Origin of the sequence: Candidatus Pelagibacter sp., assembly GCF_052049995.1 — a bacterium.
GTDB lineage: Bacteria > Pseudomonadota > Alphaproteobacteria > Pelagibacterales > Pelagibacteraceae > Pelagibacter.
In genome coordinates this window covers 1-57671 of record NZ_JBNGYX010000003.1, presented here as the reverse complement: position 1 = coordinate 57671, position 57671 = coordinate 1, and the positions used below count along the sequence as shown (strand labels likewise).

Here is a 57671-nt window from a genome sequence, read left to right as displayed (position 1 = left end):
AACCAGCTGGTCAACCAAAACTTGATTTAAAGACATACGGTGAAGACAAAGATTTAGAATATGTTTTATCAGTTACTGAGCTACCAAAAGTAGAAATTAAATCTTTAGAAAATATTAAATTTGATGAATACACTGTAAAAATTAATGATAGTGAAACGGATAAAAGAATAAAAGAAATTGCCAAAAACCAACCAAATTTTAAAGAAGTAAGTGCTGATACAAAAGCTAAAAAAGGTGATTTAGTATCTTTAGATTACAAAGCAACTGTTGATGGTAAAGATTTTAAAGGTAGTGAAGGAAAGAACACCCAGCTAACTTTAGGTAAAGACCTATTTTTAAAAGGCTTTGATGAACAATTGATTGGAGTTAAGAAAGATGATGAAAAACTTGTAGAAGCAACTTTGCCAGAAAATTTTCCTGAAAAAGAATTAGTAAATAAAAAAGCTAAATTTAATTGTAAAATTTTAAGCGTTAAACAATCAGAAGAATTAAAAATTGATGATGATTTTGCAAAAAATTTAGGAGCAAAAGATTTAAAAGATTTAAAGACATTAATTTCAAAACAAATTAATGATGAATATAAAAATTCATTAGATCAGTTATCTAAAAATCAAATTTTAAAAGAAATAGAGAAAATTAAAATAGATGAAGTTCCAGAAAATTTAATTGAAGAAGAGGTTAAAATTTTATCTCAAGGTATGCCAGAAGAAGAAATAAAGAAAAATAAAAAAAACTTTGAAGATAAAGCAAAAACAAGAATTAAAACTGGTTTAATTTTAAACGAGTTTGGTGAAAGAAATCAAATCAAAGTAACAGAACAAGAGATTCAAGCTGAAGTACAAAAACAACTAAGAATGATGCCAGGACAAGAAAAAATGGTAATGGATTTTTATCAAAAAAACCCATCGGCATTAGCTAGTTTAAGAGGAACCGTATATGAAGAAAAAATTCTAAATTTAATTAAAGAAAAAGGTAAAGCTAATAAGAAAGAAATTTCAAAAGAGGAAGCTGAAAAAATCCTGAAAGAGGCTCATAAAAATGATCATGATCTTAGTAAAGAAAAAAAAGAAATGAAGAAAAAATCCCCCACAACATCTGCTAAAGAAAAAAAACCAGCAACTAAAAAGGCAAAATCAAAGCCGGCAGCAAAAAAGACAAAAAAAGTTAGCAAAAAGTAATCTCAAGTTGTATAAGTAGAACGAATCAACTTATGACAACAAAATTATCAGAACATATGAGTAATCTTGTACCAATGGTTGTTGAACAATCTAGCAAAGGTGAAAGAGCTTATGATATTTATTCAAGATTATTAAAAGAAAGAATTATTTTTTTAACAGGTCAAATTAATGACAACGTTGCATCATTAATTACTGCTCAATTATTATTTTTAGAAGCTGAAGATCCAAAAAAGGAAATTTATTTATACATAAATAGCCCAGGAGGTTTGGTTACGGCAGGACTTGGTATTTATGATACAATGCAATATGTGAAACCAGATATTTCCACTTTATGTATTGGGCAAGCAGCTTCAATGGGCTCTTTCTTGCTCGCAGCTGGTACAAAAGGAAAAAGATTTTCATTACCAAATTCAAGAATAATGGTTCATCAACCCTCTGCAGGTTTTCAGGGTCAGGCAACTGATATTGAAATTCATGCTAACGAAGTTTTGTCTTTGAAAAAAAGGCTTAATGAAATTTATTCTAGACACACTGGAAAAAGTGTTGATGAAATAAAATCTGCTCTTGAAAGAGATAATTTTATGACAGCAGATGTCGCACAATCTTTTGGTCTTATTGACGAAGTAGTAGAAAAAAGATCTTAATACACAATATATTGAGTCATTATTAATCGAAACTTGATTAGTGTGAGTCTTCTATAATAAAGTAATAAAATTGATTCGTTATAAAAAATAAAATGACAACAAATAACAAAAATATTCTTTACTGTTCTTTCTGTGGCAAGAGCCAACATGAAGTAAGAAAGTTGATTGCTGGCCCAACTGTTTTCATATGTGATGAATGTGTTGAGCTATGTATGGACATCATAAAAGAGGAGAGCAAAGATACTTTTGTAAAACATCAAGATGGTCTTCCATCTCCAAAAGAAATTTGTTCAGTATTGGATGATTATGTAATTGGTCAAGCACATGCAAAAAAAGTTTTATCTGTAGCTGTTCACAATCATTATAAAAGATTAAATTATGAAAGCAAAACGAGCAAAAATGTTGAGCTATCGAAATCAAATATACTTTTAGTAGGTCCTACAGGTTGTGGAAAAACATTACTAGCTCAAACTCTTGCTAGAATTCTAGATGTTCCATTTACAATGGCTGATGCAACCACTCTAACAGAAGCGGGTTATGTTGGAGAAGATGTTGAAAATATTATTTTAAAATTATTACAAGCATCTGACTATAATGTTGAAAAAGCTCAAAGAGGAATAGTTTATATTGATGAGGTTGATAAAATTAGTAGAAAATCTGAAAACCCATCAATCACTAGAGATGTATCTGGAGAAGGTGTTCAGCAAGCGCTTCTTAAAATAATGGAAGGTACAGTTGCAAGTGTTCCTCCTCAAGGTGGTAGAAAACATCCTCAGCAAGAATTTTTACAAGTGGATACAACAAATATTTTATTTATTTGTGGAGGTGCTTTTGCAGGCCTTGATAAAATAATATCTCAAAGAGATAAAGGGACTTCAATTGGTTTTGGTGCAGATGTAAAAAATACACAAGATAAAAAAACTGGTGAATGGATGAAAGGATTAGAGCCAGAAGATTTATTAAAATTTGGATTGATACCAGAATTTATTGGAAGACTACCAATGATAGCAACACTTGAAGATTTAGACGAAAAATCTTTAATAAAAATATTACAAGAACCTAAAAATTCTTTAACAAAGCAATATCAAGAGCTGTTTAAATTAGATGGTGCTAAACTGATATTTAAAGAAAATGCTCTAAAAGAAATAGCCCAAAAAGCTATTAGCAAAAAAACTGGAGCAAGAGGCTTGAGATCAATTCTAGAAAATATTTTGTTGAAAACAATGTACGATCTTCCGAGTCAAGATAATATTGAAGAAGTTATTGTTGATGCTGGTGCTGCAAAAGGACAATCACAACCAATCTTAGTTCATTCTAAAGGTGACAATAAATCTAAGTCAAATAAGACCACAGCGGCTTAATATCCTTAATAAATAGCAAAAACCTATTGCATTATAAAATATAATATCCATATTAATCTCATGGACGTTAAAATTACATTACCGTTGTTACCACTAAGAGACATCGTGGTTTTTCCTAGTATGGTTATTCCTTTGTTTGTAGGAAGAGACAAATCCATTTCAGCTCTAAACGAAGTGATGAAAAAAGATAAAAAAATTATTCTTGTTACACAAAAAAATTCAGAAATAGATGATCCAAAGAAAACAGATGTTTTTATGTATGGTTGTGAAGGGAGTATTTTACAATTATTAAAATTGCCTGATGGTACAGTTAAAGTTTTGGTTGAAGGTATTAAAAGAGTAAAAATTTTAGACTTTAAGGATAATGAAAAGTTTATTACATGTGATTACACACACTATAACGATGTTTCATCTAAAGATGAGGATTTATTTCCTTTAGCGGCTACAGCTTTAAGAAGATTAGAAAAATTAACTTCTGTAAATAAAAAAATTTCTAATGAAACCATAAACACAATTAAACAATTAAAAGACCCATCACAAATTGCAGATAATATCGCATCTCACATAACAGCAACGATTTCTGAAAAACAGCAAATTTTTGAAACTGTTGATGTAAAGAAAAGGTTAAACGCCATTATTAAAATAATGGAAAATGAAACGAGTATTATTGGTGTTGAAAAAAGAATTAGGGGCAGAGTTAAAACTCAGATGGAAAAAACACAAAGAGAGTATTATTTAAATGAGCAACTAAAAGCTATTCAAAAAGAACTTGGCGAAATTGAAGACGGTAAAGATGAAACAACCAGTCTAAATAAAGCAATTACAAAAGCCAAGATGCCAAAAGAGGTAGAGAAGAAGTGTCTACAAGAATTAAAAAAGTTAAAAAATATGAGTCCAATGTCTGCTGAGGCAACAGTTGTGAGAAATTATTTAGATTGGATGATTGAACTTCCGTGGCATAAAAAAAGCGAAGTAGATATAGATTTAAAGAAAGCTCTGGATATTCTTGATAAAGATCACTTTGGATTGGAAAAAGTAAAAGAGAGAATAATAGAATTTTTAGCGGTTCAAAAAAGAATGGAAAAAATCAAAGGACCAATTTTATGTTTAGTTGGACCTCCAGGAGTTGGAAAAACCTCTTTAGGAAAATCAATTGCAAAAGCTACAAATAGAGAGTTTGTTAGAATGTCTGTTGGTGGGATGAGAGATGAAGCAGAAATAAGAGGTCACAGAAGAACATATATCGGATCTTTGCCTGGAAAAATTATTCAGATGATGAAAAAAGCTGGAACAAAAAATCCGCTAATTTTATTAGATGAGATAGACAAAATTGGTAATGATTATAGAGGTGATCCGTCATCAGCATTATTAGAAGCTTTAGATCCTGAACAGAACACAACATTCAATGATCATTATTTAGAAGTTGATTATGATTTATCCGATGTTATGTTTGTAACGACTGCTAATACCTTAAATATTTTACCTCCTTTACTGGATAGAATGGAAGTAATTAGACTAGCAGGTTATACTGAGGATGAAAAAATTAGTATTGCAAACAAATATTTATTACCAAAACAAATCAAAGATAATGGTGTTAAAGAAAAAGAAATGAAGTTAGATGACGATATTATAAAAGAAGTCATTAGGGGATACACAAAAGAGTCAGGTGTAAGAAATCTTGAAAGAGAAATTTCTAAACTTGCAAGAAAAGTTGTTAAAAAAATTGTGGCTGGTGAAGAAAAAGAAGTTGGAATAAACAATAAAAATTTATCTGATTTTTTAGGTGTTCCCAAGTTTAAATTTGGAGAATTAGAGGCTGAAAATAGAGTAGGTATAGTTACAGGGCTTGCTTGGACTGAGTATGGTGGAGAAATTTTAAAAATTGAAACTGTTACAATGCCAGGAAAAGGAAGAATGCAAATCACTGGCAAATTAGGTGACGTTATGCAAGAGTCAGTTAAAGCAGCAAAATCTTTTGTAAGGTCAAAATGTTTAGAGTATGGAATTATACCACCAATTTTTGAGAAAAAAGACTTTCATATTCACGTCCCTGAAGGAGCAACACCAAAAGATGGTCCATCTGCAGGTATTGGTATGGTAACATCAATTGTTTCCTCAATAACCAAGATTCCTGTGAGAAGGGATGTAGCTATGACGGGAGAAGTGACTTTAACAGGCCAAGTATTGCCAATCGGTGGGTTAAAAGAAAAATTATTAGCAGCTCATAGAGCTGGAATTAAAGAAGTATTGATACCGAAGGAGAATGAGAAAGACCTAGTCGATATGCCTAAGAAAATTACAGATGATATCAAAATCACTCCAGTTGAATATGCTGATCAAGTAATAAAAATAGCTCTTACAAAAGAACTTAAACCAACAGAATGGGTTGAGGTAGAAATTTCTAAAAAAGACGATAAATCTCAAGCTAGTATTCAATAAGTTATATTTACCGTGGAAATTGGGATATATTTAATATTTTTTATTTTAGTTTTATTCTATATTTTTAAGCCAATCAGCAAGTTAGAGGAAAAAAATTTTAAAAATAAGAACAATTGGCGTGGTGGTTTTTAAATTTATGAGAATAAATTAATTTTTATTTGAATTTAAATATTTAAAAAGATTAAGTATTTAGCTATTTTTCAACATTAATAGAACTTGACGTCAGAAAACTAAAGGATATAAATCACTATATTTTGGTAAAGGGCGGTTAGCTCAGTTGGTAGAGCATCTCGTTTACACCGAGGGGGTCAAAGGTTCGAGTCCTTTACTGCCCACCAAAAATTGATAAGTGGGGGTGTAGCTCAGTTGGTTAGAGCGATCGCCTGTCACGCGATAGGTCGAGGGTTCGAGTCCCTTCACTCCCGCCACTTTTTAGCGAATCTGTCATAAATTATTAAACTATTGATATTGTTATGTTTTTCAGCCTACTTGATATAAGTAATTGAAATTATTCACTTTTTTTTAATTGAAAATGTGACGTATCTACCCTTCAACAACAAATAAAAACTGATATATAAACACGCATGTTATCTGATTTTCTTAAAGATTACTTACCAATAATAATATTTTTATTATTAGCTCTGGGGTTAAGTTGCGCTTTTGTGGTTGTAAATTTCATTCTATCACCAAAAAAACCTGATCCCGAAAAACTTTCAGCTTATGAGTGTGGCTTTGAACCTTTCGAGGATTCAAGAATGGAATTTGATGTCAGATTTTATTTGGTTGCAATTTTATTTATTATTTTTGATTTAGAGATAGCATTTTTATTTCCATGGGCAATATCTCTAGGAAATATTGGATTATTAGGTTTTTCATCAATGATGATTTTTTTATTCATACTTACAATAGGTTTTATTTATGAATGGAAAAAAGGTGCTTTAGACTGGGAATAAAATTATAAACCACAATGAATAATAAAATAGATCAAGTTCCTGAGGAATTTAAAAAACTTGCAGAAGATTTCAGTAAGAATGGTTTTATAACTACATCGCTTGATAATTTAATTAACTGGTCAAGATCAGGATCTCTTCATTGGATGACTTTTGGTTTAGCTTGTTGTGCCGTTGAAATGATGCAAACAGCTATGCCGAGATATGATTTAGAAAGGTTTGGAGCAGCTCCAAGAGGTTCCCCAAGACAATCAGATGTAATGATAGTTGCAGGCACTTTGACAAATAAAATGGCACCAGCTTTACGAAAAGTTTATGACCAGATGCCTGAACCAAGATATGTAATTTCTATGGGTAGTTGCGCAAACGGGGGTGGGTACTACCATTATTCATATTCTGTTGTTAGAGGTTGTGATCGAATCGTTCCTGTAGATGTTTATGTGCCAGGATGCCCCCCTTCAGCAGAGGCACTGTTATATGGAATACTTCAATTACAAAAAAAAATTAGAAAAAAAGGATCTTTTATTAGATAATTATGAAAAGTTTAGAAGATCTAGAAAAAAAAATTAATTCTGAGTTAACTACCAAAATTAACAATACAGATATAAAACACAATCAAATTTATATAGAAATAGATAAAGATGATATGATTGATGTCTCTTTATTTTTAAAAACAAATCAAGATACTAAATTTAGACAACTAATAGATATAACAGTTGTTGATTACCCAGAAAAAAATCAAAGGTTTGAAGTAGTATATTTGTTTTTAAGCCATGAATTTAATCAAAGATTAATTGTAAAATACCCTATTGCAGAAAATGAAGTTATCCCATCATTAACTAGTATTTTTCCTTCAGCAAATTGGATGGAGAGGGAAGTATTTGATATGTATGGAGTATCTTTTAAAGATCATCCTGATTTAAGAAGGATACTAACGGATTATGGATTTGAAGGTCACCCGTTAAGAAAAGATTTTCCATTAACTGGGCACTCAGAGGTCAGATATAGCGAGGATCAGAAAAAAGTAATTAACGAACCAGTTAAGTTGGAGCAAAATTATAGAAATTTCGATTATGAAAGTCCTTGGGAAGGAACAAAATATATTAAAGAAGAGATTGAGAACAATGACAAAAAAAATTAAAAATTTAAATTTAAATTTTGGCCCACAGCATCCTGCAGCCCATGGTGTTCTTAGATTAATTCTAGAGCTTGATGGAGAGGTAGTTGAAAAGGCAGATCCTCACATCGGTTTACTTCATAGGGGAACAGAAAAACTTATAGAAAACAAAACTTATATGCAGGCAGTTCCTTATTTTGATCGTTTGGACTATGTAGCACCAATGAATCAAGAACACGCTTTCGCATTAGCGATTGAAAAAATACTTAAAATAGATGTTCCAATTAGAGCACAATACATAAGGGTTATATTTTGTGAAATTGGAAGAATTTTAAGTCATATTTTAAATGTTACAACTCAAGCTCTAGATGTTGGTGCACTTACACCTTCGCTTTGGGGTTTTGAGGAAAGAGAAACGTTGATGACATTTTATGAAAGAGCTTCAGGATCTAGGCTTCATGCGAATTATTTTAGAGCAGGGGGTGTTCATCAAGATCTGCCAAAAGGTTTAGAGGAAGATATTGCAAAATTTTGCGAAACTTTTCCAAAAATAATCAATGATTTAGAAAGTTTGTTAACAGACAATAGAATTTTTAAACAACGAAATGTCGATATTGGAGTAGTCACGAGAGAAGATGCTTTAGATTATTCTTTTTCAGGAGTTATGATTAGAGGATCAGGTGTTCCATGGGATTTAAGAAAATCTCAACCTTATGATTGTTATCAAAGTTTAGACTTTAAGATTCCGGTTGGAAAAAACGGAGATTGTTACGACAGATATTTATGCAGAATTGAAGAAATGAAAGAAAGTGTTTCAATTATTAAACAATGTCTATCTAAAATGGAAAAGGGTCCAATCAAATCATTAGATGGTAAGATAAGCCCACCACCTAAGGCAGAAATTAAACAATCAATGGAAGCTTTAATACACCATTTTAAACTTTTTACAGAAGGCTATAGAGTTCCAAAAGACGAAATTTATACGGCTGTTGAAGCTCCAAAAGGAGAATTTGGTGTTTACTTAATATCTGATGGTTCAAGTAAACCTTATAAATGTAAAATAAGAGCACCAGGATTTTCACATTTGCAATCAATGGATCATTTAATTAAAGGTCATATGTTAGCTGATGTTCCTGCAGTATTAGGTTCTTTAGATATTGTTTTCGGTGAGGTAGACAGATGAGTTTAAGAAGACCCGCTAAAGATCAACCAAAGAGTTTTGAGTTCAATGCTTCATCATTAGAGGAAGCAAATGTTATTGTTGCAAAATATCCTGAAGGTAAACAGCAAAGTGCCGTAATGGCCTTACTTTATATTGCTCAAAAACAAAATAATAATTGGATACCTTTAGCTGCAATGAAGTACATCGCTAAGTTTTTAGATATGCCTTACATTAAAGTTTATGAGGTAGCTACTTTTTATACAATGTATAATTTAGCTCCTGTAGGCAAATACTTTGTTCAAGTATGTACCACAACACCTTGTATGATAAGAGGTGCAAATCAATTAGTTGAGGCTTGTAAGGAAAAAATTTCTGAAAACGAATGTGAATTATCAAACGACAAAAGTTGTTCTTGGATGGAAGTTGAGTGTTTGGGAGCATGCGTTAATGCTCCAATGATGCAAATTAATGATGATTATTACGAAGATTTGGATAAACAAAAAACTTTAGATATTTTAGATAAAGTTTTAAATGGAGAAACTCCAAAACCTGGTTCATACAGAGGAAGAGTAAATAATGAACCAGAAAATAACAGAAAAACTTTAATGGATTTAAAAAATGCTTAAAGATCAAGATAGAATTTTTCAAAATTTATACAATGATAATGGCTCAGATTTATCTTCATCAAAAGAGAGAGGTGATTGGGTTAATACAAAAGAAATTACTAACAAAGGAAGAGACTGGATAATTAACGAAATTAAAGAATCTCAGTTAAGAGGTCGAGGTGGGGCAGGATTTCCTACAGGTTTAAAATGGTCATTTGCGCCAAAAGAAGTTGGATCTAGACCACACTATTTAGTTATTAACGGTGATGAATCAGAGCCAGGAACTTGCAAAGATAGAGATATTCTAAGATTTGAGCCTCATAAGTTGATTGAAGGTTGTTTAATAGCATCTTATGCAGTTCAAGCACATGTTTGTTACATTTATATAAGAGGAGAATATTTTATTGATGGCCAAAAACTTCAGGTTGCAATAGATGAAGCTTATGAGAAAAAACTGTTAGGTAAAAATGCAGCAGGTACTGGTTGGGATTTAGATATTTATATTCATTATGGTGCTGGAGCATATATTTGTGGAGAGGAAACAGCTTTATTAGAAAGTATCGAAGGTAAAAAAGGACAACCAAGATTAAAACCACCATTCCCTGCTTTAATTGGTCTTTATGGATGTCCAACAATTATTAATAACGTAGAAACTATAGCTGTAGTCCCAACAATTCTTAGAAGAGGTGGAAAATGGTTTGCTTCTCTTGGAAGAGAAAAAAATACAGGGACAAAAATATTTTGCATATCTGGAAATGTAAATACACCGTGCAATGTTGAGGAAGAAATGAACATTCCTTTAAAAGAATTAATTGAGGTTCACGCAGGTGGTGTTATTGGAGGTTGGGATAATCTACAAGCAGTAATTCCTGGTGGTTCATCAATGCCTCTAATTCCAAAAGAGAAATGTGAAACATTAACTATGGATTTTGATTCACTTATGGCTGAGAAAAGTGGTTTAGGAACAGCAGGCATAGTGGTCATTAATAAAGATCAGGACATAATTAAATGCATGGCAAGAATAGCAAGATTTTATAAACATGAAAGTTGTGGACAATGTACACCATGTAGAGAAGGTTCTGGTTGGATGTGGAGAATGCTTGAGAGAATGGCAAAAGGTGATGCAACGAAGGATGAAGTAGAAATGTTAGGTGATGTTACAAACCAAATTGCAGGACATACTATTTGTGCTTTTGGAGAAGGTTCATCCTGGCCAGTTCAAGGATTGCTTAGACATTTTAAAAAAGAAATTGAGAAAAGAAACAATTTGGATCCTATTGTTCAAAAGAAAAACAATATTCCATATTTGGTAGATCAACATTTATTAGATAAAAAAAATGCTTAAATTAAAAGTAAATGAAATCGAGGTTGAAGTTGAAGAAGGATTAACTGTCCTTCAAGCTTGTGAAAAAGCTGGTGTCGAAATACCAAGATTTTGTTACCATGAAAAATTATCGATAGCAGGTAATTGTAGAATGTGTTTAGTTGAAATGGAAAAATCTCCTAAACCGATTGCCTCATGTGCTATGCCAGCTGCCGATGGTATGAATATTAAAACGAATACTGCTTTAGTAGAAAAAGCTCGTAAGGGGGTGATGGAATTTTTATTAGCTAACCATCCCTTAGATTGTCCAGTATGTGATCAAGGTGGTGAATGTGATCTTCAAGATCAATCAATGTACTATGGAGTAGACAAATCAAGATTTAAAGAAAACAAAAGAACAGTACCTGAAAAAAACATGGGACCATTGATTAAAACTCAAATGACAAGATGTATTCACTGTACGAGGTGCGTGAGATTTGCAACGGAAGTTGCTGGAGTTCCAGAGCTTGGTGCTATTGGAAGAGGTGAAGATATGCAAATAACAACTTATCTAGAGCAATCAATGCAATCTGAATTGTCTGCTAACGTAGTAGATTTATGTCCAGTAGGCGCACTAACATCAAAACCCTATGTATTTGAGGCTAGACCATGGGAATTAAAGAAAACTGAAACAATTGATGTAATGGATGCAATAGGCTCAAATGTAAGGGTAGATACATATGATTGGGAAGTCAAAAGAGTACTTCCAATTATAAATGAAGATATTAATGAGGAATGGATCTCAGATAAAACAAGATATGCTTGTGATGGTCTTCTACATCAAAGATTAGATACTCCATTTATCAAATACAACAGCAAGTTTGAAAAGGCTTCATGGGATGAAGTGTATAAAATAATTAAATCCAAACTTGAAAACACATCAAAAGAAAAAATATGTGGTTTTGTTGGTGATTTAAATAATATGGAGACTAGTTATATTTTTAAAGAATTTTTTGATCGTACAATTGATATTAAAAATTACGAGTCAAGATCTGATAACAGATTTATAAATACTTCAAAAAGAGAAAACTATTTATTCAATTCTTCTATAAATGGCATTGAAGAAGCAGATTTAATTTTTATAGCAGGTGCAAACCCAAGATATGAAGCAACTATTTTAAATGCTAGAATTAGAAAAGCTTACTTAAACAACAATACAAAAATTATTTCACTTAATGATGTTGGTGATTTAACTTATCCTTACCAAAGTTTAGATGGTCAAACGCAAACTTTAAATAATATTCTTGAGGGGAATCATGACGCATCTAAAGAAATTATTAATTCAAAAAAACCAATAATTATTATTGGTGAGTCTCTACTTAGATTAAAGTCTTCAGAATTTTTGTTTAATAAAACAAAAGAATTTTTATCAAAAAATAATAAAATTTCAGATGAATGGAACTCTTTAAATGTTTTATCAACTGATGCAGCAACAGTAGGAAATATTGATCTTGGAATAATTAATAATGAAAATAATTTAATAAGTGGTTTAAAAGAACATAAATTTGATATTGTTTATCTTTTAGGCCAAGATAATTTACAATTTGATAAAAAAGACGAATTTGTAATTTATCAAGGTAGCCACGGTGATAAAGGTGCCGAGTCAGCTGATATTATTTTGCCAGGTGCTGCTTATACTGAACAAGATGGATACTTTACTAATCTAGAGGGAAAAATTCAAAAAGCTTATAAAGCATCATATCCACCGGGTGAGGCAAAAGAAGATTGGCAGATAATTAATGAACTAGCTGAGTTTATGAATAATAGAAAATTATTTAATGATAAAGATGAATTAGAAAGCAGCATGTTTAACTATTTAAATTTACAAAAAGAAAAACAAGTAAATCAGATTAATAATTCTACTAATGAATTTAAAAATGAAAATTTAACAATCAATGTAAAAGACTATTATTTTTCAAATGTAATTGCCAGGTCATCAAAAACGATGGTTGAATGTAATAACTCTAAATTAAATTTAAAATCAACAGGTACAGAAGGTTAATATGGAATACTTGAGCATAGTTTTTCAGGAAGTTTATAAGATTTTATTCTTACTAGTTCCAGTTCTTGTTTCTGTAGCAATGGTAGTTTGGCTAGATAGAAGAGTTTGGGCTTTTGTTCAAAAAAGACAAGGACCTAATGTTGTTGGTCCATTTGGCTTACTACAATCTTTAGCTGATGCTTTAAAATATATATTTAAAGAAATCATCATTCCATCTAGTTCAAATAAAGTAATTTTCATACTGGCCCCTATAGTCACGATGACCTTAGCTTTAATTGCTTGGGCTGTAATTCCATTTAGTGCAACTCAGGTTTTGGCTGATATAAATGTTGGAATTCTTTACTTATTTGCTGTTTCCTCACTAGGTGTCTATGGAATAATAATGGGCGGATGGGCATCCAATTCTAAGTATCCTTTTCTTGGGGCAATTCGCTCTGCAGCTCAAATGGTATCCTATGAAGTTTCAATTGGGGTAATAATTATCAATGTTTTACTTTGTGTTGGTTCATTAAACTTAAATGACATTGTTATTGCTCAACAAAATATGTGGTTTGTAATTCCATTATTTCCAATGTTTGTAATATTCTTTATTTCAGCTTTAGCTGAAACTAACAGACCACCTTTTGATTTACCAGAGGCAGAAGCAGAATTGGTGGCTGGATATCAAACAGAATATTCAGGAATGATGTATGCTATGTTTTGGTTAGGTGAGTATGCAAACATTTTATTAATGTGTGCAATGGGGGCAATATTATTCTTAGGTGGCTGGATGTCTCCAATTGATGTTTATCCATTTACTTTAGTTCCAGGTGCCATATGGTTAATATTAAAAATTCTTCTTTTATTTATTCTTTTTGCTTTAGTCAAGGCGATAGTACCTAGATACAGATATGATCAATTAATGAGACTTGGATGGAAAGTATTTCTTCCTCTTTCTTTAGTTTGGGTAGTATTAACAGCTAGCTATTTATTTTATTTTAATCTTTTACCAGTGAATTAATAATGAAAATCTCAAGATTTTTTAAAACAATATTTATGACAGATTTCATTGGTGGCTTGTTTATTGCTACTAAAGAATTATTTAAATCAAAAAAAACAATTAATTACCCTTTTGAGAAAGGTAAAATAAGTCCTCGTTTTAGAGGTGAACATGCTTTACGAAGATATCCAAATGGAGAAGAGAGATGTATAGCTTGTAAATTATGTGAAGCAGTATGTCCTGCACAAGCAATAACTATCGAGTCAGCTGAAAGAGAAGATGGAAGTAGAAAAACTACACGTTACGATATTGATATGATGAAATGTATTTATTGTGGTTTATGTGAAGAGTCTTGTCCAGTAGATGCAATAGTACAAGGTCCAAATTTTGAATTTTCAACAGAAACACGAGAAGAACTTTATTATACAAAAGAAAAGTTATTAGACAATGGTGATAGATGGGAGAATGTTTTGGAGGCAAATATTAAAGCTGACAATATCCATAGATAAAAATGATTGCACACGCTATTTTCTTTTATACATTTTCTATAATTGCTGTTGTTTCAGCTATAATGGTTACTGCTTCGAAAAATACTGTTCACTCAGTATTTTTCTTAATTCTTGATTTCATAAGTATTTCTTGTCTTTTTATAATGATTGGTGCTGAATTTTTGGGAATGATAATGCTAATTGTTTATGTTGGGGCCGTTGCAGTTCTGTTTTTATTTGTTGTTATGATGTTAAACGTAGCCCAACAAAAAAACCAATGGTTTGCGGGTCAACAAAGTTCCAAACATATCCCTGTGGGATTAATTATCAGTACGCTTATATTCGTTGAAGTAATAATTGTAATTGGTGGTTGGAAATATAAACCAGAAATTTTTGATATTAACAATTCACTTGCTAATACAAGTGTAAGCAACACCCATTCATTGGGCCAAATTTTATACACTGATTATATTCATGTGTTTCAAATAAGTGGAATGATCCTACTAGTAGCTATGATTGGAGCTATAGTATTAACTTTTAGACAAAGATCTGGAGTTAAAAGACAAAGTTATATCAAACAGATATCTAGAGAAAGAGTAGAAGGTGTTGAGGTGTTAGAAGTTCAGAGCAACAAAGGAGTTAAAATAGATGATTGATATAGGTTTAGGACATTATTTGACTTTAGGTGCTGTTATTTTCTCAATTGGAGTAATTGGTATTTTTCTTAATAGAAAGAACATCATTGTTATATTAATGAGTATTGAACTGATATTACTTGCAGTAAATATCAACCTAGTTGCTTTTTCTATTTATTTGGGTGATTTGGCAGGACAAGTCTTTACTTTATTTATTCTTACAGTTGCGGCAGCAGAAGCAGCCATAGGATTAGCAATCATTGTTGTATATTTCAGAAATTCAGGAACAATACGAGTTGAAGAAATAGATAAGTTAAAAGGATAATCATGGAACTATCAATTATATTTCTTCCACTTATTGCTTCAATTATCTCTGGTTTTTTTGGAAGATATATCGGTGATAGAAACTCAGAAATAGTAACTAGTTTACTTGTTTCAATATCTGCCCTTTTATCAATTTATGTTCTGTATCAAGTAATTGTAAATCAATACGAAGAAAATATTGTTATAGCAACATGGATAAGCTCTGGATCACTTGATGTAAATTGGTCAATGCTAATTGATCCATTGTCAGCTGTAATGTTAGTAGTTGTAACGTCTGTATCTGCTTTAGTACATATCTATTCAATTGGTTATATGTCTCATGACCCTCATAAGCCAAGATTTATGGCTTACTTATCATTATTCACTTTTGCAATGTTGATGCTTGTAACATCAGATAATTTTATTCAATTATTTTTTGGCTGGGAAGGTGTTGGTCTTTGTTCTTATTTCTTAATTGGTTTTTGGTTTAAAAAAGAAAGTGCAAATGCTGCAGCAATAAAAGCATTTGTTGTTAACAGAGTAGGTGACTTTGGTTTTGCTTTAGGAATTTTTTTAATATTTTATTTATTTGGAACTGTTAATTACTCTGAAGTTTTTCAACAAATTCCAACTGTTGTAGATAAAAATTTATCCTTTTTAGGTTTTGAAGTTAAAGCAATAGATCTAATTTGTTTACTTTTATTTATTGGAGCAATGGGAAAATCTGCGCAGATATTACTGCATACTTGGTTACCTGATGCTATGGAAGGTCCAACACCTGTTTCTGCATTAATTCATGCAGCAACGATGGTAACAGCTGGTGTTTTCTTAGTTGTAAGATGTTCCCCAATCTATGAATATTCACCATTGATACTAAATTTTATAACTATCGTTGGAATGACTACAGCCTTCTTTGCAGCAACCGTCGCTCTAGTTCAAACAGATATAAAAAAAATTATTGCTTACTCTACATGCAGCCAACTTGGTTATATGTTTTTTGCAGCTGGAGTAGGTGCATATAATGTTGCTATGTTTCACTTATTTACTCATGCATTTTTCAAAGCTCTATTATTTTTAGGATCTGGTTCAGTAATCCATGCATTTAAAGATGAGCAAAATATAAATTACATGGGAGGTGTATGGAAGAAGTTACCATATACCTATACTTTAATGATAATAGGAACACTTGCATTAACAGGTTTTCCATTTTTATCAGGATTTTACTCTAAAGACGCAATTATAGAATTTGCATATTTAAAAGGTAATACCACTGGTTATTATGCTGCTGGGATTGGAGTAATTACAGCATTTTTAACATCTATTTATTCATGGAGATTAATTTTTAAAACTTTCCATGGAGACTATAACAATAAAGAGGTCAAGATAGAAGAAACACATGAGTCTCCATTAGTAATGCTTGTTCCTTTATTTATCCTCTCAATAGGAGCTGTGTTCGCTGGTTTTCTATTTAAAGGACTATTTATTGGTCATGGTGAGAATTTATTCTGGGCAGAGTCTATTAAGTTCTTAGAGCCTTTGAGTACTGAGCACCCACCCTTATGGTTTTTACTTTTAACACCTTGTTTAGTTTTAGTATCTATTCCAATTGCTTATTACTTATTTGTAAAAAACAAAGAGCTTCCTAATTCAATAGTTTTTATGAACAAACCTTTGTATAATTTTTTAGTAAACAAATGGTATTTTGATGAGTTGTATGATGTTTTGTTTATTAAATCCTCAAAAAAACTAGGTCTATTTTTATGGAAATTTTGTGATGGAACTATAATAGATGGTTTTGGTCCTGATGGAATTTCTTCTTTTATAAAAAAATGTTCAATCAAAGCAACCAAATTTCAAAGTGGTTTTATCTATCAATATGCATTTGTAATGTTGTTAGGTTTCTCTGCTTTACTAACTTTTTTAATAATTAAATAATGAATTTTCCTATTCTTTCTTCTTTAATATTATTGCCAATAGTTGGTGCTTTATTTTTATTTTTTACTAAAGATAAAGATGGAAATAATTACACAGCTAAATATGTTGCTTTATTTACAACTGTAGTTAATTTTTTAATTTCGATTTATCTATGGTTTACTTTTGACCAATCAACTTCCAGTTTCCAATTTGTAGAAGATAGAACATGGATTGAAGGATTTATTAATTATAAAGTTGGTGTTGATGGTATTTCAATTTTATTTATTATATTGACTACATTTATAACACCCCTTTGCATTATATCTGTAAATAATTCTGTTAAAAATAGATTAAGAGATTTTTTAATTGCAATTCTAATCATGGAAAGTTTCATGATTGGTGTTTTCTGTGCACTTGATTTAGTTGTATTCTATTTATTTTTTGAAGCCGGATTGATCCCAATGTTTTTAATTATTGGTATTTGGGGAGGCGCAAGAAGAGTTTATTCAGCGTTCAAGTTTTTTTTATATACACTATTAGGATCTGTTTTAATGTTGGTTGCAATAATTTCAATTTATTGGATTACAGGAACAACTGACGTAGTTCAACTATATGAAATTGGTATTGATGTTAAATATCAAAATCTGTTGTGGTTAGCATTTTTTAGTTCTTTTGCTGTTAAAACACCTATGTGGCCAGTTCATACATGGTTACCTGATGCTCACGTTGAGGCTCCTACCGCTGGGTCTGTTTTGTTAGCTGCCATATTATTAAAGATGGCTGGATATGGTTTTATAAGGTTTTCTTTAGGTCTTTTCCCAGTTGCATCAGAGGTATTTACACCTTTAATTTACACCTTGAGTGTTATAGCAATCATATTTACTTCACTGATAGCTTTAATGCAGGAAGATATGAAAAAGTTGATTGCTTATTCATCAGTAGCGCATATGGGTTTTGTAACTTTAGGTATATTCACTTTGCAACAACAAGGAATTGAAGGAAGTATAATTCAAATGATAAGCCATGGCTTAGTTTCAGCAGCATTATTTTTAACTGTTGGTGTAGTTTATGACAGAATGCATTCTAGATTGATAAGTACGTATGGTGGACTAGTTTCTGTAATTCCAAAATATTCAATATTATTTATGTTATTTGCTTTAGCGTCTCTTGGTTTACCTGGAACAAGTGGATTCATTGGTGAGTTTTTAATATTAATGGGAGCTTTCAAGGATAATTTTTTAGTAGCTGTTATAGCTAGTATTGGGGTGATTTTAGGAGCTGCATACATTTTATGGCTATATAAAAGAGTAGTATTTGGAAAATTAACTAATGAAGATCTTAAAAAAATGTTAGATTTAAATAGATCTGAATATTTTATTTTATCTTGTTTAGCTGTACCAATCTTATTTTTTGGTTTTTATCCCGATCCATTAATTAACACTATTGAAGTTTCTGTCACTGATTTAATTAATGCACATAACACAAATATAGCTAGTAAATAATATGGAAAATTTAAATTTAATATTACCTGAAATTTTTATTTCTCTATCAATTATGTTTCTACTTATTCTGGGTGTGTTTAAAAAAGATAGTTCAAAAATTACTTTCACTTTATCTTTGTTTGCAATTTTAATTACAACTATAATAGCAATAAATGAAACTTTCTCTGTTACTAGAGAAACTTTATTTAATGAAAGTGTCGTGATTGACACCATGTCTTCGCTAATGAAAATTATAACTTTAATTGGAGGTTTTTTAGTTTTAGTTATCTCATCAACTTATTTAAAAACATTTAAAATATACAATATCGAATACCCTGTTTTAATTTTGAGCTCTATTCTTGGTATGATGGTGATGATAAGTTCAAATGATTTAATTGTTTTTTATATGGGCCTAGAATTACAGTCATTAGCTCTTTATGTTTTAGCTACATATAACAGGGATCAATTAAAATCATCAGAAGCTGGTTTGAAATATTTTGTTTTAAGTGCACTGTCTTCAGGATTATTGTTATATGGATGCTCATTAGTATATGGTTTTTCAGGTTCAACCAATTTTGATATAATATCAAATCAATTAAATTCTAATGAATATGTTTTAACATTTGGAATTGTGTTCATATTAGTTGGTTTAGCATTCAAAATTTCTGCAGTTCCATTTCACATGTGGGCACCTGATGTTTACGAAGGGTCACCAACAACTGTAACTTTATTTTTTACAATAGTTCCAAAGATCGCTGCTTTAACTGTATTTATAAGATTTTTATATGTTCCTTTCTTAAATTTAATTGATCAATGGCAAATGATAATAATTTTCTTGTCAATAGCTTCCATGGTTTTTGGAGCGGTTGCTGCAATAGGGCAAACCAATATTAAAAGACTAATTGCTTATAGCTCTATAGGACATATTGGTTACACATTAGCAGGATTAGCCACAGTTTCGAACGAAGGAATTCAAAGTTCAATAATCTATATTTCAATTTACGTAGTTATGAATTTAGCTCTTTTCTCTTGTCTATTGATGTTAAGAAGAAAAGATCAATATTATGAGGATATTGAGGATCTCTCAGGATTATCAAAAAACCATCCACTTTTATCTTTATGTATGCTTGTAATACTTTTTTCTTTAGCAGGTATTCCGCCTCTAGCAGGTTTCTTTGCTAAGTTTTATATTTTTAAAGCTGTATTAGAACAATCAATGTTTTTCTTAGCTATCGTTGGATTGTTATCTACTGTAGTTGCGGCTTTTTATTATTTAAGAATTATAAAAATAATTTACTTTGATAAAGAAAAAGATAAATACGATACAGACCATAGCTTATGGTTAAAATTTTCACTTACAGTTTCAACGATATTAATTCTTTTATACTTCATATTCCCTAGTCAGTTAATAGAAGTTGTTTCAAGAATTGATATCATTTGATGAAATTAAGAAAATTTAAATTTAAAAAAGTTAAAAGCACAAACAATACTGCAATTAGAATTATCAAAGAAACTAAATATAACCTAGGTATGGTTGTTGCTGAAACACAAGTAAATGGTAGAGGACAGTATGGAAGAAAATGGATATCATCAAAAGGAAATTTATTTATCTCTTTTTTCAATGAACTAAATAAAACGAAACTATCTATTAACGCTATAACAAAAATCAATTGTCTTTTAGTCAAAAATTTACTTTCATCATTTACAAGTAAAAAAATTTTATTTAAAAAACCGAACGACTTACTAATAGATAAAAAAAAAATTAGTGGTATTTTACAAGAAGTCATATTTGTAAGAGATAAAAAATTTTTAATTACTGGTATAGGCATAAATATTAAAAATAATCCAATTATAAGAAATTATCCTGCTACAAACTTGCAAGAGGTAACTAAAAAAAGTATTAGTAAATTAATTGTAGAAAATAAACTAAAACAACTTTTTGAAAAAAATTTATCTAAACTGTATAAAATTAAATAATGTATATTCTAGGCGATATTGGTAATACGGAAACAAAATTATGTATTGTTTCTAAAAATAAAATTTCAAAAAAAATTACTTTTTTATCAAAATCTATAAATAACAAGCAACTTAATATTTTATTTAAAAAAAACAAAATTCAATTAAATAAAATTGAAAAAATATTATTTTGTAGTGTTGTTCCAAAAACATTTTCTATAATTAGTAAATTTTTATCGAAAAAAATTAAATTAAAATGCTATGAGGTTAAAAAACTAAACCTTAAATCACTTATAAAAATCAAAGTAGATTTTAAACAGATAGGCTCAGATAGAATTACCAATGCTATAAGTTTAATGAACAATAAAAATAATTTTATAATTTTAGATTTTGGTACGGCAACAACTTTTGATGTACTAATTAAAAATACTTATTATGGAGGAATTATTGCCCCAGGTGTCAGATTATCTCTTAATACTTTGTCTGACAAAGCAACTCTGATTCCAAAAATAAATTTAAAAAAGATTAATAAAGTTATTGGCAATAATACAGTCTCAGCTGTTAGATCAGGCTTTTTTTGGGGTTATGCGGGTTTAATTGACAATATTATTAATTTAATTAAGAAAGAGACCGGAAAATCTTTTAAAGTAATTATTACTGGTGGATTTTCAAATTTATTTAAAAATTCAATAAAAACGAAAGCAAGTTACAACCAAGATATTACAATTAAAGGCTTAATAAAAATTTCAAAACTAATTAAATAATATGAAAGATGAACTATTATTTTGTCCCTTAGGTGGATCAGGCGAAATAGGAATGAATATGAATTTGTTTGGCTATGGACAGCCTAGTGATCATAAATGGATTATGGTTGATATAGGGGTAACATTTGCAGACGATACTATTCCAGGTGTTGATTTAATTTATCCAGATCCAGGATTTATAGTAGAAAGAAAAGATAATTTATTAGGAATAGTTTTAACTCACGCACACGAGGATCATATAGGTGCAATTGCTCATCTATGGCCAAAATTACAATGTAAAATTTTTGCAACTCCTTTTACAGCTGTATTAATTCGAGAAAAATTTAGAGAAAAACAAATCGATATAACTAATGATTTACAGATTGTTGAGTTAAATGGAAAGGTTTCTTTAGACCCATTTGAAATTGAATACATTACTTTAACTCATTCTATATTAGAGCCAAACGGACTTAGAATAAAAACTCCTGCAGGAGTTATTTTGCACACTGGAGATTGGAAGGTTGACCCAAATCCTTTGATTGGAGACAATATTAACGAAAAAAGATTAAAAGAAATTGGTGAGGAAGGTGTGCTAGCAATGATTTGCGACTCAACAAATGTTTTTAGCGCTGGTAGATCAGGTTCAGAATTAGATGTAAGAAAAAACATGTTAAACGTTATGTCTCGATTAAAAAAAAGAATTATCATAACATCTTTTGCTTCAAACGTAGCTAGAATGGAGACCGCTTTTTATTGTGCAGAACAAACAGGCAGACAAATCTCTTTAGTTGGAAGATCAATGCATCGTATTTATAAAGCTGCACGTCAATGTGGATATTTAAAAAATACAATTGAACCAATTGATCCAAGAGAAGCTAAAAATTTTTCAAGAGAAAAAATTGTGTATTTGTGTACCGGAAGCCAGGGCGAACCTATGGGTGCAATGATGAGAATTTCTAGTTATGTTCATCCAGATGTTTTTATTGAAAAAGGGGATGCTGTAATTTTTTCTTCAAAAATCATACCTGGTAATGAAAAAAAACTTTATAAACTTCACAACCAACTTGTTAAGGATGGAATAGAAGTAATATCTGAAGAAACCGAATTTGTTCATGTTTCTGGGCATCCAAATAGAGAAGATCTTAAAGAGATGTACCAATGGGTAAAACCTAGATGTGTAATACCAGTACACGGCGAACATAGGCACATGATAGAACACATTAATTTTGCAAAAGAAATGCAAGTGCCACATCCAGTTCAAGTAGAAAATGGTGATATTGTTAAGTTATATCCAGGTGAAAAACCTGAAGTATATGACAAGGCCCCGAGCGGCAGACTTTATTTAGATGGTAGTGTAAGCGTTGATCCAGATTCACAATCGATAAAAGATAGGAAAAATTTAAGTGCTAATGGATATCTTGAGGTAACAATAATGATTACACCTAAAGGTAATATACACAATAACCCTATTCTTTCATTTCGTGGTTTACCTGTAGATGATCGAGATGATTTTGTTTATGGATTAGAAGAGGAAATAGAGAAAACCTCTAGAACTTTTAAAATTGGAAGCAAACAACAAGAACACAATCTTATTGACGCATTAAAAATTGCCTGTAGAAAGTTTTCAAAAGAGAGAACAGGGAAAAAACCTTTTACAAATATCAATTTAGTAAGAATTTAATGAGCGCAACAGGCTTAGCTATTATCTATATAATTATATGGTGGATAGTTTTTTTTGCTATTCTACCTATTGATGTGAATCGAACAAAGACTGTAAAAATTGACGGTGAGGATCCTGGATCACCTGAAAATCCAAAAATGCTGAAAAAATTCCTTTATTGCACTGGAATTACTACTGTCATTTTCATAATAATTTACTTATTAATTAAATTTGAATATTTAAATTTAAGAAATATGATTAATTAAGATGCTTTTATCAAATTCATTTATACCAATATTAAAAAATAATCCTTCAGAAGCAAAAATTAAATCTCATCAATTGATGTTGAGAGTAGGCATGATTAAGCAAGCCTCTGCAGGAATTTATTCATGGTTACCTTTAGGTTTTAAGGTAATGAAAAAAATAGAGTACATTGTAAGACAAGAACAAAATAAAATTGGAGCTCAAGAAATATTAATGCCAACAATTCAATCCAGCGAAATTTGGAAAGAAAGTGGTCGGTATGACGATTATGGTGAAGAAATGTTAAGAATAACTGACCGTCAAAATAGAGAAATGTTATATGGACCAACCAATGAGGAGCAAATTACTGAAATTTTTAGATCTTCAATAAAATCTTATAAATCACTCCCGCAACTTATGTATCATATTCAATGGAAGTTCAGGGATGAAATTAGACCTAGATTTGGAATTATGCGTGGTAGAGAGTTTTATATGAAAGATGCATATTCATTTGATGTATCAGATGAAGAAGCTTTTTATTCTTATAATAAATTCTTTCTTTCTTATTTAAGAACATTTAAAAGATTAACTTTGACAGCAATACCTATGGCTGCTGATACAGGACCTATAGGTGGAAACTTATCTCATGAATTTATTATTCTCGCTGATACTGGAGAAAGTAAAATTTTCACTGATAAAAGAATATTCGATCTTGATAGCGATGATACAGAAATAGAAAAAGTATCATTAGAAAGTATGAGAAAAAAATATGAACAGTTTTACGCCGTAACTGATGAAAAGTTTAATAAAGAAGAGTTTGAAAAAATTGTTTCTAAGGAAAATCAATTGATTACAAAAGGTATCGAAGTAGGTCATATATTTTATTTTGGTGACAAGTATTCAAAACCAATGGAAGCATCTGTTGATTTACCGGGAGGAAAGAAAGATTTTGTAAAAATGGGTTCTTATGGAATTGGTGTATCAAGGTTAGTAGGGGCTATAATTGAGGCTAAATATGATGATAAAAATGAAATCATGAAATGGCCATTGTCTGTTGCTCCTTATGATATTGCTTTAATACCTATGATAAATAAAAATGACACCTCAGCTTTAGATAAAGCAAATAATATCAATATAGAATTAATCAAAAATAATATTGATGCGATCATTGATGATACAGATGAGAATTTCTCATCAAAAATTAAAAAAATGAATTTAATTGGTGCCCCATATCAAATTATTATTGGTAAGAAAAGTGAAGGTGATTTATTAGAGTTCAAGGAAATCGGTGGTGAAACTCAAAATTTACCATTAAGTAAAATTATAGAAATTATAACTAAACAAAAAAATTCAATTTGATTTCTACTTTAGAAAAAGAAATTACTTTTAGATTTTTAAAAGCCAGAAAAAAAGATGGCTTTTTGAATGTTATATCTATTTTTTCTTTTATAGGAATAAGTCTTGGAGTTGCGGTTCTTATTATTGTGATGTCTGTTATGAATGGATTTAGGACTGAGCTGATAAATAAAATAGTCGGCTTTAATTCACACATAACTGTAAAAACTTATGGAAATCCAATTGATGAAAAAAAAATAAATAAAAAAAATTTAAAATTAATTTCAAAAAATATTATTTTAAGTAACTCTGGTGAAGCTATTATACTAAAAAACGATACATCAAAAGGTATAGTATTACGTGGATATAAAACAAATGACTTTCCAAGTTTAGAAATTGTCAAAAATGAAAATTTTAAAGGTAATAAAAATCAACTAAATAGAAACTATATTTCTATAGGCAATGAATTAAGTTTTTCTTTAGATCTAAAAATAGGTGATGAATTAACTTTACTTTCACCATCAGGAGTAGAAACAATTATTGGTAGTATGCCAAAACAAAAAACCTTTTTGGTAACATCAATTTACAATAGTGGTTTGGCTGAGTTTGATAATAATATCGCATTTATTAACTTAAGTACTCTTGAGGATTTTTTTGACTATAAGTCAGAGGATAGAAATTTAGAAATTTATTTAAAAAACCCAAATAAAATTGATCAGCAAAAATTTATTGTCCAAGAAATTTTTGATGAAGAATTTGTTGTAAGTTGGGCTGATATGAATAGTTCATTATTTTCTGCCTTGAAAGTAGAAAGAAATGTAATGTTTATTATCTTATCTTTAATAATTATTGTGGCAGCCTTTAATATAATTTCTGGGTTAACAATTTTAGTTAAAAACAAAACAAGAGATATCGCAATTTTAAAGTCAATTGGTGTGTTAAATAAATCAATTGTAAAAATATTTTTTTTAGTAGGTGTAATAATAGGAACATCAGCTACTATTTTTGGAATTTTTTTAGGTGTAATGTTTTCTCTTTATATAGAGAATTTTAGACAATTTCTTAGCTCAACATTTAATATAAGTTTATTTCCAGAAGAAATTTATTTTTTAAGCAAGATGCCTTCAGAAATAGATCCAACATCAATTTTTTTAATATCAATTTGTTCAATAATTATAACAATAATAGTTTCAATTTTTCCTGCCTTTAAAGCAGCGAAACTGGACCCAATTAAATCTTTAAAATATGAATAATTTTCTCGAATTAAAAAAAATATTTAAAACTTTTAAAACTGAAAAAACAGTTAAAGTATTAAAAAATCTTTCTCAAAAATTTGATAAAGGTAAAAGCTATTCCATAATGGGGCCATCTGGGTCAGGTAAATCAACTTTATTAAATTTAATTTCATTGATCGATAGACCATCATCTGGATCAATCCATTTTGATAAAATTCCTATAAATTTCAATGAATCTGAAAAAAATGATGTTTATAGATCCAAAAAAATAGGAATTGTTTATCAACAAAATAATCTTCTCCCAGATTTTACTGCTTTAGAAAATATATATTTGGCCTCACTTGCAATTAATGACAATAAAGAATTAGCAATATCTAATGCAGAAAAATTACTCAAAAAAATTGGTCTTTCTAAGAGGGCAGATCATTTTCCATCTCAACTATCAGGTGGTGAGGCTCAAAGAGTTGCTATAGCAAGAGCAATTGTAAATGACCCTGAAATTATTTTAGCAGATGAACCGACTGGAAGTTTGGATATGGAAACAGCAAAAGATGTTTTTGAACTTTTATATAAACAAAAAAGGTCGAATAGACTTATTATATTTGCAACTCATAATAGATTCTTTGCTAATAAGGCAGATTGCCTATTGGAGATGATAGATGGTAGTATAAAATCATCGAATGTCTGAGTCTCATTCTCAAAATTTCAATCATCTCAAAATTCATACTCAATATTCTATTTGCGAAGGAGCAGCTAGAATTGATGATTTACAAGAATATTCTAAGAAAAATAAAATAAAATCGCTTGGTTTGTGTGACACTTCAAATTTATGTGGAGCGCTTGAATTTGCTGAAAAGATCGCAAAGTCTGGAACTCAACCAATAATCGGAACTCAAATTAATTTTAAAATCGGAGAAACAATAGGTTTACTCCCTTTGTTTGCTCTTAATGAAGTTGGGTATAAAAACATAATAGAACTCTCATCTTTATCCTATTTAAAAAACGATGAATTGTCTGATCCACATTTAGATTTTGAATTATTATTAAATAACTCTGATGGTGTAGCTGTATTTTCAGGAACTGTTTTTGGTTTGTTTGGTAAATTATTTGATAAAGGAAAGTTTAGTGAAATTGATGAACTTTATAATAAAATTAAAAATGTTTTTGGTGACAGATTTTACTTAGAGATTCAAAGACATAATGATCAAAATGAAATTGGATTTGAAAAATTTAATTTAAAAAAATCTTTAGATTTGGAAATACCTATTATTGCAACTAATGAAGTTTTTTATTTAGGTAAAGAAATGCACGAAGCCCATGATGCTTTAATTTGTATAGGTAACAAGACATATGTAAATGAAAAAAATAGGTTAAGATTAACAAATCAGCATTATCTAAAGACCAATTCAGAGATGTCAGAATTATTTGCTGACTTACCTGAAGCTTTAGAAAATAATTATAATTTTCCATTAAGATGTAGCTATAGACCATTATTTTCTAACCCAATATTACCTAATATTAGTAGCGATAAAGATGGAAATGCAGATGAAATCTTAAAAAAAGATTCAATAGAAGGATTAAAAATTAAATTCAATAAGATTTTTAATTTTAGTGATAAAGATTTAGAAAATAACAATTCATATAAAGAATATAAGGACAGGCTAAATCATGAACTTTCTATTATTATAGAAATGAAATATTCTAGTTATTTCCTCATAGTTGCTGACTACATAAAATGGGCTAAAAATAATGATATCCCTGTAGGTCCTGGAAGAGGTTCAGGTGCTGGTTCGTTAGTAGCTTGGTGTTTGTCAATTACAGATGTTGATCCAATAAAATTTAATCTTATTTTTGAAAGATTTTTAAATCCAGATAGAATTTCAATGCCAGATTTTGATATAGACTTTTGTGAAGATAAAAGAGATCAAGTTTTTGAATATTTAACGACAAAATATAAAGATAGCGTAGCTCACATTATAACATTTGGTAAATTAAAAGCCCGAATGGTAATTAGAGACGTTGGAAGAGTTTTGGGATTAGCATATGGATTTGTTGACAGTATATCTAAAATGATACCTTTTGATCCATCTAGACCGCAAAATTTAACTCAGTGCATTGCTGGAGAACCACGATTACAAAAACTTATTAATGAAGATTCAAGGGTAAAGAAACTTACTGATCTATCTTTAAAACTAGAAGGTCTTAACAGAAACGTTGCTACTCACGCAGCCGGAGTAGTAATAGCAGATAAAAAACTTACTGAGGTTGTACCTTTGTATAAGGATGTTTCTGCAGATCTATTATTACCATCTACTCAATTCGATATGTACTCAGCAGAAAATGCAGGTTTAGTAAAATTCGATTTTTTGGGCCTTAAAACACTTACTATAATTAACAATACCCAAAAAATCGTAAGAAAAAAAATTAAAGATTTTGATATAGAAAAAATTAATTATGAAGATCAAAAAGTATTTGATTTAATGTCCACCGGTAAAACAGTTGGTTTATTCCAAATTGAAAGTGCCGGTATGAGAGAAGCTTTAATTCAAATGAAGCCAAATCATATTGAAGATATTATTGCCTTAGTTGCCCTATATAGACCAGGACCAATGAGCAATATTCCAACATATAATGATTGCAAACATGGAAAGCAAAAACCAGATTATTTACATCCACTTCTAGAGGATATTTTAAAACCAACATATGGTGTAATTATTTATCAAGAACAGGTAATGCAGATTGCTCAAAAACTTTCAGGATTTACAGCAGGACAAGCTGATCTTTTGAGAAGAGCAATGGGTAAAAAAAAAAGAGCAGAACTTGAAAAACAGAAACAAGGATTTATTGCTGGAGCTGTAAAAAATGGAATAGCAAAAGATGTTGCTGCTGGAATTTTCTTAAAAATAGAACCGTTTGCAGAATATGGTTTTAATAAAAGTCACGCTGCAGCATATGCAATTATTTCTTATCAAACTGCATTTTTAAAAACATATTATCCAAAAGAGTTCATTGCAGCATCAATGACTATGGATATATCTAATCAAAATAAACTAAGTGAATTTTATGAAGAATTAAAAAGATTAAATATTGAAGTTGTCCGTCCAGATATAAACGAGTGTTTTGCTGATTTTAGAACAATTGATAATAAATTTTATTATGCTTTGGGAGGAATTAAAGCTGTAGGTTATGAAGCAATATCAAATATAGTTGAGGAAAGAATTTTAAATGGAAAATTTGTGTCAATTCATGATTTTATAAATAGAGTAAATCCAAAAGATATAAATAAACTTCAATTAGAAGGTTTGGTTAAAGCTGGTGCATTTGATAATTTAAACCCAAATAGACAGGCTTTACATAATTCAATTCCAGGTATGATAGCTAAAAGTAAAAATATATTTGATAATAAATCCGCTAATCAAATTGATTTATTCTCAGAAGATGAAAGTACGCAGGATGATTTTTTAATAAAAACTGAAGATTGGAAATTTGAAGAAAGATTATCAAAAGAATTTGAATCAGTTGGTTTCTTTATTTCAGACCATCCGTTGAATCAATTTACAGAGATTTTTAATGATTATAAAATAACAGATTATTCAAGTTTAATTTCAAAAGAAGATTTAAAAAACGCTAACATAGCTGCAACACTGCTGAAGGTTCAAGAAAGAAAAACAGCAAAAGGAAATTCTTATGCTGTTTTAAAATTAACAGATTTATCAAGTGTATTTGAACTTTTTATTTTCTCTGATGTTTTAGAATTAAATAGAGAAATTTTGAAAGAAGGTAGCTCACTTGTTTTAACAATATTTAAAAATGTTTCTAATGATGAAAATCGACTAACTAGAATTAATGTGCAAAAAATAGCCTCACTTAAAAATTTATTTAACAGCCCTATAAACGAGGTTTCATTCCAGCTTAATTCTGAAGAACAGATTGAAAAAATTTCTACAATTTTGAATGATGAAGGCAAAACTATCGTAAATATTAATTTGGTCACTGAAGATAATATTCTTAAATTTAGATTAAAAAATGCACGTAAATTAGAAAGAAAATCTCTAAATCTCTTAAGAAATCAAGAAATACAGGCAATTATTAACTAAATAATCACTTGTTAAATTTAGTAAATATTTGTAAATAATCCCTAAATTAAATTAACACGCACACAGTTGTTGGTTTTATACCTCCGGTCCTTAATTGGAAATTACTGTGGTGGCTTAACCGGGAATAAATATGAAAATACCTAACGTTACAATACAACAATTATTAGAAGCAGGCGTTCATCTAGGACATAAAACTTTAAGATGGAACCCAAAAATGAAAAAATATATTTTTGGAAAAAGAGATTCTATTCATATTATAGATCTAACTCAAACTCTTGAATTAACAAAAGTAGCTTTGGAAAAAGTTTATGAAACTATTGCAAATAACGGAAAAATTTTATTTGTATCCACAAAAAAACAAGCTTCTGAAGCAATAGCTGAAGTAGCAAAAGAAACAGATCAGTACTTTGTTAATTATAGATGGCTTGGAGGGATGCTAACTAATTGGGGAACAATATCAAACTCAATAAAAAAATTAAAAAAATTAGAAACTGATTTAGTTGCAGAAAATAGAGGCTTTACTAAAAAAGAACTTTTAAAAATGAGTGTTAAAAAAGATAAACTTCAAAGATCTTTAGGTGGTATAGCTGAAATGAAAAAAGTTCCAGATTTAGTATTTGTTATAGACACAAATTATGAGTCTCTAGCTATTGCTGAATCTGCTAAATTGGGGATACCAATTATTGCCATTTTAGATAGTAATTCTAACCCAGATAATATTGATTACCCAATTCCAGGTAACGATGACGCGAGAAGAGCAATTGATCTTTATTGTAATTTAATAAAAGAAACTATCAACAGCGCTAAAAGCTCAATACCTGCAGTTGAGAAAAAAAAAGACAAAGTAAAAGACGATGATAAAACAAAAACTATTCAGGAATTAGATAGAGAAAAATTAGAAAAAAAATTTTCTAAAGATGACAAGGAGAAATTAAATTAATGAGTGATGTAGAAAAAGTAAAAAAACTTAGAGAAGCAACTGGTGCTGGTTTTAAAGATTGTAATTTAGCTATTAAAGAGTCAGATGGAGATTTAGACAAGGCAATTGAAATTTTAAGAGTTAAAGGTATTTCAAAAGCATCTAAAAAAATGTCTAGAGATGCGAAGGAAGGGGTTGTTGTAGTTAGTGGAGATGAAACCAAAACTTCAGTAATTGAAGTAAATTGTGAAACAGATTTTGTTGCAAAAAATGACGATTTTATTAACTTCGTCAAAGAGTTAAGTGAATTAAATAATCAAAATAATTCAAACATTGAAGATTTAAAGACTTCTAAAATGAAAAATGGACAAACAGTTGAGGACAATCTAGTAGCTTTAATTGCAAAAATTGGTGAAAAAATTACAATTGGTAAAGCTAAAACTATTCAAAATTCTGAAGGTGTAAACAACCATTATCTTCACACAGTTGTAAAGGATAATGTTGCAAAATTAGCTGTTATGGTTTCATTAGATACTAAAGATAATTCAGATATAGTTAAAACATTTAGTAAGCAACTGTCAATGCATATTGCAGCATCAAACCCACTAGCTTTAGAGTCTAGTTCAATTGATCAAGCTATTATTAACAAAGAGCAAGAGCTAGTTACTGAAGAGTTAAAAAACTCTGGTAAACCAGAGGATATTGCAAAAAAAATAAGCTTAGGTAAAATGAATAAATTTAAAGAGGAAAATTCTCTTTTAACTCAAGCTTGGGTTATGGAACCCAAGAAAAAAGTTCAAGATGTTTTAAAAGAACTTTCTATAGCTGATTTAAAAATAAAAGAGTTTTATAGAATAAAGATTGGAGAATAAATGTTTGATGAGAAATCATACAGCCTTAAAATGGATAAAGCCATTGAGGTTTTCTCTAAAGAACTATCTTCATTACGTACTGGTAGAGCAAATGCTTCTATGTTGGATCTAATTAAAGTTGATGTGTATGGACAACAAATGCCAATTAATCAAATTGGAAGTATAACGACCCCAGAACCAAGAATGATAAACATTCAAGTTTGGGATACTAATAATGTTCCATTAATAGACGCGGCCATTAAAAAATCAGACCTTGGACTCAATCCTCAAATAGACGGACAGCTAGTTAGATTGCCAATACCTGAACTTAATGAAGAAAGAAGAACTGAACTTAAAAAATTAATTAAATCCATAGGTGAAAAATGTAAAGTTGCAATTAGAAACATACGTAGAGAGGCTAACGAGGATCTCAAAAAACTTTTAAAATCAAAAGAAATTGGTGAAGATGAAGAAAAATCTTATGAAAAAAAAGTCCAAATAATTACTGATGATCATATAAAATCAGTTGATGAAAAAGTTTCTTTTAAAGAAAAAGAAATAATGACAATATGAACCCATTGAAACATGTGGCCATTATCATGGATGGTAATGGGAGATGGGGTATAAAACATAAAAATTCAAGAAATGCAGGTCATAAAGCTGGTTTAAACACTGTCGAAAAAATAATCAAAGAAACAATTAAAAAAAAAATAAGTTTTTTAACATTGTATGTTTTCTCAACTGAAAACTGGAAAAGACCTAAAGAAGAGGTAAATTATTTATTTAAATTATTAGAAAATTTTTTAATTTCTAGAATTGAAGATCTTCATGCACAAAATATCAAATTAAAAATAATTGGAATTAAAAATTTTTCAAAAAATCTTAATAAACTTTTGAAGTACTCTGAAAAGAAAACTTCCAAAAATACTTCTTTACAAATTAATTTAGCACTAAATTATGGATCAAAAACTGAAATCTTACATGCTTTGAAATTGATCTCTAAAAATAAAAAAAAAATTACAGAAAAAAATTTTATAAATTATTTACAAACTAAAAATATACCAGATCCAGATTTATTAATAAGGACAGGTAATACAAATAGGTTAAGTAACTTTTTATTATGGCAACTTGCTTATTCAGAAATTTTTTTTGAAAAAAAACTATGGCCGGCATTCAACGTAAAAGATTATAATAAAATTATTAAAAAATATAAAAAAATCAAACGAAATTATGGAAATATTTAATGTCTAAAGAATTTGAAAAAAGAATACTTAGTACAATAATTTTATTTCCACTAAGTTTTTTCATCATTTTAAAAGGATCCTTATTATTTAATTTGTTTTTATTAGTTTGTTTTACTATTACATCATTTGAGTGGCATCAGATGAGTAAAAAAAAAAAATATCATCCTATAGGATTTTTATTTTTATTTTTTTCTTTTTTTAGTGCTTATCATTTAAGAAATGATTTTAATGATCTAAGTTTAATAATTTTTTTGATAATCCTATTTACATGTATTTCTACAGACATAGGTGGTTATATTTTTGGAAATATTTTTAAAGGACCTAAATTAACCAAAATAAGTCCAAAAAAAACCTACTCAGGAATGATCGGAGGCTATATTTTGTCGATAATAACAATTTATATTTTTTTTAATTACTTATATTTGTATAATGACAGTCTTATACTGTTTACTGCTGAAACATTTTTAACTGTATTCTTAATATCAACTGTAAGTCAAATAGGTGATATTATAATCTCTTTTTTTAAAAGATTGTCTAAAATTAAGGATACTGGTAAATTAATACCTGGCCATGGTGGCTTACTTGACAGAATTGATGGGATGATTTTTGCTTTTCCATTTTCCTATATAATATTTTCACTTAGAATTTAAAATGAAAAAAAAAATTGTAATTTTAGGGTCAACTGGATCAATTGGAAAAACGTTATTAAATATTATTAGCAAAGATAAAAAAAATTTTGAAGTTGTTTTATTAACAGCTAATAAAAATCATAAACTATTGTTAAAACAAGCTAAAAAATTTAAAGTTAAGAAAGTTATACTTTCAGATAATCAAACATTTGAGAAATATAAATTTGATTTTTTAAAAAACAAAATAAAAATTTTTAATAACTTTAAAAACATTGATAAAATTTTAAAAACAAAAAAAATAGATTATACGATGAGCTCTATTGTTGGTGTGGACGGACTTTATCCAACAATTAGTCTGATTAAATTTTCAAAAACAATAGCTATTGCTAATAAAGAATCTATAATTTGTGCATGGAATTTAATTAAGAATGAACTTAATAAATACAAAACAAATTTTATACCTGTTGACTCGGAACATTTTTCTATTTGGTATTCAATAAATCACTATAAAAAAAAAAATATTGATAAAATTTATTTAACTGCCTCAGGTGGGCCATTATTAAATATAAAAAAAAAATTTTTTAAAAGTTTAAATGTAAAGCAGATAACAAAGCATCCCAATTGGAATATGGGAAAAAAGATTAGTGTCGATTCATCTACTTTAATGAATAAAGTACTAGAGGTGATAGAGGCTAAAAAAATATTTCAATTAGATTATGATCAAATATCTATTTTAATTCATCCAAAATCATACATACATGCATTAGTAAAATTTAATGATGGAATAATTAAATTAGTTGCTCATGATACTACAATGGAAATTCCAATTTTTAATACTATTTACGACAATGGTGAAATGAAATTGAAAAGTAAAAAGATAGATATAAATAAATTAAATAATTTAAATTTAAAAAAAGTAAATGTCATAAAATTTCCATTTGTTAAAATTTTAAAATATTTACCATCAAAAGACTCTTTATTTGAAACAGTATTAATCTCGATTAACGACGAATTGGTAAATTTATTCCTGAATAAAAAAATATCTTTCTTGGATATTACAAAAATTTTATTAAAAACCATTTTTTCTAAAGAATTTAAAAAATATAAATTTTTAAAGCCTAAAAATGTTAATGAGATAGTAAAACTAAACAAATATGTTCGTTTAAAAATTAATTCAATGTGTATATAAACCTAATATTGATATGCTTAAAAAAATCAATTTATTTGTAGTTATAATTTGTTTGTATTTTGGATTTTCTTCAAGCTCAAAATCATTTGAAGAAATAATTATAACTGGAAATGATAGAATTTCTAAACAGACCATAATAATGTTTTCAGGTATTGAAAAAATAAAACAAAGAGAAAATATTAATATAAATAAAATTTTAAAAAACCTCTATGAAACTAATTTTTTTGAAAATGTATCAGTATCTTTAGATGAAAAGAATCTTAAAATAGATGTGGTTGAATTTCCAATAATAGAAAAAATTGAATTTGATGGCGTTAAAGCAAAAAAAATAAAAAAACAACTTAATGATAATATTAAACTTAAAAGCAGATCTTCATACAATGAAATTTTAGTTTCAGAAGATATAAAATCTATTAAATTTCAATTAAGAAAAATTGGTTATTACTTTTCTAACGTAGAAGCAGTTATAGAAAATTTAGCCAATAAAAGAATTAATTTAATTTATAAAATTGAACTTGGAAATAAAGCAAAAATTAAAAAAATTACATTTATTGGGGATAAAATTTTCAAAGATGGGAAACTAAAAGGAATCATTGTAAGCGAAGAGTATAAATTTTGGAAATTTATATCAGGAAGAAAATTTTTAAATGAGGATGTTATAAAATTAGACAAAAGATTACTCAGAAATTTTTATTTAAATAAAGGTTTTTATAATGTTGAAATAAATTCATCCTTTGCAAAACTTATTAATGATGATGAGTTCGAGCTAGTTTACACCATCAATCCAAAAAGAAAAATTTATTTTAATAATTTAAAAATTAATTTACCAGATGATTTTGATATAACTAATTTTAAAGAATTGAATTATTTTCTGACAAGTTTAAAAGGAAAACCTTACTCATTAAATTCAGTCGAGAAGATTTTAAGCAAAATTGATAATATTACAATTCAAGAAGAGTATAAATCTGTAAAAGCTACCATTGATGAAAGTATTAGCAAAGATGAATTAGATATAAATTTCAATATACAAGAGACTGATAAATTTTTTGTAGAAAGAATAAATATTTATGGAAATAACGTCACACGAGAATCTGTAATTAGAAACGAACTAGAAATAGATGAAGGTGATCCTTTTAACGAAATTTTACAATCAAAGTCAGAAAATAATTTAAGAGGTCTAAATTTCTTTAGAAACGTTTCTTCAGAAATTTTAAAAGGCACAGCTAAAAATTCTAAAATTATAAACATTTCTGTAGAAGAAAAGCCAACAGGGGAAATTATGGCTGGTGCGGGACTTGGCAATGAAGGAGGAACATTTACAGTTGGTGTAAAAGAAAATAATTATCTAGGTAAAGGTCTTGCTGTAGAGGCAAATGGCACTGTAACACCTGAGACTTTTAAAGGTAAATTATCTGTAAGTGATCCTAATTATAAAAATTCTGATAAATCAATGTTTTTTAATGTTCAAGCGATAGAAATTGATCGGATAACTGATTTTGGTTATAAAGCACAAAAAACTGGTTTTGAATTAGGAACCGGTTTTGAATACTTCGAAGACTTATATCTTAATTTATCTACAAGATCATTTGTTGAAAAAATTGAAACTGACTCAACAGCTTCTGCTAGACAACAAAAACAAGAAGGAAATTATTGGGATACTTTTCTTAAATTTAGAATAAATTATGATAAGAGAAACCAAAGATTTAGACCAAGTGATGGATTTATATCTAATTTATCTGTAGACCTTCCTATTATTAGTGACACAAATACATTAACAAATTCCTATACCTATAAAGTATTTACTGATTTATATGAAAATAACATTACAAGTATGTCATTTTATGTTGAGGCTGCTAACTCAATAACAGGCGATGACATAAAATTATCTGAAAGACTTTTTATTCCTTCAAGAAAGTTAAGAGGTTTTGAAAGTGGTAAAATTGGACCAAAAGACGGAAATGATTTTATTGGAGGAAATTTTGCAACATCAATTAATTTTAATTCGACTTTACCTGTTATTTTTGAGAACGCTCAAAACTTAGATGCTTCAATATTTGTTGATGTAGCAAATCTTTGGGGAGTAGATTACGATTCTTCAATTGATGATTCAAATAAAATTAGAAGTTCAATTGGAATAGGTGTTGATTGGTTTTCTGTTGTAGGGCCTATTAATTTTTCTTTCACTGAAACTTTATCAAAAAAAACTACTGATGTGACAGAGTCTTTTAGGTTCAATATTGGAACAACATTCTAATGAAACATCTTAAATTTATTTTATTATTTATCTTATTTCTAAGTAGTGGATATACAGAAACAAAAGCACAACAAAATGTTGCTTTTGCAGATATAGATTTAATAATTAAAAGTACAAATGTAGGAAGATTGACCTTGGATAAAATAAATCAAGTAAATAATACAAATATCGAAAAACTTAAAAGCTTTGAAGAAGAAATTAAAAGTGAAGAAGATAAAATAAATAAAAAAAAAAATTTGATATCAAAAGAAGAATTTCAAAAAGAAATAAATCAACTTCGTATAAAGCTTAATGAATTTAATAAAAAAAAAAATATGATGTCTGATAGTTTTAAAACCGTTAAAAGTAAAGAATTGGAAAATCTTTTTAAAATCATTAATCCTGTTATTCAAAATTATATGAACGAAAATTCAGTACAAATTTTACTTAATAGCAAAAATATATTTATGGGTAAAAAAGAAATTGACTTAACTCAACAATTAATAGATGAAATAAATAAACAGGTTAAACAATAATGACAAAATTGAATAAAGATCAAATTATTGAGCTCCTACCTCATAGAGAGCCAATGCTTCTGATTGAAGAGCTTTATGATATAAAAAAACTAACTTCTGCAACAGCAGTTGTTAATGTAAAAAAAGACAGTTTTTTTGTTCAAGGGCATTTTCCAGACAATCCTGTTATGCCAGGTGTTCTAATAGTTGAGTCATTTGGTCAAGCAGCTGCAGCACTTACAGCCAATGGTTTAGATAAAGCTACCTATGAAAATAAATTAGTCTTCTTAATGGGTGTGGAAAAAGCTCGATTTAGAAATCCTGTCATACCTGACTGTGAACTAATTCTTAAAATTGAAGCAATTAGATCTCATGGTAAAGTGTGGAAGTACAAAGGAGAAGCTTTTGTTAATGATAAGAAAATGGCTGATGCAATTTGGTCAGCTACGATTGTAGACAAGAAATAAATAGCAATAAATATTGATAACTTATTTAAAATTGCTTTGGTAAAAGCAACTATGTCTAATCCTTTTTTTAAAAATCATGGTCCATTTAAAATCTCAGAAATTGTAAATTCTTTAAACATAAATATTGATAATTTACACTATAAGAAAGATATCCATGATATTAAAGATCTTGCTTCATCTACTAAAAATGACATAACTTTTTTTCATTCAAAAAAATATAAAGATGTTGCAAAAAAAACTAAAGCTTCATTTTGTTTAACCACAGAAGTTTTAAAAACAGAATTACCTAAAAGTTGTTTACCTTTGGTTGTTGACAATGTTTTAGTTTGCACTTCAAAAATTACATCAATTTTTTATCCAGATTCCATAAATGATATTTTTGATGATACTGTATCCTTAATTGATGATACTAATTTTAAGAATAAAGTTAATTATGGTAAAAATGTTTTAATTGGAAATAATGTTTCTATAGGAAACAATTGTAAAATTGGACACAACACAATTATAGAAAAAAATGTTATCATTGGGGATGATTGTTTTATTGGATCAAATAATGTTATTAGAAATACATTAGTAAAAAATAATGTTAAAATATTAGATAATTGTATAATAGGTAAACACGGTTTTGGTTTTTTTCCTATTAAAAATAAGAATTTAAGATACCCACATATTGGATTAGTAATAGTTGAAGATAATTGTGAAATTGGTTGTGGTTCCACTATCGATAGAGGATCAATGTCAAACACAATAATTGGTAAAAACACATATTTAGACAATCAAATACACATAGCTCATAATGTTAAAATTGGCGAAAATTCAATTATAGCTGGTCAAGTAGGGATAGCTGGAAGTTCCATAATTGGTAATAATGTTAAAATTGGTGGTCAAGCAGGTATATCGGGACATCTTAAAATTGGAAACAATGTTGAAATTGGAGGTGGTTCTGGAGTAATTAGAGATATTCCTGATAACACTAAAGTAATGGGCTATCCAGCAAAAAATATTAGAGAATTTTTAAGAGATAATAAATGATACACAAAACAGCTATAATTGACTCTAATGCTAAAATTTCTAAAGACGTAAGTATCGGCCCTTATACTGTTATTGGTCCAAATGTTGAAATAGGTGAGGAAACAGAAATTAAATCACATGTTAATATTACAGGGAATACTAGAATTGGAAAAAATAATATAATTTATCCATTTGCGTCAATAGGTAATGACCCTCAAGATCTTAAATTTCAAGGTGAAGAAACTAAATTAGAGATTGGTCATAATAATAAAATAAGAGAATATGTTACTATTAACCCTGGAACACGAGGCGGTGGCGGATTAACAAAAGTTGGAAATAATTGTTTGTTTATGGTTTCTGCACATATTGCTCATGATTGCTTTGTTGGAAGCAATGTAATACTAGCCAACAATGTACCACTTGGAGGTCATGCCCACATTGATGATGGTGCTATTATTGGTGGCAATTCAGCTGTTCAACAATTCACAAGAGTAGGTAAATCGGCAATGATTGGAGGCATGTGTGGTGTTGTAAGAGATATAATTCCATATGGCATTGCACATGGAAATAGAAGTATTTTACAAGGATTGAATTTAATAGGTTTAAGAAGAAAAAATATTCCAAATAAAGAAATAATGATTTTAACCGATGCTTATAAAGAAATATTTAAAAATGAAAATTTAACAGAAAATTTAAACAATCTATCAAAAGATTTTAAGAGTAATGAACTAGTAGCAGAAGTTGTTGGATTTATAGAAAAGGATAAAAAAAGACCAATATGTACACCGTTTTCAAAATAAAATGATAGGATTGTTTTTAGGTGATACTGATTTTTCAGAAATAGTTTTAAAAAAAATAAGAACAAAAAAAATTAAATATTTCATAATAGATTTTTCAAAAAGAAATAGATTTAAGAAAGATAAGAATTCATTCAGAATAAGTATTGGAAAATTTGGAACAATTATAAATTTAATTAAACAAAAAAAATGTAAAAAAGTTTTATTTGCAGGTAGGATCGCAAAACCAAATTTTTCCTCTTTACGATTAGATTTTAAAGGTATTTATTATATGCCAAGTGTAATCAGAGCCGCTAAGATAGGTGATGCAGCTATAATTAAATCAATTATAGAAATTTTAAGTAATGAAGGAATAAAAGTCATTAGCTCAATATTTTTTAATCCTGAATTATCTTTAAAGAAAGGTTGTTACACGAAACTAAAGCCAAATCATCAAGATTTAATATCAATTAAAAAAGGAAAATTTTTTTTTAATCAAACAAAAAGTTTAGACCACATCCAGGCGCTAGTAGTTAAAGGAGATAAAATTTTAGCTAAAGAAGGTAAAGAGGGAACAAAAAAAATGTTATCAACATTAAAGAAAAAATCAGATGGTATCTTAATTAAATTACCAAAAAAGAAGCAAGATTTGAGAATGGACCTTCCAACAATTGGTTTACAAACCTTTAAGGATGCTAAAAAATATGGATTACGTGGTGTAGTTTTGCAATCTAAAAAGAATATTTTTTTAGATAAACCTGAATGCATTAAATTTGCTAATAAACACAAGATATTTATTAATATAATATGAAAAAAATATTCATACTTACAGGCGAGCCTTCTGGAGACAAATTAGCTTCAACAGTCATTTCTAAGTTAAAATCTCAAAATCCTGATATTGAATATTCATCTGTCGGTGGAAATCATTTAAAAAAATTAGGTATTGAAAGTATTTTTAATTTAAATGAAATAACTTATCTAGGTTTTACAAGTATTTTGTTCAACATATTTAAAATTAGAAATAAAATTAACCATACTGTTAATGAAATAATAAAATTTAACCCCGATATATTGTTTTCTGTTGATAGCCCTGATTTTACTATGAGAGTTGCTGAGAGAGTTAAAAAAATTAATACTAATATCAAAACAATTCACTATGTAGCTCCTCAAGTTTGGATATGGAGAAAAAATAGAGTTAAAAAAATTAAAAAGTTTATTGATCATATACTTTTATTATTTGATTTTGAAAAAAAATATTTCGATGAAGAAAATATAAAAAATACTTTTGTTGGACATCCTTTAATTGAAAAAAATGAGGATAATAAAAAAATTGTAGAAAATATAATTCCTAAAGATAGAAAAATTATATCAATTTTCCCTGGAAGTAGAAAATCTGAAACAGACGTATTATTAAATATTTTAATTAATTTTATAAAACTAATGAACAAAAGACATAATGATTTTTATTTTTATTTTCATGCAACTGATGAAAACAAAAATTTAATTTTATCAGAAATTAAAAAATCTAATATTGAAAATGTAGATGTGGTTTCAGATGAAAGTATTAAATCTAAAATTTTATCTAATTCAGTTTTTGCTGTATCTAAATCTGGTACAGTTTCACTACAAATTTCTAGTTCAAATATACCATCTATAATTATTTATAAACTCAGTTTTATAAATTTTATGATATTTAAAATGTTAGTTAATGTTAAATTTGCAAATATAATTAATATTATCAATAATCGTGAAGTCATTCCTGAATTGTTACAAAGTGAATGTAATGCTGATGAAATTTATAGATCTGTAATTTATCTTTTAAAAAACCCTGACCTTATCAAAAAACAATTATCTGATTGTTCAAAAACTTTAGAAGGAATTAGATCTAAAACTTCTTCATCTGAAGAGGCTTGTCTAGTTTTAGGAAATTATCTTAGCTAGTCTTTTTAAAACCTCTTCTTTACCAAGAGAAATAATTATATCATATAATCCTGGACCAAATTTTGATCCTGTTAAACCAATCCGTATTGGCTGACCGACTCCTTTAAAATTTGTATCATTTGTTTTAATCAAATTATTTACTATAGGCTCTAAATTCTCCTTACTTATATTTGATATGGATGATAATTCTTTAATAAATTCTGAAATAATTTTTTTTGCTTTATCATCTATTAATTTAATATCATCTTCATTAAAGTTAACTTCATCATTTATGATGAATTTTGAATTATTGTAAATGTCTTCTAATGTTTTAGCCTTATTTTTTAAAAATGATAATGAGGATTTAACTTTTGTTTCTTTGTCTTTTTTAATTTCTTCTTTATAAATTTTACAATATTCGTCTAGGCATTGATAAAGATCGTTCTCATCGATTGTTTTTATATAGTGCTCATTCATTGATAATATTCTACTCATATCTAATTTTGATGGTGATTTTCCAATACCTGCTAAATTAAAGTGTTCAATGCTCTCCTCTAGAGTAAATATTTCTTTATCCTGATATGACCATCCTAGTCTGAGTAAATAATTTCTTAATGCATCAGGCATTATTCCTATTTTTGAGTAATCATCCAAAGTTGAGGCATTATCTCTTTTTGAAAGTTTCTTACCTTCAATAGTATGAATTAGTGGAATATGTGCAAATTCTGGAACATCCCAACCCATTGCCTGGTATATTTGTATTTGTTTAAAAGTATTTATCTTATGATCATCTCCTCTGATTATATGTGTCATTCCCATTTGATAATCGTCAACAGTTGCAGAAAGATTATAGGTTGGTGTTCCATCGTTTCTTAAAATTATAAAATCTTCTATTGTATTATTTTCAATTTCAACATCTCCTTGAACTAAATCATTAAGTTTAGAATTTCCCTCTATTTTACTTTTAAATCTAATTACAGGTTTAATATCTTTAGGAGCATCTTTTTCATCAGCATCTCTCCATTTTCTATTATAAATATATGGCATCTTTTTTTGCCTAGCTCTTTTTTTTTGCTCCTCTATCTCTTCAGCAGAGCAGTAGCATTTATACGCGTTGCCTTTTTTTAATAATTCATTAGCAATTTTAATGTGATCTTCTATTTTTTGTGACTGAATATATTCTTCACCATCGTGCTCAATTCCTATCCACTTTAATGAATTAATAATTTGTATTTTATGTTCCTCTTTGGATCTTTCTTTGTCAGTATCTTCAATTCTTAGGTGAAAAGTTCCTTTTTGATTTTTCGAGAACAACCAATTAAATAAGGCAGTTCTAACCCCTCCAATATGAAGAGCTCCAGTAGGGGATGGAGCAAAACGTGTTGCTACTTTAGACATCAATGTTATTTAGACTATTTTTTTAGAAGTTTCTATATAAAGATACTAAAACACCTTGAACTTTTACTCGATCAGGTCCAAAAATCTTAGTTTCATAGTTTCTATTAGCACTTTCAAGCGCCACAACTTTACCTTTTTTTCGAATTCTTTTTAACATTGCTTCATGCTCATCTATTAATGCAACAACAATTTTACCATTATCAGCAGTATCTGTTCTTTTAATAATAACAGTATCGCCTTCATGAATACCCGCTTCTATCATGGAGTCACCTTGAACTTTTAATCCAAAGTAATCACCATTTTTTTCTAAATTATTTGGTAGTGGAATTCTAGAAACCTCATTTTGTATTGCTTCAACAGGTGTTCCAGCTGCAATTTTTCCAAGTACTGGTACTTCTACTTCATCTGAATCAGTTTGTTCTTCATCTAATCCACCTTTAATCACACTAGGTGAAAAGCTATTATAAATATCATTGGCAGAAGCTGTTTCTGGCAATTTAATTACCTCTAAAGCTCTTGCTTTGTGAGCTAATCTTTTTATAAAACCTCTTTCTTCTAAAGCACTAATCAATCTATGAATACCTGATTTAGATTTTAAATTAAGAGACTGTTTCATCTCTTCATATGAAGGAGATACGCCTGAACTTCTCAACTTCTTGTTGATAAATAAAAGTAGGTTTTTTTGTTTTTTTGTTAGCATAAGAACAAATATCGTACAAACAATGTTCTATAAAAGTTCTTTTAAATTAACAATACTAAAAAAAACTAGTAAAATAGGGCTTTATTTGACTATAAAACTGAAAATATAGAATTTTTATCTAAGTTTTTCAAAAGTGATTCACCAATTAAAAAAGTGTTAATTGATGTTTTGTTATTAAGCTCTAATAGCTCTTCTTTATTCTTAATTCCACTTTCAGATATTAAAGGACCTTTGTGACTTTTTACAACATCATAAATATCATAAGTTGTATTTATATCAGTTTTAAGTGTTTTTAAATTTCTATTGTTTATTCCAATTAATGCATCTTTAAAATTCAATGCTTTTTTAGCTTCTTCCACTGTATGAACTTCAACTATAACCGACATATTGTATTTCATAGCTTCATCATATAATTCAGAAGCAAGATCATCTGAAACCCCAGCTAAAATAATTAAAATAGCATCAGCGCCATAACTTTTTGCCAAAGGTATTTGAAATTTATCGATAAAAAAATCCTTACACAATATAGGTAAATTTATTTTATCTTTTATTTTGCTTATGTGAATTAAATTTCCTAAAAAATAATCTTCTTCTGTTAAAACTGAAAGGCAAGTTGCCTTATTATTTAAATAAATCTGAGCAATATCTACAGGATTATAATCATCAATTATTATACCTGCTGAAGGACTTGCTTTTTTAATTTCAGCAATAATTGAAGTTTTATTATTTTTTATATTATTTTCTATTTTCTCTTTAAAATTAATATAGCTGTTGTTTTTATTAATTAATTCATCCAAAGTTTTAAGATCTAGAGATTTTTTTAAATTATCAACTTTTTCAATTTTCTTTTGAATGATATTTTGAAGTATATTTTCAGACATTTTGAATTTTTTCTAGATGTAAAAAAGTTTTTCCAGAAAGGATAAATTCTCTTGTGTAATTATATGCTTCAGAAAAGTCTGAAAATTTTTCTCCAACAATTAAACCTGCTGCAGCATTTAAACAAACTGCTTTTGAAAAGTCATTATCTTTACCTTTAAAAATTTCAATCATCTTATCAGCATTAAATTTTGCATCATCACCCACTAGATTTTTAAAATTATCTGCATTAACCCCTAAAGCATTTGGATCTATTTTTTTTTCAGATATTTGACCATCTTTTAATTGAATAACATTAGTGATTGCATATGGAGATATTTCATCTAATCCATCCTCGCTATTTACTATCCAAGCAAATTTTAAATTTAAATTTTTAAGTCCTTCTGCAAAAATTTTTAATAATTTTTTATCAAAAACTCCTACAACTTGCCTTTCAACAAGTGCTGGATTACTTAATGGACCAATCATATTAAAAATGGTTCTTTTTCCAATTTTCTTTCTTACGGGTCCTACAAATCTCATCGCACTATGATAATTTGGTGCAAACATAAAACCAAAATTGTTGGTATTAATTTCTTTTTCTATGTCCTCAGGTACTAAATCAATTTTAATTTTAAGAGCTTCTAAAACATCACCGGACCCACATTTCGAGGAAACAGCTTTATTGCCATGCTTAGCAACTTTTGTACCCATACTAGATAAAAGTAGGGCAGATGCAGTTGAAATATTGAGGGTATTCATACCATCACCGCCAGTACCACAAGTATCAATACAATCACTTACATTTACTCGTTTTGATTTTTCTCTCAGAACAAAAACTCCACCTGCTATTTCATCTGAAACTTCACCTTTTTCAGACAGCAAAGTTAAAAAGTCAAAAATTTCATTATCACTGGCTTTTCCTGTCATTAATATTTCAAAAGCAGTTTTACTTTCTTCAAAAGTTAAATCTTGTTTATTTTTAAGTTTTTCTAAAATTTGATCCATAAATTTAATTGTTAATAAAGTTTTTAAGAATTTTCATTCCAAACTTAGTTTTAATACTTTCAGGATGGAATTGTACACCATGAATATTAAATTTTTTATGTTGTACACCCATTATAATCCCATCTTCTGTCTCTGCTGTAATCTCTAGATCTTTTGATAAGGTTTTTTTATCAATTACCAAACTATGGTATCTGGTAGCTTCAAATATATTTGGGAGGTTTTTTAAAATACCGATTTTTTTGGATTTAATTTTGCTTGTTTTGCCATGCATTAACTTTCTTGCTTGAACAATTTTTGATCCAAAAACTTGTCCAATTATCTGATGACCTAAACATACTCCTAAAAAAGGTAATTCTTTGTATAATGATTTTAATATTTTTATACAATTGCCAGATTGATTTGGGTTGCCTGGTCCTGGTGAAATAACAATTTTATCATATTTCTTTTTAATGATTTCTTTAGAATTGATTTTATCATTTCTAACTACATCAACTTTAACATTTAATGAGGAGATATAGTGATACAAATTAAAAGTAAAACTATCGTAATTATCTATTAATAATACTTTCATTATCTTAAGGCATTAATTAAAGCTTTTGCTTTATTAACTGTTTCCTCATATTCATTTTTAGGCTTACTATCTGCAACTATACCTGCACCTGCTTGAACATAAAATTTTTTATTTTTAGCAACTGCAGTTCTTAAGGCTATGCATGTATCAAATTCTCCATTTGCAGAAAAATATCCAATTCCACCTGCATAAACTTTTCTTTTTGTTGTTTCTAATTCATCTATAATTTCCATAGCTCTAATTTTTGGAGCCCCAGAAACAGTACCTGCTGGAAAACCAGCTAAGAGCGATTTAAATTTTGAAAATTTTTTATTATATTCCCCAACTACATTTGAAACTATATGCATAACATGAGAATATCTCTCAATAATGAAGCTTTCTGTAACTTTTACCGAATTTATCTTTGAGACTTTACCAGCATCATTTCTACCCAAATCAAGTAACATCAAATGCTCTGAAAGTTCTTTTTTATCTTTAAGAAGGTCTTTTTCATAAAATAGATCTTCTTTTTTAGTTTTACCCCTTGGTCTAGTTCCTGCAATTGGTCTTACAGTAATTTTATTATCCCTAAGTCTCACAAGTATTTCAGGACTTGCGCCAATTATTTGAAAATCGTCAAAATTGAAGAAAAACATAAAAGGAGAAGGGTTCGTTACTCTTAGTTTTTTATAAATATCTAATGGTTTCTTTGTTAATTTTGCCTCAAATCTTTGGCTTAAAACAACCTGAAAAATATCTCCTAATTTAATATATTTTTTTGCCTTATTAACCATTGATAAAAATTTATTTTTTGAAGTGTTAGATTTTACTTTTATATTTTTTGATTTTTGAATTATTTTTTTATCAATATTTTTGATTGATGACTGAATGAGTAATTTAAATAAATCAGATTTAATTTCTTCATATTTATTTTTATAGTTTTTAATTTTTTCATCTTTAAAAATGTTAGATATGTAAAAAATTTCTTTTTTTAAATTATCATGAATGACTAAAGTTCTTGGACGTAGAAGCCTTACATCTGGCAAATTAAGATCGTTTTTACAATTATTTGGAATTTTTTCTATGTATCTGATTGAATCATAAGAAAAATATCCAGAGATTAATGAGCAAATGTTAGGTAAATTTTTGGGAGTTTCAAATTTAAAATCTTCAATGATTTTTTCAATTAATTTATTTGGTTTATCATTTAATTTCCTTTTTTTATTTGTTTGAATTAGATAAGAATTATTATTATTAAATTCCCAAATTTTATCAGGATTTTTACCAAATATCGTATATCTACCTTTGATTTTACCTTTTTCTACAGACTCAAATATAAAGCTGTTTTTTTCCTCTAGGAAATTATCAATTAAATTTAATACTTCCTCATCATTTTTTACTTTCTTTTTAGTAAAGATGATTTGATTTTTTTTGCTTCTATGTCGAAACTTAAAATCTTTGAAGCTTCGATTAATAATCATTTGAAATAATTTTTAACTCTATCAATAGTTTTTTGATTTAATTGAACTTGATATTTATCATTAAGTAATAGATCATACGATTGTAAGATACTTTTTCTATTATTTGTATTTTGGCTATTTACAAATTTAAGATACTTTTCATCGGTTTTGTTAAATGAATTTTTATTTGTTCTAGTAATTTTTACTAAATAAATTTTATCTTCTTTGTTTACTAGTGCAAAAGAGTTTACAGGTAACGCATAAAGCATTTTTACTGAATTAATATCAATGAGCTTGTCGTCTTCTATAGAATTAATAGAAGAATATTCCTTATTTGATCCTGCTAGTTCTTCAAATCTTGAATTATCGAATTTCTTTTTTTGAATTTCTTCAATAATTTCTTTGTTGTAATCAAATTTACCTTTTTGATAAATAAACTCAACTATTTCTTCTTTAATGATTTCATCATTTAAATCTGGAGCTCGATCATATTGATTACTAATATTATAAAGTAAAAAGTTGTCACCACTTTCTATCAAGTCTATTTTTGATGCTTTCTTAGAATAAATAAGATCTTCATTAATTTGTTTATTAGAGCTAGGTGCAAACTCATTTACTTCAATAATTTCAACATCTATATCTTCTAATATAGTTTCAAATGTAATCCCTTGAGAAATTTTGTTCTCAACTGAATCAATTTCATCAAAAAACTCTTGGTTAAATTCTTCTATACCAATTAGATTTTTTGGATTTAAAATCACATACTTAAAATCTATATATTCTCTTTTTAATTGATCTTTATTTTCATCAATAAATGCTTCAATTTCATTTGTTGTGTAATCATTTTTTGTTTTATACAGATTTTCCATATCAAAATACTCAATATCCAAAGATTTATTATTTTCTTCAAACTTTTTTTCTATCAAAAAATTTGGTGTTATTGTTCCAGCACCAATAAAATCAAATAAATGTTTCTGTAATTCTCTATTTTTTAATTGCAATTCAAACATTGCAGCTGACAAGTTGTTGGAGAGTAAAAATTTTTCATATTTAATTCTTTGAAAAGTACCGTTTTCATCATGGAAATTTTTATTTTCTTTAATGTTTTTAAGTATGGTTCTTTCATTAATTGAAAGATCAAAGTCTTTAATTTCTAAATCAATCAATGTAGTTGAAATTAATCCTGATAACAATTCCTCAATAATATTGTTATCTAAATTATCTCGAATAGCTTCTTGTGAAATTCCACTTTGATTCACATAGTCAATAAAATCTTGGGTTGTTACATTTGTTTTATTTATTTTTGCAATATTGTTTTGATTGTTTGTACTAAACCCACCGCCAAAACCACCAAAACCAAAAGCGATGATGATTATGACAATTAACACCAATCCACCAAGTTGTTTCCAGCCTAAGTTTTTTAATTTTTCAATCATAGCGTTATAAATTTATTGATCTGTAAAAAACAAATCTATAGATTAAAAAGTCAATTATGACAAATAAATATATGTATTTTGTAGCTAATTGGAAAATGTTTGGTGATTTAAGAACTCTAAATTCGCTTGATAAAGTAATAAAGTTTTCAAAAAATAATAAAAAAAATAAGTTTAAAATAGTTTATTGCCCACCAAATACATTAATTCGTCCATTATCAAGAAGACTTAAAAAAACAAAAATAGAGGTTGGTGCCCAAAACTGTCATCACAGCTATGACTACGGTGCGCACACTGGCCAAGTAAATTCTAACATGCTTAAAAATGTTGGAGCAAAGTATGTTATTTTGGGACATTCAGAAAATAGACAACTAGGTGAGACAGATAATTTAATTAATTTAAAAATAAAAAGTGCAGTTAAATCAGGTCTCAAAATTATATTTTGTATTGGCGAAACCTTGAAAGAAAGAAGACAAAAAAAAACTAATCAAATTTTGAAAAGACAAATTGAAAAAGGATTAAAATCGATAAAGAATAAATCCAAAATTATTATAGCCTACGAACCGGTATGGTCTATTGGTACAGGTGTAATTCCAAAAGAAGCTGATTTAAACAAAACTATTTCATTTATTAAAAGTAGATTTATTAAAAATTATCCAAAAATTTTATATGGTGGATCTGTAAACACTAATAACGTAAGTATATTAAAAAAAATTCCCAACATTGATGGTTTTTTGATAGGAGGCGCATCACAAATTTCAAAGAAATTTATTGATATAATTCAAAAAACCATTAATTAGACCCAAATGGAAACTTTATTATTAGTAATCAACATCATACTTGCAGTTATTTTAGTTCTTTTGGTTTTATTGCAAAAATCAGAGGGAGGTGCTCTTGGTATTGGAGTTTCCCAAGAAAATTTTATGTTATCTAGATCAGCAGGCAGCTTCATGACAAAAGCCACTGCAATTGTAGCAACACTTTTTATTATTTGTAGTCTGGCTCTAACAATAATTTCTAGAGCAGAACTTACTCCCACGGGGTCAGTATTGGATACAGTTGAGGAAAAAACTGAAGACACGCCTTCAATTCCGGAAAACAATTAATTAATCCTTTTCAATTCATTTTTTATTCGCTATAAGATACTTCCATGGCGCGATATATATTTGTCACTGGCGGCGTGGTTTCCTCCCTTGGTAAAGGTCTTTCTTCTGCATCCCTTGCTTATTTATTACAATCAAGAGGTTACAAAGTTCGTTTAAGAAAATTAGACCCATATCTAAATGTCGATCCAGGAACAATGAGTCCATTTCAACATGGTGAAGTTTTTGTAACAGACGATGGTGCTGAAACAGATTTAGATCTAGGTCACTATGAAAGATTTTCTGGCGTTACTGCAAAAAAAACCGATAACATCACAACTGGAAAAATTTATAGCGATGTTCTTAAAAAAGAAAGAAAAGGTCAGTATTTAGGTAAAACTGTTCAAGTAATTCCTCATATCACAGATAGAATTAAAGAATTTATAAAACACGATACATCTAAAGAAGATTTTGTAATTTGTGAAATAGGAGGAATAGTAGGTGATATAGAAAGTTTACCGTTTGTAGAAGCGATAAGACAATTTTCCAATGATATTGGTAAAAAAAATGCATTATTTATTCATTTAACTTTAGTTCCTTATTTAAAAGCATCGGATGAAATAAAAACAAAACCAACACAACACTCAGTTAAAGAATTAAGAAGCATTGGTATTCAACCTGATATTATTATTTGTAGATCAGAAAGACCTATACCTTTAGACCATAGAAAAAAAATATCTTTGTTCTGTAATGTTGATATTAAAAATGTAATTGAAACTGTTGATGTTAAAACTATTTATGAGGCTCCGATTAGTTTTTTCAATCAAAAATTAGATATTCAAGTTTTAAATTATTTTAAATTAAAAACAAAAAAACCTGCAAATTTGAATCCTTGGAAAAAAATAACTAAAATTACTCTTAATACTAAAAGACATGTTAACATTGCAATTATTGGAAAATACGTTGAATTAAAAGATGCTTATAAATCTTTAGATGAAGCACTTACTCATGGAGGAATATCCAATAATCTTAAAGTTAATTTGGTTAGAATAGATTCTGAAAAATTAAAAGTTTCAGAAATAAAAAATAAACTTAAAAATGTTTCAGGAATTCTAATTCCAGGTGGGTTTGGTAAAAGGGGAACTGAGGGTAAAATTGAGGCGATAAGATATGCAAGAATAAATAAAATTCCATTCCTAGGAATTTGTTATGGAATGCAAATGGCGATAATTGAATTTGCTAGAAATCAATTAAAGATTAAAAAAGCAACTTCTTCTGAGTTTGATAAAGGCGGTGTCCATATTATTGGCTTGATGCATGAATGGGAAAAAAGTGGAAGAAAAATTAAAGGAACAGATAAAGACTTAGGAGGCACCATGAGACTTGGTTCTTATGATGCAATTTTAAAAGATAAATCTAAAATTAGAGATATTTATAAATCTAGATTAATCAAAGAGAGACATAGACATAGATATGAAGTGGATATTTCATATAAAGAAAAATTTGAGAAGAAAGGATTAATATTTTCAGGTTTATCTCCAGATCATAAGCTTCCAGAGATAGTAGAACTTAAAAATCATCCTTGGTTTATAGGAGTTCAGTTTCATCCTGAATTTAAATCTAGACCTTTGAACCCACATCCTTTATTCTCTTCTTTTATCAAAGCAGCAAAAAATCATAGATGAGTGCGATTAAAGTAAATTGTGAAAATATAGAAATTTCAAACAATAATAAGATTTGTATTATTGCAGGTCCATGTCAGTTAGAGACAGAACAGCATGCAATGGATATGGCTGGAAAAATTAAGGAAATTACTTCAAAATTTGGCCTTGGATTTATTTACAAAACCTCATTTGATAAAGCGAACAGAACTAGTTTAAAAGGCAAAAGGGGAGCAGGGTTAGATGCATCACTTCCTGTATTTGATAAAATTAAAAAGGAATTGAATGTCCCTATTTTAACAGACATTCATAATGCTGAACAATGTGAAATTGTTTCAAAACATGTTGATGTTTTACAAATCCCAGCTTTTCTATGTCGACAAACAGACTTATTAATTGCTGCAGCTAAAACAAATAAAATTATTAATGTAAAAAAAGGTCAGTTCCTAGCACCTTGGGATATGGTGAATGTAACTAAAAAAATTTCAGACTCAGGAAATAAAAATATCCTAGTCACAGAAAGAGGTGCAAGTTTTGGATATAACACTTTAGTCTCAGACATGAGATCATTACCTATAATGGCAAAGAATGGTTATCCAGTAATTTTCGATGCAACTCATTCTGTTCAACAACCAGGTGGCCAAGGTGAATCCTCTGGTGGTCAAAGAGAATTTGTTGAATATTTAGCAAGAGCTGCAGTTGCGGTTGGAGTTGCAGGTGTATTTATTGAAACACATCAAGATCCTGATAATGCTCCATCAGATGGACCAAACATGGTACCATTGAATAAATTAGAGAATCTATTAAAACAATTACACGATATTGATAATCTAATTAAAAAATAGTGAGTAAAATTTTAAAAGTAAAAGCACGTCAAGTTTTTGACAGTAGAGGAAATCCAACAGTAGAGGCTGAAGTTTATATAAAAAATAATAGCGCATCTGCTATTTGTCCTTCAGGTGCTTCCACAGGAACTTTTGAAGCTTTTGAAAAAAGAGATAAAAATAATAAACGGTATTTAGGAAAAAGTGTTTTAAATGCAGTTAACTTAGTTAACACAAAGATTTCAAAAAAATTAAAAGGACAAAGTATCCATAATCAAGAAAGAATTGATGCTTTGTTAATTAACTTAGATGGTACAAGACAAAAAACTAACTTAGGAGCTAATGCGATGTTAGCAGTTTCTATGGCTGCTAAAAAACTGTCCGCTAAAGCAAAAAAATTACCTTTGTACAAAACTTTTTCTCAAAAAAATAACTTTCAATTACCCTATCCATTAATGAACATTATTAATGGTGGAGCGCATGCAAATAATGGTCTTAGAATTCAAGAGTTTATGATCAGACCGGATCGAGCAAAAAGTTTTTCTGATGCAATGCGGATTTGTTTTGTAGTTATTAAAAACCTAAGTAAATTAATTAAAGCTAAGGGTTTATCAACTTCTGTAGGTGATGAAGGTGGGTTTGCACCTATGATCAGTAGCAATAACCAAGCTTTAGATTTAATAGTGAGTGCAATTAAAAAATCAGGATTTATTAATGGAAAAGATGTTTCTATTTGTCTAGATGTGGCTGCTAATGAGTTATATAAAAAGAACAAATACTCAATTCATTCAAAAAGTTATATTTCAGTAGATAAATCCATTAAAGAATATCAAAAAATTATTAAAAAATATAAAATTAAGTCTATTGAGGACCCATTTGCCGAAAATGATTGGTTGGCATGGAATAAATTAATGAAATCAATAAAAAAAGTTCAGATCGTAGGAGATGATTTATATGTAACAAATCTTGAAAGATTAAAGAAAGGTTTCTTAAATATTTCCTCTAATTCTATCTTAATAAAGCTCAATCAAATTGGTACTGTTTCAGAAACTCTTGATGTAATTAAATTTGCACAAACCATTGGATATAAAACAATTATATCTCACCGATCAGGTGATAGTGAGGATACGTTTATTGCTGATTTAGCAGTTGGTACTAATTCAAATCAAATTAAAACCGGGTCTTTAGCTAGATCTGAAAGGGTTGCTAAATATAATCAATTAATCCGTATTGAAGAAGAACTTGGAAAAAAAGCGAGGATGAATAAGATTAATTAATGCTTCGATTAATAAAAAGAAATTATTTTTTATTAATATCTGTTTTTCTTATTTTCTACTTTGGTTTTAATTTAGTTTCAGGAGAAAGAGGTCTTTTTTCTTATATAGAAAAAAAAGAACTTTTGTCTAACTTGAAAAAAGAAGAATTAACCCTAATTAGTAAAATAGAAGATATGGATCATAAAAATTCACTTCTAAGCACTAATTTAGATCTTGATTATATTGAGACTTTAATTAGAGAACGATTTTTGTTTGGTAAAAAAAATGAGACCATTTATATAATTAAAAAAGATGAAAAGTAGACATCCAGAAAAAGAAAACAAACCGGTTAATCCAATTAAAAAAAAACCTGAATGGATTAGATCAAAACTTACAAATAGTAAGGAATTTTTTTTAACTAAAACAATAGTAAATAATAATAATCTTGTAACTGTTTGTCAGGAAGCTAACTGTCCTAATATAACTGAATGTTGGAGTAAGCGACATGCAACTTTTATGATTATGGGAGACACTTGTACAAGAGCTTGTGCTTTTTGTGATGTTAAAACTGGTGTACCAGGAAAATTAGATCAACTTGAACCAGTTAAGATTGCAGAAGCAGTAAAAAAATTAAATTTAAAACACGTTGTAATTACCTCAGTGGATAGAGATGATTTAGATGATGGTGGATCAGAACATTTCTTTGAAGTGATTAATCAAATTAGAAAATCAAACCCAAATACTACTATTGAAGTTCTTACACCTGATTTTTTAAGAAAAGGAGATGCATATAAAAAGGTTTTAGATGCTAAACCAGATGTTTTTAATCATAATATTGAAACTGTCCCCAGTCTATATTTAAAAGTTCGACCTGGATCTAGATACTTTGCATCTTTAGAACTTTTGAAAAATGCAAAAAAAGTTAATAAAAATATTTTTACCAAATCTGGAATAATGGTTGGCTTAGGGGAGGCAAGAGAAGAAATTTTACAAGTCATGGATGATTTGAGAGCTGCAGATGTTGATTTCATAACGATCGGTCAGTATTTACAACCTTCTACCAAACATTATCCATTAGATCGATATTACACACCTAAAGAATTTGAAGATTTAGGAACAATAGCAAAAGCTAAAGGATTTTTGTTAGTTTCTTCATCCCCTTTAACAAGATCCTCATATCATGCTGACGAAGATTTTGCGAAACTTCAACAAAACAGATTAAAAAATAATTAATGCCAAAAGCATCAGTTAAGCGATTAATTGATAATAGAAAAGAAAAGCTAATTGAGTTTGTTTTAGATATTGAAAAATACCCAGAATTTATTCCTTTCTGTGATAATTCAAAAGTTTATGAGAGAATTGATAATGGGGATACAATAAATATAATTGCTGATCTAACAATAGGTAAAGGACCGTTTAAAGATACATTTAAAAGTGACGTTAAATTAAATAAAAAAACTGATCATATTCATGTGGTTAATTTAGGTGGACCATTAAATCATTTAGAAAATAATTGGAAATTTATTGAAGTAGGAAATGATACCGATGGGTACAAAACAGAAGTTTATTTTGATATTGATTTTGAAATAGAAAATAAGTTTTTAAATATTTTAATGACTAAATCTTTTCAATTTGGTTTGGAAAAGATAGCAGACGCGTTTCAAAAAAGAGCTGAAAGTATTAAATAATTTTACTGATTATCTTAATTACATTACGAACCGTTGATTTTTGAATTGAATTTCGATTTTTTGATTTAAATTTATTTTCTTTAATAAACAGAGCTTTACCTTTTTTTACACCAATATAAACAAGACCAACTGGTTTTTCTTTTGATCCACCGCCTGGACCAGCAATTCCTGTTATCGATACGTTGATTTTACTCTTTGAAATTTTAGATAAATTTTGAACCATTGCCTTACAACACTCATTGCTTACCGCACCATATTTTTTAATGATATTTTTATTTACTTTTAATATCTTTATTTTAGCTTGATTAGAGTAAGTGGTCAGACCCATTTGAAAGTATTTTGATGAATTAGCTAATTTGGTGAAATTATGAGCCAGTAATCCACCTGTACAAGACTCAGCTAAGGATATAGTTAATTTTTTTTTAATTAATTTTTTATGAAGTAATTGAATACTCATTAGAATTTTAAGCTTATTAAATATATTAATATCATCGAATATAATCCTGCCATTATATCATCCATAATTATTCCAAAATAGTTCTTAAAGTTTTTATCAAAATAACTTACTGGAAAAGGTTTTAGGATGTCAAAAAATCTAAAAAAGACAAAAGATAAAATATAATAAATTTCAATGGAAATACTTATTTGATTAGTTTGATTTAAATACAGCAATAAAATTAAAGGCATGGATTGACCTAAAACTTCATCAATTACTATTTGTCTTGGATCTTTATTTTTAAATTCAGTTTCTGAGTCTTTTACGGCATAAAATGAATAAAAGAACAAAAGTATAAAAAAAATAATTGAAAATTTTAGATCTGTGTAACCTAAAATTTCATAAGCAATATAAATAAAAACAGTCGTTACAGCAGAAGTTACTGTTCCAGGAACTTTGGTTAAATATCCATAACCAAAAAAAGTTGATAACAAAACATTTATTTTTTTCATTGCGTAATAGAGCAAATAACTTCACAAGCTATTGCTTTTTCCTTTCCGATTAATCCAAGTTTTTCTACTGTTTTACCTTTTAGATTAATTAATTCTTTATCAATATTTAATAAATTAGATAGAGATTTGATTATTTTATCACGATGCTTTGAAACTTTTGGTTGTTCACATATTAAATTTATATCTAAATTGTTTATATAAAAATCATTATTATTTAATATTTCAACAATAGGCTTAAGCATTTTATGGGATCTAATATTTTTATATCTTTTTTGATTATCCGGAAAAAAGGTACCAATATCTTTTTTTCTCATAGCTCCAAGAAGAGAATCGATTATTGAATGAATAATCACATCTCCATCTGAGTGTCCTTTAAGTCCTGAGTGATAAGGGATTTTTATTCCACCTAAAAAAAGTTTTTTTCCTCTTATTAATCTATGGAAATCAAAACCAATACCAAAATAAGTTTTATTAGTTGCAATATCTTCTTTAAATGTAATTTTGTAATTTAAATTTTCTCCTTTAATAAATTTAACTTTTAAATTATTTTCAATAAACAATGTTGCTTCATCAGTTATTTTTTTTTTTTGTTTATTTGAAAGACTATATAAATCTTTAAATTTAAAAGCCTGAGGTGTTTGAGTCAAAATTAAATTATTTCGGTTCAAGTTAAAAAGTTGGTTTTTAATTTTGTATTTAATAGAATCTTTTGAATTCATAGAAGGAATTACTGCTTTATTGTTTTTAAGTGACTTAATTAGATTTCTTAAAAGATTGATTGTAAAATTTGGTCTGGCAGCATCGTGAATTAGAACATTATTAGGTTTAAATTTTTTAATATATTTTAAAGCTATTAAAGATGAATCAGATCTTTCTTTACCACCTTTTATAATTGATATATTTTTAGGAAATTTTTCTTTAATATTTTTTTTATTGTTTACGACCAATATAATTTTTTTAAACAGCTTTGATTTTATTGCTTTTTCTAAAGAATGTTTAAAAAGAGCCTTGTTTTTATAAATATTGAATTGCTTTGGTTTTTTTGAATTAAATCTTTTGCTTTGTCCCGATGCTAGTATTATAAAATAATTATTCATTTATATGGTAGTTTTTATTATCAAATGTACGAATTTATTAAAAAAAATATATATCTAATAATAT

At 28.3% G+C, this 57671-nt stretch carries 57 protein-coding genes and 2 tRNA genes (1 of these 59 running past the window's edge); 49 read left to right on the top strand and 10 right to left on the bottom strand.

The window, feature by feature from the left end:
• The 41 genes from tig to lpxB form a co-directional block, all read left to right on the top strand.
• Window positions 1-1178, top strand: partial view of a trigger factor gene (tig, locus tag ACTT9Y_RS03535; protein ID WP_440933037.1) — the 3' portion only. It extends 253 nt beyond the left edge of the window; the window shows 1178 of its 1431 coding nt (coding positions 254-1431); the start codon falls outside the window, past its left edge; its stop codon occupies window positions 1176-1178.
• Between the two features lie 32 nt (window positions 1179-1210).
• Window positions 1211-1822 carry an ATP-dependent Clp endopeptidase proteolytic subunit ClpP gene (clpP, locus tag ACTT9Y_RS03530; protein ID WP_440933036.1) on the top strand — a complete coding sequence of 204 codons (612 nt, stop codon included), beginning with the start codon at window positions 1211-1213 and terminating at the stop codon, window positions 1820-1822.
• Between the two features lie 92 nt (window positions 1823-1914).
• Entirely contained in the window at window positions 1915-3183 is a 1269-nt protein-coding gene (gene clpX, locus ACTT9Y_RS03525; protein WP_440933035.1) for an ATP-dependent Clp protease ATP-binding subunit ClpX, read from the top strand.
• Between the two features lie 60 nt (window positions 3184-3243).
• On the top strand, window positions 3244-5622 hold the full coding sequence (gene lon, locus ACTT9Y_RS03520; RefSeq protein ID WP_440933034.1) for an endopeptidase La: 2379 nt from the start codon (window positions 3244-3246) through the stop codon (window positions 5620-5622).
• 262 nt (window positions 5623-5884) lie between these two features.
• Window positions 5885-5960, top strand: a tRNA-Val gene (locus ACTT9Y_RS03515).
• A gap of 13 nt (window positions 5961-5973) precedes the next feature.
• Window positions 5974-6050, top strand: a tRNA-Asp gene (locus tag ACTT9Y_RS03510).
• 156 nt (window positions 6051-6206) lie between these two features.
• On the top strand, window positions 6207-6575 hold the full coding sequence (locus tag ACTT9Y_RS03505) for an NADH-quinone oxidoreductase subunit A (protein ID WP_440933033.1): 369 nt from the start codon (window positions 6207-6209) through the stop codon (window positions 6573-6575).
• Window positions 6576-6589: 14 nt separating this feature from the next.
• Complete coding sequence (locus ACTT9Y_RS03500; protein ID WP_440933032.1) at window positions 6590-7105, top strand: NuoB/complex I 20 kDa subunit family protein; 516 nt, start codon at window positions 6590-6592, stop codon at window positions 7103-7105.
• Between the two features lie 2 nt (window positions 7106-7107).
• Entirely contained in the window at window positions 7108-7713 is a 606-nt protein-coding gene (locus tag ACTT9Y_RS03495; protein WP_440933031.1) for an NADH-quinone oxidoreductase subunit C, read from the top strand.
• Window positions 7697-8872 (top strand): NADH-quinone oxidoreductase subunit D, encoded by a 1176-nt coding sequence (locus tag ACTT9Y_RS03490; protein WP_440933030.1) that lies wholly within the window; start codon window positions 7697-7699, stop codon window positions 8870-8872. The genes ACTT9Y_RS03495 and ACTT9Y_RS03490 overlap by 17 nt, the downstream gene beginning before the upstream one ends.
• The gene (nuoE, locus tag ACTT9Y_RS03485; RefSeq protein ID WP_440933029.1) at window positions 8869-9477 is read left to right on the top strand and encodes an NADH-quinone oxidoreductase subunit NuoE; all 609 of its coding nucleotides are present in this window, start codon (window positions 8869-8871) and stop codon (window positions 9475-9477) included. Before ACTT9Y_RS03490 ends, nuoE begins: the two co-directional genes overlap by 4 nt.
• The gene (nuoF, locus tag ACTT9Y_RS03480; RefSeq protein ID WP_440933028.1) at window positions 9470-10801 is read left to right on the top strand and encodes an NADH-quinone oxidoreductase subunit NuoF; all 1332 of its coding nucleotides are present in this window, start codon (window positions 9470-9472) and stop codon (window positions 10799-10801) included. Before nuoE ends, nuoF begins: the two co-directional genes overlap by 8 nt.
• The gene (gene nuoG / locus ACTT9Y_RS03475; protein ID WP_440933027.1) at window positions 10794-12821 is read left to right on the top strand and encodes an NADH-quinone oxidoreductase subunit NuoG; all 2028 of its coding nucleotides are present in this window, start codon (window positions 10794-10796) and stop codon (window positions 12819-12821) included. Before nuoF ends, nuoG begins: the two co-directional genes overlap by 8 nt.
• Window position 12822: 1 nt before the next feature.
• Window positions 12823-13821 (top strand): NADH-quinone oxidoreductase subunit NuoH, encoded by a 999-nt coding sequence (gene nuoH / locus ACTT9Y_RS03470; RefSeq protein ID WP_440933026.1) that lies wholly within the window; start codon window positions 12823-12825, stop codon window positions 13819-13821.
• A gap of 2 nt (window positions 13822-13823) precedes the next feature.
• Entirely contained in the window at window positions 13824-14309 is a 486-nt protein-coding gene (nuoI, locus tag ACTT9Y_RS03465; RefSeq protein WP_440933025.1) for an NADH-quinone oxidoreductase subunit NuoI, read from the top strand.
• 2 nt (window positions 14310-14311) lie between these two features.
• Entirely contained in the window at window positions 14312-14944 is a 633-nt protein-coding gene (locus tag ACTT9Y_RS03460; protein ID WP_440933024.1) for an NADH-quinone oxidoreductase subunit J, read from the top strand.
• The gene (gene nuoK / locus ACTT9Y_RS03455) at window positions 14940-15248 is read left to right on the top strand and encodes an NADH-quinone oxidoreductase subunit NuoK (protein WP_034390394.1); all 309 of its coding nucleotides are present in this window, start codon (window positions 14940-14942) and stop codon (window positions 15246-15248) included. The genes ACTT9Y_RS03460 and nuoK overlap by 5 nt, the downstream gene beginning before the upstream one ends.
• Before the next feature lie 2 nt (window positions 15249-15250).
• Complete coding sequence (gene nuoL, locus ACTT9Y_RS03450) at window positions 15251-17161, top strand: NADH-quinone oxidoreductase subunit L (RefSeq protein WP_440933023.1); 1911 nt, start codon at window positions 15251-15253, stop codon at window positions 17159-17161.
• A complete protein-coding gene (locus tag ACTT9Y_RS03445; protein WP_440933022.1) occupies window positions 17161-18642 on the top strand; it encodes an NADH-quinone oxidoreductase subunit M in 1482 nt (493 codons plus the stop codon). Before nuoL ends, ACTT9Y_RS03445 begins: the two co-directional genes overlap by 1 nt.
• A 1-nt stretch (window position 18643) precedes the next feature.
• Complete coding sequence (gene nuoN, locus ACTT9Y_RS03440) at window positions 18644-20062, top strand: NADH-quinone oxidoreductase subunit NuoN (RefSeq protein ID WP_440933021.1); 1419 nt, start codon at window positions 18644-18646, stop codon at window positions 20060-20062.
• Window positions 20062-20598: a biotin--[acetyl-CoA-carboxylase] ligase gene (locus ACTT9Y_RS03435; RefSeq protein ID WP_440933020.1), complete on the top strand. Its 537-nt coding sequence runs from the start codon at window positions 20062-20064 to the stop codon at window positions 20596-20598. Before nuoN ends, ACTT9Y_RS03435 begins: the two co-directional genes overlap by 1 nt.
• Entirely contained in the window at window positions 20598-21341 is a 744-nt protein-coding gene (locus ACTT9Y_RS03430; RefSeq protein ID WP_440933019.1) for a type III pantothenate kinase, read from the top strand. Before ACTT9Y_RS03435 ends, ACTT9Y_RS03430 begins: the two co-directional genes overlap by 1 nt.
• A gap of 1 nt (window position 21342) precedes the next feature.
• Window positions 21343-23001: a ribonuclease J gene (locus ACTT9Y_RS03425; protein ID WP_440933018.1), complete on the top strand. Its 1659-nt coding sequence runs from the start codon at window positions 21343-21345 to the stop codon at window positions 22999-23001.
• Complete coding sequence (locus ACTT9Y_RS03420; protein ID WP_075484785.1) at window positions 23001-23246, top strand: DUF1467 family protein; 246 nt, start codon at window positions 23001-23003, stop codon at window positions 23244-23246. The genes ACTT9Y_RS03425 and ACTT9Y_RS03420 overlap by 1 nt, the downstream gene beginning before the upstream one ends.
• 1 nt (window position 23247) lies before the next feature.
• On the top strand, window positions 23248-24582 hold the full coding sequence (gene proS / locus ACTT9Y_RS03415; protein ID WP_440933017.1) for a proline--tRNA ligase: 1335 nt from the start codon (window positions 23248-23250) through the stop codon (window positions 24580-24582).
• A complete protein-coding gene (locus tag ACTT9Y_RS03410; protein WP_440933016.1) occupies window positions 24579-25811 on the top strand; it encodes a lipoprotein-releasing ABC transporter permease subunit in 1233 nt (410 codons plus the stop codon). Before proS ends, ACTT9Y_RS03410 begins: the two co-directional genes overlap by 4 nt.
• Complete coding sequence (locus tag ACTT9Y_RS03405) at window positions 25804-26481, top strand: ABC transporter ATP-binding protein (protein ID WP_440933015.1); 678 nt, start codon at window positions 25804-25806, stop codon at window positions 26479-26481. Before ACTT9Y_RS03410 ends, ACTT9Y_RS03405 begins: the two co-directional genes overlap by 8 nt.
• Window positions 26474-29890: a DNA polymerase III subunit alpha gene (gene dnaE, locus ACTT9Y_RS03400; RefSeq protein ID WP_440933014.1), complete on the top strand. Its 3417-nt coding sequence runs from the start codon at window positions 26474-26476 to the stop codon at window positions 29888-29890. The genes ACTT9Y_RS03405 and dnaE overlap by 8 nt, the downstream gene beginning before the upstream one ends.
• Before the next feature lie 130 nt (window positions 29891-30020).
• Window positions 30021-30830 carry a 30S ribosomal protein S2 gene (gene rpsB / locus ACTT9Y_RS03395; protein WP_440933013.1) on the top strand — a complete coding sequence of 270 codons (810 nt, stop codon included), beginning with the start codon at window positions 30021-30023 and terminating at the stop codon, window positions 30828-30830.
• The gene (gene tsf, locus ACTT9Y_RS03390) at window positions 30830-31681 is read left to right on the top strand and encodes a translation elongation factor Ts (protein WP_440933012.1); all 852 of its coding nucleotides are present in this window, start codon (window positions 30830-30832) and stop codon (window positions 31679-31681) included. The genes rpsB and tsf overlap by 1 nt, the downstream gene beginning before the upstream one ends.
• The gene (frr, locus tag ACTT9Y_RS03385; RefSeq protein ID WP_440933011.1) at window positions 31682-32233 is read left to right on the top strand and encodes a ribosome recycling factor; all 552 of its coding nucleotides are present in this window, start codon (window positions 31682-31684) and stop codon (window positions 32231-32233) included. It begins immediately after the preceding gene.
• Window positions 32230-32904, top strand: a complete 675-nt coding sequence (uppS, locus tag ACTT9Y_RS03380) for a polyprenyl diphosphate synthase (RefSeq protein WP_440933010.1) — start codon at window positions 32230-32232, stop codon at window positions 32902-32904. Before frr ends, uppS begins: the two co-directional genes overlap by 4 nt.
• The gene (locus ACTT9Y_RS03375; protein ID WP_440933009.1) at window positions 32904-33554 is read left to right on the top strand and encodes a phosphatidate cytidylyltransferase; all 651 of its coding nucleotides are present in this window, start codon (window positions 32904-32906) and stop codon (window positions 33552-33554) included. Before uppS ends, ACTT9Y_RS03375 begins: the two co-directional genes overlap by 1 nt.
• Window position 33555: 1 nt before the next feature.
• The gene (locus ACTT9Y_RS03370) at window positions 33556-34722 is read left to right on the top strand and encodes a 1-deoxy-D-xylulose-5-phosphate reductoisomerase (protein ID WP_440933008.1); all 1167 of its coding nucleotides are present in this window, start codon (window positions 33556-33558) and stop codon (window positions 34720-34722) included.
• 13 nt (window positions 34723-34735) lie between these two features.
• Entirely contained in the window at window positions 34736-36976 is a 2241-nt protein-coding gene (gene bamA / locus ACTT9Y_RS03365) for an outer membrane protein assembly factor BamA (protein ID WP_440933007.1), read from the top strand.
• Window positions 36976-37491 carry an OmpH family outer membrane protein gene (locus tag ACTT9Y_RS03360; RefSeq protein WP_440933006.1) on the top strand — a complete coding sequence of 172 codons (516 nt, stop codon included), beginning with the start codon at window positions 36976-36978 and terminating at the stop codon, window positions 37489-37491. The genes bamA and ACTT9Y_RS03360 overlap by 1 nt, the downstream gene beginning before the upstream one ends.
• Window positions 37491-37937, top strand: a complete 447-nt coding sequence (gene fabZ, locus ACTT9Y_RS03355) for a 3-hydroxyacyl-ACP dehydratase FabZ (protein WP_440933005.1) — start codon at window positions 37491-37493, stop codon at window positions 37935-37937. Before ACTT9Y_RS03360 ends, fabZ begins: the two co-directional genes overlap by 1 nt.
• A 51-nt stretch (window positions 37938-37988) precedes the next feature.
• Window positions 37989-38969, top strand: coding sequence for a UDP-3-O-(3-hydroxymyristoyl)glucosamine N-acyltransferase (gene lpxD / locus ACTT9Y_RS03350; protein WP_440933004.1), 981 nt, complete (start codon window positions 37989-37991; stop codon window positions 38967-38969).
• A complete protein-coding gene (gene lpxA / locus ACTT9Y_RS03345) occupies window positions 38966-39748 on the top strand; it encodes an acyl-ACP--UDP-N-acetylglucosamine O-acyltransferase (protein WP_075484451.1) in 783 nt (260 codons plus the stop codon). The genes lpxD and lpxA overlap by 4 nt, the downstream gene beginning before the upstream one ends.
• Window position 39749: 1 nt before the next feature.
• Window positions 39750-40535, top strand: coding sequence for an LpxI family protein (locus ACTT9Y_RS03340; protein ID WP_440933003.1), 786 nt, complete (start codon window positions 39750-39752; stop codon window positions 40533-40535).
• Window positions 40532-41665, top strand: a complete 1134-nt coding sequence (lpxB, locus tag ACTT9Y_RS03335) for a lipid-A-disaccharide synthase (RefSeq protein WP_440933002.1) — start codon at window positions 40532-40534, stop codon at window positions 41663-41665. The genes ACTT9Y_RS03340 and lpxB overlap by 4 nt, the downstream gene beginning before the upstream one ends.
• Here the strand turns inward: lpxB and gltX are convergent.
• The 7 genes from gltX to ACTT9Y_RS03300 form a co-directional block, all read right to left on the bottom strand.
• Window positions 41645-43042 carry a glutamate--tRNA ligase gene (gene gltX / locus ACTT9Y_RS03330; protein WP_440933001.1) on the bottom strand — a complete coding sequence of 466 codons (1398 nt, stop codon included), beginning with the start codon at window positions 43040-43042 and terminating at the stop codon, window positions 41645-41647. The two genes, lpxB and gltX, sit on opposite strands and share 21 nt — an antisense overlap.
• A gap of 22 nt (window positions 43043-43064) precedes the next feature.
• Window positions 43065-43742 carry a transcriptional repressor LexA gene (gene lexA / locus ACTT9Y_RS03325; protein ID WP_440933000.1) on the bottom strand — a complete coding sequence of 226 codons (678 nt, stop codon included), beginning with the start codon at window positions 43740-43742 and terminating at the stop codon, window positions 43065-43067.
• Between the two features lie 89 nt (window positions 43743-43831).
• A complete protein-coding gene (locus tag ACTT9Y_RS03320; protein WP_440932999.1) occupies window positions 43832-44623 on the bottom strand; it encodes an indole-3-glycerol phosphate synthase TrpC in 792 nt (263 codons plus the stop codon).
• Window positions 44616-45608: an anthranilate phosphoribosyltransferase gene (trpD, locus tag ACTT9Y_RS03315; protein WP_440932998.1), complete on the bottom strand. Its 993-nt coding sequence runs from the start codon at window positions 45606-45608 to the stop codon at window positions 44616-44618. Before trpD ends, ACTT9Y_RS03320 begins: the two co-directional genes overlap by 8 nt.
• Window positions 45609-45612: 4 nt before the next feature.
• On the bottom strand, window positions 45613-46179 hold the full coding sequence (locus ACTT9Y_RS03310) for an anthranilate synthase component II (protein ID WP_440932997.1): 567 nt from the start codon (window positions 46177-46179) through the stop codon (window positions 45613-45615).
• On the bottom strand, window positions 46179-47636 hold the full coding sequence (trpE, locus tag ACTT9Y_RS03305; RefSeq protein ID WP_440933155.1) for an anthranilate synthase component I: 1458 nt from the start codon (window positions 47634-47636) through the stop codon (window positions 46179-46181). The genes ACTT9Y_RS03310 and trpE overlap by 1 nt, the downstream gene beginning before the upstream one ends.
• Entirely contained in the window at window positions 47636-49054 is a 1419-nt protein-coding gene (locus ACTT9Y_RS03300) for a SurA N-terminal domain-containing protein (protein WP_440932996.1), read from the bottom strand. The genes trpE and ACTT9Y_RS03300 overlap by 1 nt, the downstream gene beginning before the upstream one ends.
• 56 nt (window positions 49055-49110) lie before the next feature.
• Here ACTT9Y_RS03300 and tpiA point away from each other — a divergent pair, with 56 nt between their 5' ends.
• The 8 genes from tpiA to ACTT9Y_RS03260 are packed head-to-tail and all read left to right on the top strand — an operon-like array spanning window position 49111 to window position 55562.
• A complete protein-coding gene (gene tpiA, locus ACTT9Y_RS03295; protein WP_440932995.1) occupies window positions 49111-49851 on the top strand; it encodes a triose-phosphate isomerase in 741 nt (246 codons plus the stop codon).
• A gap of 6 nt (window positions 49852-49857) precedes the next feature.
• Window positions 49858-50157 (top strand): preprotein translocase subunit SecG, encoded by a 300-nt coding sequence (gene secG, locus ACTT9Y_RS03290; RefSeq protein WP_023853885.1) that lies wholly within the window; start codon window positions 49858-49860, stop codon window positions 50155-50157.
• A gap of 44 nt (window positions 50158-50201) precedes the next feature.
• Complete coding sequence (locus tag ACTT9Y_RS03285; protein WP_440932994.1) at window positions 50202-51818, top strand: CTP synthase; 1617 nt, start codon at window positions 50202-50204, stop codon at window positions 51816-51818.
• Entirely contained in the window at window positions 51815-52639 is an 825-nt protein-coding gene (gene kdsA, locus ACTT9Y_RS03280) for a 3-deoxy-8-phosphooctulonate synthase (protein ID WP_440932993.1), read from the top strand. The genes ACTT9Y_RS03285 and kdsA overlap by 4 nt, the downstream gene beginning before the upstream one ends.
• Entirely contained in the window at window positions 52639-53895 is a 1257-nt protein-coding gene (eno, locus tag ACTT9Y_RS03275) for a phosphopyruvate hydratase (RefSeq protein WP_440932992.1), read from the top strand. Before kdsA ends, eno begins: the two co-directional genes overlap by 1 nt.
• Window positions 53895-54197 carry an FtsB family cell division protein gene (locus ACTT9Y_RS03270; RefSeq protein WP_440932991.1) on the top strand — a complete coding sequence of 101 codons (303 nt, stop codon included), beginning with the start codon at window positions 53895-53897 and terminating at the stop codon, window positions 54195-54197. The genes eno and ACTT9Y_RS03270 overlap by 1 nt, the downstream gene beginning before the upstream one ends.
• Window positions 54187-55107, top strand: a complete 921-nt coding sequence (gene lipA / locus ACTT9Y_RS03265; RefSeq protein WP_440932990.1) for a lipoyl synthase — start codon at window positions 54187-54189, stop codon at window positions 55105-55107. Before ACTT9Y_RS03270 ends, lipA begins: the two co-directional genes overlap by 11 nt.
• Entirely contained in the window at window positions 55107-55562 is a 456-nt protein-coding gene (locus ACTT9Y_RS03260) for a type II toxin-antitoxin system RatA family toxin (RefSeq protein ID WP_440932989.1), read from the top strand. Before lipA ends, ACTT9Y_RS03260 begins: the two co-directional genes overlap by 1 nt.
• On the opposite strand, the gene ACTT9Y_RS03255 is transcribed toward ACTT9Y_RS03260, so the two are convergent.
• Genes ACTT9Y_RS03255 through ispF form a run of 3 tightly spaced genes read right to left on the bottom strand, consistent with a single transcriptional unit; the run spans window position 55555 to window position 57607 of the window.
• Window positions 55555-56019, bottom strand: coding sequence for a CinA family protein (locus ACTT9Y_RS03255; protein ID WP_440932988.1), 465 nt, complete (start codon window positions 56017-56019; stop codon window positions 55555-55557). The two genes, ACTT9Y_RS03260 and ACTT9Y_RS03255, sit on opposite strands and share 8 nt — an antisense overlap.
• Window positions 56019-56510, bottom strand: coding sequence for a phosphatidylglycerophosphatase A family protein (locus ACTT9Y_RS03250; protein ID WP_440932987.1), 492 nt, complete (start codon window positions 56508-56510; stop codon window positions 56019-56021). Before ACTT9Y_RS03250 ends, ACTT9Y_RS03255 begins: the two co-directional genes overlap by 1 nt.
• The gene (gene ispF, locus ACTT9Y_RS03245) at window positions 56507-57607 is read right to left on the bottom strand and encodes a 2-C-methyl-D-erythritol 2,4-cyclodiphosphate synthase (RefSeq protein WP_440932986.1); all 1101 of its coding nucleotides are present in this window, start codon (window positions 57605-57607) and stop codon (window positions 56507-56509) included. The genes ACTT9Y_RS03250 and ispF overlap by 4 nt, the downstream gene beginning before the upstream one ends.
• Window positions 57608-57671 lie beyond the last annotated feature (64 nt).

Excerpts from the sequence above, each read along its gene's own strand:
- gltX (WP_440933001.1), bottom strand. The coding sequence starts at position 43,042 with ATGTCTAAAGTAGCAACACGTTTTGCTCCATCCCCTACTGGAGCTCTT.
- nuoH (WP_440933026.1), top strand. The coding sequence starts at position 12,823 with ATGGAATACTTGAGCATAGTTTTTCAGGAAGTTTATAAGATTTTATTC.
- ACTT9Y_RS03495 (WP_440933031.1), top strand. The coding sequence starts at position 7,108 with ATGAAAAGTTTAGAAGATCTAGAAAAAAAAATTAATTCTGAGTTAACT.
- frr (WP_440933011.1), top strand. The coding sequence starts at position 31,682 with ATGTTTGATGAGAAATCATACAGCCTTAAAATGGATAAAGCCATTGAG.
- lexA (WP_440933000.1), bottom strand. The coding sequence starts at position 43,742 with ATGCTAACAAAAAAACAAAAAAACCTACTTTTATTTATCAACAAGAAG.
- bamA (WP_440933007.1), top strand. The coding sequence starts at position 34,736 with ATGCTTAAAAAAATCAATTTATTTGTAGTTATAATTTGTTTGTATTTT.
- ACTT9Y_RS03430 (WP_440933019.1), top strand. The coding sequence starts at position 20,598 with ATGTATATTCTAGGCGATATTGGTAATACGGAAACAAAATTATGTATT.
- nuoN (WP_440933021.1), top strand. The coding sequence starts at position 18,644 with ATGGAAAATTTAAATTTAATATTACCTGAAATTTTTATTTCTCTATCA.
- ACTT9Y_RS03435 (WP_440933020.1), top strand. The coding sequence starts at position 20,062 with ATGAAATTAAGAAAATTTAAATTTAAAAAAGTTAAAAGCACAAACAAT.
- ACTT9Y_RS03405 (WP_440933015.1), top strand. The coding sequence starts at position 25,804 with ATGAATAATTTTCTCGAATTAAAAAAAATATTTAAAACTTTTAAAACT.
- ACTT9Y_RS03285 (WP_440932994.1), top strand. The coding sequence starts at position 50,202 with ATGGCGCGATATATATTTGTCACTGGCGGCGTGGTTTCCTCCCTTGGT.
- ACTT9Y_RS03360 (WP_440933006.1), top strand. The coding sequence starts at position 36,976 with ATGAAACATCTTAAATTTATTTTATTATTTATCTTATTTCTAAGTAGT.
- tsf (WP_440933012.1), top strand. The coding sequence starts at position 30,830 with ATGAGTGATGTAGAAAAAGTAAAAAAACTTAGAGAAGCAACTGGTGCT.
- dnaE (WP_440933014.1), top strand. The coding sequence starts at position 26,474 with ATGTCTGAGTCTCATTCTCAAAATTTCAATCATCTCAAAATTCATACT.
- ACTT9Y_RS03490 (WP_440933030.1), top strand. The coding sequence starts at position 7,697 with ATGACAAAAAAAATTAAAAATTTAAATTTAAATTTTGGCCCACAGCAT.
- nuoL (WP_440933023.1), top strand. The coding sequence starts at position 15,251 with ATGGAACTATCAATTATATTTCTTCCACTTATTGCTTCAATTATCTCT.
- ACTT9Y_RS03445 (WP_440933022.1), top strand. The coding sequence starts at position 17,161 with ATGAATTTTCCTATTCTTTCTTCTTTAATATTATTGCCAATAGTTGGT.
- ACTT9Y_RS03420 (WP_075484785.1), top strand. The coding sequence starts at position 23,001 with ATGAGCGCAACAGGCTTAGCTATTATCTATATAATTATATGGTGGATA.
- ACTT9Y_RS03375 (WP_440933009.1), top strand. The coding sequence starts at position 32,904 with ATGTCTAAAGAATTTGAAAAAAGAATACTTAGTACAATAATTTTATTT.
- ACTT9Y_RS03505 (WP_440933033.1), top strand. The coding sequence starts at position 6,207 with ATGTTATCTGATTTTCTTAAAGATTACTTACCAATAATAATATTTTTA.
- kdsA (WP_440932993.1), top strand. The coding sequence starts at position 51,815 with ATGAGTGCGATTAAAGTAAATTGTGAAAATATAGAAATTTCAAACAAT.
- nuoE (WP_440933029.1), top strand. The coding sequence starts at position 8,869 with ATGAGTTTAAGAAGACCCGCTAAAGATCAACCAAAGAGTTTTGAGTTC.
- lpxD (WP_440933004.1), top strand. The coding sequence starts at position 37,989 with ATGTCTAATCCTTTTTTTAAAAATCATGGTCCATTTAAAATCTCAGAA.
- nuoF (WP_440933028.1), top strand. The coding sequence starts at position 9,470 with ATGCTTAAAGATCAAGATAGAATTTTTCAAAATTTATACAATGATAAT.
- nuoG (WP_440933027.1), top strand. The coding sequence starts at position 10,794 with ATGCTTAAATTAAAAGTAAATGAAATCGAGGTTGAAGTTGAAGAAGGA.
- rpsB (WP_440933013.1), top strand. The coding sequence starts at position 30,021 with ATGAAAATACCTAACGTTACAATACAACAATTATTAGAAGCAGGCGTT.
- fabZ (WP_440933005.1), top strand. The coding sequence starts at position 37,491 with ATGACAAAATTGAATAAAGATCAAATTATTGAGCTCCTACCTCATAGA.
- secG (WP_023853885.1), top strand. The coding sequence starts at position 49,858 with ATGGAAACTTTATTATTAGTAATCAACATCATACTTGCAGTTATTTTA.
- ACTT9Y_RS03300 (WP_440932996.1), bottom strand. The coding sequence starts at position 49,054 with ATGATTGAAAAATTAAAAAACTTAGGCTGGAAACAACTTGGTGGATTG.
- clpX (WP_440933035.1), top strand. The coding sequence starts at position 1,915 with ATGACAACAAATAACAAAAATATTCTTTACTGTTCTTTCTGTGGCAAG.
- lpxB (WP_440933002.1), top strand. The coding sequence starts at position 40,532 with ATGAAAAAAATATTCATACTTACAGGCGAGCCTTCTGGAGACAAATTA.
- ACTT9Y_RS03310 (WP_440932997.1), bottom strand. The coding sequence starts at position 46,179 with ATGAAAGTATTATTAATAGATAATTACGATAGTTTTACTTTTAATTTG.
- ispF (WP_440932986.1), bottom strand. The coding sequence starts at position 57,607 with ATGAATAATTATTTTATAATACTAGCATCGGGACAAAGCAAAAGATTT.
- ACTT9Y_RS03320 (WP_440932999.1), bottom strand. The coding sequence starts at position 44,623 with ATGTCTGAAAATATACTTCAAAATATCATTCAAAAGAAAATTGAAAAA.
- ACTT9Y_RS03425 (WP_440933018.1), top strand. The coding sequence starts at position 21,343 with ATGAAAGATGAACTATTATTTTGTCCCTTAGGTGGATCAGGCGAAATA.
- uppS (WP_440933010.1), top strand. The coding sequence starts at position 32,230 with ATGAACCCATTGAAACATGTGGCCATTATCATGGATGGTAATGGGAGA.
- proS (WP_440933017.1), top strand. The coding sequence starts at position 23,248 with ATGCTTTTATCAAATTCATTTATACCAATATTAAAAAATAATCCTTCA.
- trpD (WP_440932998.1), bottom strand. The coding sequence starts at position 45,608 with ATGGATCAAATTTTAGAAAAACTTAAAAATAAACAAGATTTAACTTTT.
- lipA (WP_440932990.1), top strand. The coding sequence starts at position 54,187 with ATGAAAAGTAGACATCCAGAAAAAGAAAACAAACCGGTTAATCCAATT.
- ACTT9Y_RS03460 (WP_440933024.1), top strand. The coding sequence starts at position 14,312 with ATGATTGCACACGCTATTTTCTTTTATACATTTTCTATAATTGCTGTT.
- ACTT9Y_RS03340 (WP_440933003.1), top strand. The coding sequence starts at position 39,750 with ATGATAGGATTGTTTTTAGGTGATACTGATTTTTCAGAAATAGTTTTA.
- ACTT9Y_RS03255 (WP_440932988.1), bottom strand. The coding sequence starts at position 56,019 with ATGAGTATTCAATTACTTCATAAAAAATTAATTAAAAAAAAATTAACT.
- ACTT9Y_RS03260 (WP_440932989.1), top strand. The coding sequence starts at position 55,107 with ATGCCAAAAGCATCAGTTAAGCGATTAATTGATAATAGAAAAGAAAAG.
- lpxA (WP_075484451.1), top strand. The coding sequence starts at position 38,966 with ATGATACACAAAACAGCTATAATTGACTCTAATGCTAAAATTTCTAAA.
- ACTT9Y_RS03500 (WP_440933032.1), top strand. The coding sequence starts at position 6,590 with ATGAATAATAAAATAGATCAAGTTCCTGAGGAATTTAAAAAACTTGCA.
- tpiA (WP_440932995.1), top strand. The coding sequence starts at position 49,111 with ATGACAAATAAATATATGTATTTTGTAGCTAATTGGAAAATGTTTGGT.
- ACTT9Y_RS03250 (WP_440932987.1), bottom strand. The coding sequence starts at position 56,510 with ATGAAAAAAATAAATGTTTTGTTATCAACTTTTTTTGGTTATGGATAT.
- ACTT9Y_RS03370 (WP_440933008.1), top strand. The coding sequence starts at position 33,556 with ATGAAAAAAAAAATTGTAATTTTAGGGTCAACTGGATCAATTGGAAAA.
- clpP (WP_440933036.1), top strand. The coding sequence starts at position 1,211 with ATGACAACAAAATTATCAGAACATATGAGTAATCTTGTACCAATGGTT.
- nuoI (WP_440933025.1), top strand. The coding sequence starts at position 13,824 with ATGAAAATCTCAAGATTTTTTAAAACAATATTTATGACAGATTTCATT.
- ACTT9Y_RS03270 (WP_440932991.1), top strand. The coding sequence starts at position 53,895 with ATGCTTCGATTAATAAAAAGAAATTATTTTTTATTAATATCTGTTTTT.
- lon (WP_440933034.1), top strand. The coding sequence starts at position 3,244 with ATGGACGTTAAAATTACATTACCGTTGTTACCACTAAGAGACATCGTG.